The 56717-nt window shown below is 56.3% G+C and carries 56 protein-coding genes and 2 pseudogenes (1 of these 58 running past the window's edge); 25 read left to right on the top strand and 33 right to left on the bottom strand.

Annotation, left to right across the window (positions count from 1 at the left end; translation table 11 throughout):
• Positions 1-264 (top strand): hypothetical protein (locus BM395_RS23470; RefSeq protein ID WP_212633036.1); only part of this gene is annotated, 264 nt, incomplete at its 5' end.
• On the opposite strand, the gene dsbG is transcribed toward BM395_RS23470, so the two are convergent.
• The 5 genes from dsbG to BM395_RS19840 form a co-directional block, all read right to left on the bottom strand.
• Positions 248-1021: a thiol:disulfide interchange protein DsbG gene (gene dsbG, locus BM395_RS19820; RefSeq protein ID WP_090515084.1), complete on the bottom strand. Its 774-nt coding sequence runs from the start codon at positions 1019-1021 to the stop codon at positions 248-250. The two genes, BM395_RS23470 and dsbG, sit on opposite strands and share 17 nt — an antisense overlap.
• The gene (locus BM395_RS19825; protein ID WP_090515086.1) at positions 1018-1833 is read right to left on the bottom strand and encodes a TlpA disulfide reductase family protein; all 816 of its coding nucleotides are present in this window, start codon (positions 1831-1833) and stop codon (positions 1018-1020) included. The genes dsbG and BM395_RS19825 overlap by 4 nt, the downstream gene beginning before the upstream one ends.
• Positions 1834-1950: 117 nt before the next feature.
• Positions 1951-3081, bottom strand: a complete 1131-nt coding sequence (locus BM395_RS19830; protein ID WP_090515088.1) for a M14 family metallopeptidase — start codon at positions 3079-3081, stop codon at positions 1951-1953.
• Positions 3082-3175: 94 nt separating this feature from the next.
• Positions 3176-3733 carry a helix-turn-helix domain-containing protein gene (locus tag BM395_RS19835; RefSeq protein WP_090515090.1) on the bottom strand — a complete coding sequence of 186 codons (558 nt, stop codon included), beginning with the start codon at positions 3731-3733 and terminating at the stop codon, positions 3176-3178.
• Between the two features lie 35 nt (positions 3734-3768).
• The gene (locus BM395_RS19840; RefSeq protein WP_090515092.1) at positions 3769-5058 is read right to left on the bottom strand and encodes an NAD(P)/FAD-dependent oxidoreductase; all 1290 of its coding nucleotides are present in this window, start codon (positions 5056-5058) and stop codon (positions 3769-3771) included.
• Between the two features lie 220 nt (positions 5059-5278).
• On the opposite strand from BM395_RS19840, the gene BM395_RS19845 reads away from it, so the two are divergent.
• On the top strand, positions 5279-5827 hold the full coding sequence (locus tag BM395_RS19845; protein WP_090515094.1) for a tetratricopeptide repeat protein: 549 nt from the start codon (positions 5279-5281) through the stop codon (positions 5825-5827).
• 54 nt (positions 5828-5881) lie between these two features.
• Here BM395_RS19845 and BM395_RS19850 read toward each other — a convergent pair whose 3' ends face one another.
• Entirely contained in the window at positions 5882-6634 is a 753-nt protein-coding gene (locus tag BM395_RS19850; RefSeq protein ID WP_069902136.1) for a FadR/GntR family transcriptional regulator, read from the bottom strand.
• 517 nt (positions 6635-7151) lie between these two features.
• On the opposite strand from BM395_RS19850, the gene BM395_RS19855 reads away from it, so the two are divergent.
• Entirely contained in the window at positions 7152-7361 is a 210-nt protein-coding gene (locus BM395_RS19855; RefSeq protein WP_090515096.1) for a hypothetical protein, read from the top strand.
• 52 nt (positions 7362-7413) lie between these two features.
• Here BM395_RS19855 and BM395_RS19860 read toward each other — a convergent pair whose 3' ends face one another.
• Entirely contained in the window at positions 7414-8931 is a 1518-nt protein-coding gene (locus tag BM395_RS19860; protein ID WP_090515097.1) for a helicase HerA-like domain-containing protein, read from the bottom strand.
• Between the two features lie 125 nt (positions 8932-9056).
• On the opposite strand from BM395_RS19860, the gene BM395_RS19865 reads away from it, so the two are divergent.
• On the top strand, positions 9057-10934 hold the full coding sequence (locus BM395_RS19865) for a methyl-accepting chemotaxis protein (RefSeq protein WP_090515221.1): 1878 nt from the start codon (positions 9057-9059) through the stop codon (positions 10932-10934).
• Positions 10935-11003: 69 nt separating this feature from the next.
• Here BM395_RS19865 and BM395_RS19870 read toward each other — a convergent pair whose 3' ends face one another.
• The 3 genes from BM395_RS19870 to purU form a co-directional block, all read right to left on the bottom strand.
• Positions 11004-11195, bottom strand: coding sequence for a hypothetical protein (locus BM395_RS19870; protein ID WP_090515099.1), 192 nt, complete (start codon positions 11193-11195; stop codon positions 11004-11006).
• A gap of 91 nt (positions 11196-11286) precedes the next feature.
• Complete coding sequence (locus tag BM395_RS19875; protein ID WP_090515101.1) at positions 11287-11712, bottom strand: CBS domain-containing protein; 426 nt, start codon at positions 11710-11712, stop codon at positions 11287-11289.
• 47 nt (positions 11713-11759) lie between these two features.
• On the bottom strand, positions 11760-12611 hold the full coding sequence (purU, locus tag BM395_RS19880) for a formyltetrahydrofolate deformylase (RefSeq protein WP_090515103.1): 852 nt from the start codon (positions 12609-12611) through the stop codon (positions 11760-11762).
• 366 nt (positions 12612-12977) lie between these two features.
• Here purU and mvaT point away from each other — a divergent pair, with 366 nt between their 5' ends.
• Positions 12978-13352, top strand: a complete 375-nt coding sequence (gene mvaT, locus BM395_RS19885) for a histone-like nucleoid-structuring protein MvaT (protein ID WP_069902130.1) — start codon at positions 12978-12980, stop codon at positions 13350-13352.
• Between the two features lie 174 nt (positions 13353-13526).
• Here mvaT and sbcB read toward each other — a convergent pair whose 3' ends face one another.
• Complete coding sequence (gene sbcB, locus BM395_RS19890) at positions 13527-14957, bottom strand: exodeoxyribonuclease I (protein ID WP_090515223.1); 1431 nt, start codon at positions 14955-14957, stop codon at positions 13527-13529.
• 270 nt (positions 14958-15227) lie between these two features.
• Between sbcB and BM395_RS19895 the strand changes: the two genes are divergently transcribed.
• The 5 genes from BM395_RS19895 to BM395_RS19915 all read left to right on the top strand — a co-directional run bounded on the left by BM395_RS19895 (position 15228) and on the right by BM395_RS19915 (position 20482).
• Positions 15228-15944: an RDD family protein gene (locus BM395_RS19895; protein WP_090515105.1), complete on the top strand. Its 717-nt coding sequence runs from the start codon at positions 15228-15230 to the stop codon at positions 15942-15944.
• A complete protein-coding gene (locus BM395_RS19900; RefSeq protein ID WP_069902128.1) occupies positions 15941-16921 on the top strand; it encodes a stage II sporulation protein M in 981 nt (326 codons plus the stop codon). Before BM395_RS19895 ends, BM395_RS19900 begins: the two co-directional genes overlap by 4 nt.
• Positions 16908-18533, top strand: coding sequence for a DUF4129 domain-containing protein (locus BM395_RS19905; RefSeq protein ID WP_090515225.1), 1626 nt, complete (start codon positions 16908-16910; stop codon positions 18531-18533). The genes BM395_RS19900 and BM395_RS19905 overlap by 14 nt, the downstream gene beginning before the upstream one ends.
• On the top strand, positions 18530-19732 hold the full coding sequence (locus BM395_RS19910) for a DUF4350 domain-containing protein (RefSeq protein ID WP_090515107.1): 1203 nt from the start codon (positions 18530-18532) through the stop codon (positions 19730-19732). Before BM395_RS19905 ends, BM395_RS19910 begins: the two co-directional genes overlap by 4 nt.
• A 192-nt stretch (positions 19733-19924) precedes the next feature.
• Positions 19925-20482, top strand: coding sequence for a site-specific integrase (locus BM395_RS19915; RefSeq protein WP_244529020.1), 558 nt, complete (start codon positions 19925-19927; stop codon positions 20480-20482).
• 3 nt (positions 20483-20485) lie between these two features.
• On the opposite strand, the pseudogene BM395_RS19920 reads toward BM395_RS19915, so the two are convergent.
• Positions 20486-21648: pseudogene (locus BM395_RS19920) on the bottom strand (IS3 family transposase).
• Between the two features lie 246 nt (positions 21649-21894).
• Here BM395_RS19920 and BM395_RS19925 point away from each other — a divergent pair.
• From BM395_RS19925 to BM395_RS19945, 5 genes are all read left to right on the top strand, one after another.
• Positions 21895-22461, top strand: a complete 567-nt coding sequence (locus BM395_RS19925; RefSeq protein WP_090515109.1) for an SLATT domain-containing protein — start codon at positions 21895-21897, stop codon at positions 22459-22461.
• On the top strand, positions 22458-23822 hold the full coding sequence (locus BM395_RS19930; RefSeq protein WP_090515111.1) for an RNA-directed DNA polymerase: 1365 nt from the start codon (positions 22458-22460) through the stop codon (positions 23820-23822). The genes BM395_RS19925 and BM395_RS19930 overlap by 4 nt, the downstream gene beginning before the upstream one ends.
• A gap of 180 nt (positions 23823-24002) precedes the next feature.
• Positions 24003-27992 carry an ATP-binding protein gene (locus BM395_RS19935; protein ID WP_090515114.1) on the top strand — a complete coding sequence of 1330 codons (3990 nt, stop codon included), beginning with the start codon at positions 24003-24005 and terminating at the stop codon, positions 27990-27992.
• Between the two features lie 293 nt (positions 27993-28285).
• Positions 28286-29338 carry an AAA family ATPase gene (locus BM395_RS19940; RefSeq protein WP_090515117.1) on the top strand — a complete coding sequence of 351 codons (1053 nt, stop codon included), beginning with the start codon at positions 28286-28288 and terminating at the stop codon, positions 29336-29338.
• Between the two features lie 10 nt (positions 29339-29348).
• The gene (locus tag BM395_RS19945) at positions 29349-30680 is read left to right on the top strand and encodes a DUF58 domain-containing protein (RefSeq protein WP_090515119.1); all 1332 of its coding nucleotides are present in this window, start codon (positions 29349-29351) and stop codon (positions 30678-30680) included.
• A 287-nt stretch (positions 30681-30967) separates the two neighbouring features.
• On the opposite strand, the pseudogene BM395_RS19950 reads toward BM395_RS19945, so the two are convergent.
• From BM395_RS19950 to BM395_RS19965, 4 genes and pseudogenes are all read right to left on the bottom strand, one after another.
• Positions 30968-31979, bottom strand: a pseudogene (locus BM395_RS19950) (IS110 family RNA-guided transposase).
• 118 nt (positions 31980-32097) lie between these two features.
• Positions 32098-32385, bottom strand: coding sequence for a PA4642 family protein (locus BM395_RS19955; protein WP_090515121.1), 288 nt, complete (start codon positions 32383-32385; stop codon positions 32098-32100).
• Between the two features lie 74 nt (positions 32386-32459).
• Positions 32460-32933 carry a WbuC family cupin fold metalloprotein gene (locus BM395_RS19960; protein WP_090515123.1) on the bottom strand — a complete coding sequence of 158 codons (474 nt, stop codon included), beginning with the start codon at positions 32931-32933 and terminating at the stop codon, positions 32460-32462.
• Positions 32934-32937: 4 nt separating this feature from the next.
• Positions 32938-33495 (bottom strand): hypoxanthine-guanine phosphoribosyltransferase, encoded by a 558-nt coding sequence (locus BM395_RS19965; RefSeq protein ID WP_069902121.1) that lies wholly within the window; start codon positions 33493-33495, stop codon positions 32938-32940.
• Positions 33496-33764: 269 nt separating this feature from the next.
• On the opposite strand from BM395_RS19965, the gene upp reads away from it, so the two are divergent.
• Positions 33765-34403 carry a uracil phosphoribosyltransferase gene (gene upp / locus BM395_RS19970; protein ID WP_069902120.1) on the top strand — a complete coding sequence of 213 codons (639 nt, stop codon included), beginning with the start codon at positions 33765-33767 and terminating at the stop codon, positions 34401-34403.
• Positions 34404-34405: 2 nt separating this feature from the next.
• Positions 34406-35677 (top strand): uracil-xanthine permease family protein, encoded by a 1272-nt coding sequence (locus BM395_RS19975; RefSeq protein ID WP_069902119.1) that lies wholly within the window; start codon positions 34406-34408, stop codon positions 35675-35677.
• Between the two features lie 117 nt (positions 35678-35794).
• Here the strand turns inward: BM395_RS19975 and BM395_RS19980 are convergent, their stop codons facing one another.
• From BM395_RS19980 to BM395_RS19990, 3 genes are all read right to left on the bottom strand, one after another.
• Positions 35795-36082, bottom strand: a complete 288-nt coding sequence (locus tag BM395_RS19980) for a hypothetical protein (RefSeq protein ID WP_090515125.1) — start codon at positions 36080-36082, stop codon at positions 35795-35797.
• A 181-nt stretch (positions 36083-36263) separates the two neighbouring features.
• Entirely contained in the window at positions 36264-37025 is a 762-nt protein-coding gene (locus tag BM395_RS19985) for an ABC transporter permease (RefSeq protein WP_069902158.1), read from the bottom strand.
• A 52-nt stretch (positions 37026-37077) separates the two neighbouring features.
• A complete protein-coding gene (locus BM395_RS19990; RefSeq protein WP_090515127.1) occupies positions 37078-38001 on the bottom strand; it encodes an ABC transporter ATP-binding protein in 924 nt (307 codons plus the stop codon).
• A gap of 175 nt (positions 38002-38176) precedes the next feature.
• On the opposite strand from BM395_RS19990, the gene BM395_RS19995 reads away from it, so the two are divergent.
• From BM395_RS19995 to BM395_RS20005, 3 genes are all read left to right on the top strand, one after another.
• Complete coding sequence (locus tag BM395_RS19995) at positions 38177-39118, top strand: EamA family transporter (RefSeq protein WP_090515129.1); 942 nt, start codon at positions 38177-38179, stop codon at positions 39116-39118.
• 144 nt (positions 39119-39262) lie between these two features.
• A complete protein-coding gene (locus tag BM395_RS20000) occupies positions 39263-39568 on the top strand; it encodes an I78 family peptidase inhibitor (protein ID WP_069902115.1) in 306 nt (101 codons plus the stop codon).
• Between the two features lie 60 nt (positions 39569-39628).
• Positions 39629-40546 (top strand): LysR family transcriptional regulator, encoded by a 918-nt coding sequence (locus BM395_RS20005; protein WP_090515131.1) that lies wholly within the window; start codon positions 39629-39631, stop codon positions 40544-40546.
• 53 nt (positions 40547-40599) lie between these two features.
• Here BM395_RS20005 and madM read toward each other — a convergent pair whose 3' ends face one another.
• The 9 genes from madM to mdcA form a co-directional block, all read right to left on the bottom strand.
• Positions 40600-41364 carry a malonate transporter subunit MadM gene (madM, locus tag BM395_RS20010; RefSeq protein ID WP_090515134.1) on the bottom strand — a complete coding sequence of 255 codons (765 nt, stop codon included), beginning with the start codon at positions 41362-41364 and terminating at the stop codon, positions 40600-40602.
• A gap of 5 nt (positions 41365-41369) precedes the next feature.
• The gene (gene madL / locus BM395_RS20015) at positions 41370-41780 is read right to left on the bottom strand and encodes a malonate transporter subunit MadL (RefSeq protein WP_069902112.1); all 411 of its coding nucleotides are present in this window, start codon (positions 41778-41780) and stop codon (positions 41370-41372) included.
• A gap of 87 nt (positions 41781-41867) precedes the next feature.
• Positions 41868-42803, bottom strand: coding sequence for a malonate decarboxylase subunit epsilon (mdcH, locus tag BM395_RS20020; RefSeq protein ID WP_090515137.1), 936 nt, complete (start codon positions 42801-42803; stop codon positions 41868-41870).
• The gene (locus tag BM395_RS20025) at positions 42800-43459 is read right to left on the bottom strand and encodes a malonate decarboxylase holo-ACP synthase (protein ID WP_090515139.1); all 660 of its coding nucleotides are present in this window, start codon (positions 43457-43459) and stop codon (positions 42800-42802) included. The genes mdcH and BM395_RS20025 overlap by 4 nt, the downstream gene beginning before the upstream one ends.
• 49 nt (positions 43460-43508) lie before the next feature.
• The gene (gene mdcE / locus BM395_RS20030) at positions 43509-44315 is read right to left on the bottom strand and encodes a biotin-independent malonate decarboxylase subunit gamma (protein WP_069902109.1); all 807 of its coding nucleotides are present in this window, start codon (positions 44313-44315) and stop codon (positions 43509-43511) included.
• Complete coding sequence (locus tag BM395_RS20035; RefSeq protein ID WP_090515141.1) at positions 44312-45178, bottom strand: biotin-independent malonate decarboxylase subunit beta; 867 nt, start codon at positions 45176-45178, stop codon at positions 44312-44314. Before BM395_RS20035 ends, mdcE begins: the two co-directional genes overlap by 4 nt.
• Positions 45171-45470, bottom strand: a complete 300-nt coding sequence (locus tag BM395_RS20040; protein ID WP_069902107.1) for a malonate decarboxylase subunit delta — start codon at positions 45468-45470, stop codon at positions 45171-45173. Before BM395_RS20040 ends, BM395_RS20035 begins: the two co-directional genes overlap by 8 nt.
• A gap of 2 nt (positions 45471-45472) precedes the next feature.
• Positions 45473-46354 (bottom strand): triphosphoribosyl-dephospho-CoA synthase, encoded by an 882-nt coding sequence (locus BM395_RS20045; protein WP_090515142.1) that lies wholly within the window; start codon positions 46352-46354, stop codon positions 45473-45475.
• Positions 46354-48027: a malonate decarboxylase subunit alpha gene (mdcA, locus tag BM395_RS20050; RefSeq protein WP_069902105.1), complete on the bottom strand. Its 1674-nt coding sequence runs from the start codon at positions 48025-48027 to the stop codon at positions 46354-46356. Before mdcA ends, BM395_RS20045 begins: the two co-directional genes overlap by 1 nt.
• A 194-nt stretch (positions 48028-48221) precedes the next feature.
• Between mdcA and BM395_RS20055 the strand changes: the two genes are divergently transcribed.
• On the top strand, positions 48222-49760 hold the full coding sequence (locus tag BM395_RS20055) for a sigma-54-dependent transcriptional regulator (RefSeq protein WP_090515144.1): 1539 nt from the start codon (positions 48222-48224) through the stop codon (positions 49758-49760).
• A gap of 45 nt (positions 49761-49805) precedes the next feature.
• On the opposite strand, the gene BM395_RS20060 is transcribed toward BM395_RS20055, so the two are convergent.
• From BM395_RS20060 to BM395_RS20075, 4 genes are all read right to left on the bottom strand, one after another.
• On the bottom strand, positions 49806-50717 hold the full coding sequence (locus tag BM395_RS20060) for an SDR family oxidoreductase (RefSeq protein ID WP_069902103.1): 912 nt from the start codon (positions 50715-50717) through the stop codon (positions 49806-49808).
• Between the two features lie 142 nt (positions 50718-50859).
• The gene (locus BM395_RS20065; RefSeq protein ID WP_090515146.1) at positions 50860-51771 is read right to left on the bottom strand and encodes an alpha/beta fold hydrolase; all 912 of its coding nucleotides are present in this window, start codon (positions 51769-51771) and stop codon (positions 50860-50862) included.
• Entirely contained in the window at positions 51771-52553 is a 783-nt protein-coding gene (locus BM395_RS20070; RefSeq protein ID WP_090515147.1) for a class II aldolase/adducin family protein, read from the bottom strand. The genes BM395_RS20065 and BM395_RS20070 overlap by 1 nt, the downstream gene beginning before the upstream one ends.
• A gap of 142 nt (positions 52554-52695) precedes the next feature.
• Positions 52696-53148: a flavodoxin gene (locus BM395_RS20075; protein WP_090515149.1), complete on the bottom strand. Its 453-nt coding sequence runs from the start codon at positions 53146-53148 to the stop codon at positions 52696-52698.
• Positions 53149-53250: 102 nt separating this feature from the next.
• On the opposite strand from BM395_RS20075, the gene BM395_RS20080 reads away from it, so the two are divergent.
• Both BM395_RS20080 and BM395_RS20085 read left to right on the top strand, forming a co-directional pair.
• Positions 53251-53703, top strand: a complete 453-nt coding sequence (locus tag BM395_RS20080) for a PAS domain-containing protein (RefSeq protein ID WP_090515151.1) — start codon at positions 53251-53253, stop codon at positions 53701-53703.
• 63 nt (positions 53704-53766) lie between these two features.
• The gene (locus BM395_RS20085; RefSeq protein WP_090515154.1) at positions 53767-54372 is read left to right on the top strand and encodes a PilZ domain-containing protein; all 606 of its coding nucleotides are present in this window, start codon (positions 53767-53769) and stop codon (positions 54370-54372) included.
• Between the two features lie 297 nt (positions 54373-54669).
• On the opposite strand, the gene BM395_RS20090 is transcribed toward BM395_RS20085, so the two are convergent.
• Positions 54670-55623: a MerR family transcriptional regulator gene (locus tag BM395_RS20090; protein WP_090515156.1), complete on the bottom strand. Its 954-nt coding sequence runs from the start codon at positions 55621-55623 to the stop codon at positions 54670-54672.
• Positions 55624-55711: 88 nt separating this feature from the next.
• On the opposite strand from BM395_RS20090, the gene BM395_RS20095 reads away from it, so the two are divergent.
• Together BM395_RS20095 and BM395_RS20100 are read left to right on the top strand one after the other, a co-directional pair.
• Positions 55712-56143, top strand: a complete 432-nt coding sequence (locus BM395_RS20095) for a thiol-disulfide oxidoreductase DCC family protein (protein WP_244529022.1) — start codon at positions 55712-55714, stop codon at positions 56141-56143.
• 122 nt (positions 56144-56265) lie between these two features.
• Positions 56266-56717, top strand: the 5' portion of a protein-coding gene (locus BM395_RS20100; protein ID WP_090515158.1) for a putative antibiotic biosynthesis monooxygenase. Its footprint extends 127 nt past the window's final position; only the first 452 of its 579 coding nucleotides appear in the window; its start codon is at positions 56266-56268; its stop codon lies off the right edge, out of view.

The raw sequence follows: 56717 nt of genomic DNA on the forward strand, positions 1-56717 counted from the left end.
TGTGAGCTTCTCTTTGCTGGAGGATGGAATCCGCGCAGCGGCTTCCGTCATGACGGCCTAACGCTATTACGCGGCCAGGCTGTTGATTGGCGAATTACGCAAGATTCAAAAGCCACACCGCGCCCGACCCAACATCGTCATGACGGAAACCCCGTTGGGGGTTCCATCCTCCGCATCGAAAATCACACCAATTTGGTTTTCATGTTGCGTCGTGAATCCTTGGCCGCGATCACAAAACCCGTTGCGATTATTTGGGGCCCATGATTTTTTGCAGGGCATCGGGGCGTGGGGCGCCTTGCTGTTGTTGCAGACGGCCTTTTTCGTCGAGATAGAAAATCGCCGGCGTGGCCTGGCCACCCATTTCGTCCATCAGCGCCAGATTGGCGTCTAGCTGCTTCTTGATATCGGCGGGGATGTTCTCCATCGCCTGCAGGGTGCTGGCCTTGCCTGCGCTCTCGTGCTGGTTGAGCGCCTCTGTCGGCGATTTGGAGGTCAGCAGCGTAGCGGCCTTGGCTTCGCTGTCTTCATGAATAACGCCGACCATAATGTGCCGTAACTGCACTTTGCCCGACTCTACCCAAGGCCGCGCCTGTTTCCAGAACATATTGCAGTAGGGGCAATTGGCATCGCTGAACATATAAATAATGCGCGGCGCCGAGTCCTTGCCATCGGCAATCCACTCGCTCTTCTCCATGCGCGCCCACATCTCTTTGCCCAGCGGCTCGTAGACCAGTTTCTCCAGAGGCGCCTGGCTGAGATCCTGACCATTCTCGTCGAGCAGGGTGCCGAGCAATACGTGCTTGCCGTCTTTAGTCAGGTACAACGCAAGGCCCTGGCCGTTGTACTTGGCGGCGTAGCCCTGCAAGCCATCCGGCGCATCGAAGCGTCCGACGACTTCAGCGCCACGCGCCTCGACCGCCTTGATTGCCGCGGGCAACTCTTCGGCGTGCAGAGCCCCGGCGCCGAGGGTAAAAATGCCAATCGCGGCCAGCGATTTGGCGAGGGTGAATGCGTTATTCATGGTTGTACGTCCTTATCAAAATGTTCCAATGCCTGGGTCAGGCTCGCCTTGGAGAGTTCTCCGAGGTGACTGCCAAGCTGGCGTCCTTGCGCGCTGTAAAACAGGGTAGTAGGCAATGACATCGAGCCAACCCTTTGGCCCAGCCGACCACCGCTGTCGAGTAGTACGTTATTTAGTTCTAGCTTGCTATGCGCGAGAAAGCGCTGAATTTCCTCAGCGCCTTCGCCCTGATTGACGAACAGGAAGGTGATCTCAGGATTCGCCGCCTGCGCCTCAGCCAGCACCGGCATTTCTCGCCTGCACGGCGGACACCAGGTCGCCCATAGATTGATCACCACCGGCTTGCCAACGTAATCCTGTAGCTGCACAGGCGCACCCGAGGCGTCACGCAAAGCGACTTCGGGCATGCGTGTGCCCTGCTCGAATGCACTGAGCATCATGCTGCCCATCGCCCATACCAACACACCGACGCTCATGCCGATGCCCAGCGGTTTACGCAGTTTCGGCTTGCGCCAGAGTATCCACACACCGAATGCCAACGCCGCCAAAGCACCCGGTTCGACGATGAATCCGCCGTCGCGAATATCCAGCACGCCCCACGGGTCATCGGCGAACAACGGCAAATAGCGCAACACAAATGCCAGTCGCGCCACCAATAATCCGACAAGCAGGATGCTGAACAGCTGGCTCTCTGGATTACTGCCACTGCTGCGCCCAACCCACCAGCCAATCACAACTGCCAGCAACAGGCTGCCGAGTATCAACAAGTGAGCCACGCTTAACGTCAGTGGCCCGAGACTCACACTCAACATTGAATTCCCTTTTGATCAACCGGCAGTTTCGAATGGCTCAGCAACTGCACAATGGCGAGTTGAGCACTTCAGAACCGCATAACCTGCATTGGTTCCCGCAACGCCGCAGCTTTGCGGCTAGCGCAACTGCTCGACCATCGACGCCGCAACAGTCAGCACGTCTTTACCCAACTGCATCGAGCGCTTGCCATTCCAACCCGTCTGCGGGTCGGGCGAGTCGAGGTGATCCTTGAACGGCATTTCAATGGTGAACGACAGGCAGTCATAAGCCAGTCCCACCGCGTTACAAGCCAATGTGGTGTTGGCTTTGCCCGGTTCGTCGAGCGGATAACCGTGTGCGGTTTGGAACTCCGCCCCGCACTCGATCAGGCGCTGGCGGAAGGTGCTCTCCAGCTCAGCAAGGCGCGGGGTGTAGCCCGGATTGCCCTCGCAGCCCGCCGTGAACACATGAGGGATTTCTTCATCGCCGTGAATATCCAGAAACATATCCACGCCAATATTGCGCATGTGCTGCTGCACAAATAACACCTCGGGGCTTTTCTCGGTGCTCGCCGATTGCCAGGCGCGATTGAGGTCTGTGCCGGCGGCGTTGGTGCGCAAATGCCCGCGAAAGGCGCCATCGGGATTCATGTTCGGCACCAGATACAAATTGGCCTGGTCGAGCAGCTGATTAAACACTTCATCATCACGCTGCCCCAGACGCTCGATAATGCCCTGCATAAACCACTCGGCCATATGCTCGCCGGGATGCTGCTGGGCAATGATCCAGATCGAACGCTGCGCCTGCGGATTGCGGCTGACCCGCAACAGTTCGATATTGCGACCCTCAATACTGCGGCCCGTGGCGCAAAGCTCAACGCCCGGCAACTCGAGCGCTTTGCACACAAGGGCGGCATGACGCTCGCGGCTGTACGGCTCGAAATAAGCAAACCAGACCTGCGGCTGAGCAGGCGTCAGCTCGAACTTCAGTGCGCCGCCCTCAAACCGGCTGGGCACCCGAAACCAGTTGATATGATCGTACGAGGCAACGGCGTCATAGCCATCCCAGGCATGGGGATAAGCCGAGCCACCGGCGTTGGTCAGGTTGAATGTATGCGCCAGGCCAACCTGTAACGCTTCGACCTTGAAGTGAAACCATTGATAATGATGGCTATTGAGGTCTTTGCGGATAGCCAGCTGCACATCTTGCGGATTGCTGGCGTTGATCACCTCAATGTTGCCGCTGTCGAAATTACAACTGATTTGCATACTGCCCCCGGATGGTCGGCCACGATGACAAGCAGCACCGTGCGTAAGTCGTAGAGGGTTAAAATATACCCCACTCCCGGACAATACTCGCCACCTAGCGGAACACCCAGAGTACGCGGGTGACTGAGTCTGTCTGATTGGCGTAGCGAAACCGGCTATGCGCCGGCAACTGGAAGCTGTCGCCGGGTTTTAAGCTGACAGGCTGGGCGCTGTCGTTGTGCCAGATGCTCAGTTCGCCCTCCAACACGAAGCCGCCTTGCTCGGAACTGTCATCAAGATGTTCGGCGCCACTGCTCGCGCCCGGCTGAAGAAAGCTCTCAAGCATCGAGAACCCTGCCGAGATTGAGGGAGAGACCAGAACATCGGTCACGCCGCCGGCGTAATACAGAGTGCGCCGCTCATCCGGCCTGGTCACCCAGCTCAATTCCCGGGGCTTGTCCGGGCTGTAGAAATACGTTGTGGGTACGCCCAGCGCCTCGCTGATCGCCGTGAGGTCGGCCACGGTCGGGCGCGAAAGGCCACGCTCTATTTGCGAGACAAAGCCGAGCGAGCGATTAATTTTCGCAGCCAGTTGGCCAATCGTCAGGTTCTTGTGTTTGCGCAGGTCGCGAATCAGCTTCGCCAATTCTTCGGTCTCATTCAGCTGACTCATCACTGCCCTCCTGGCCTCAAGGCCGCCCGGCGTTTTCAAAAGAAATCACGCAGGCGATACCACGCCTTGCCAGCCGCTTCGATGGGCGCAGCCAGAAAACCACCGCCCGGAAACGCCGGGTTATCCAGCGACTGATACAGCGCCAGTAATTCATCGTTGCCCAGAATCGCGTCGGTCACTGCGCGTGCGCCCGCCAGCGTCGGCAAAATGCCGTGGCCGGAGAAACCCTGCAGCCAATAGCGCTGCCCCTCCCGGCCGATGTCCGGCGTGCGCTTGAGCGTGCAGTCAATATGCCCGCCCCACGCATAGTCGATCTCAACGCCCTGCAACTGTGGAAATACCCGCTGCAGATAAGGTCGCGTAGCCGCGGCGACATCCTTGGGAATCCCGCCGAGGTAGGTGCAGCCGCCCCCGAACAGCAGGCGATTATCCGGCGTCAGGCGAAAGTAGTCCGGCACAAACTGATTATCGATCACGCAGCTGTTGCGTGGCAGCAGCGAGTGCGCAAGCGCCTCATCGAGCGGCGCCGTGGCGACTTGATAAGAGTCAACTGGCAGCACCCGACGCGACAGATTACGGTCTAATTGGTCGATGTAAGCATTGCACGCCAGCACCATAACATCGGCCTCAACCCGGCCCTTGTCGGTACGCACGCTGTAACCTGTTGGAGCCTGCTGGTAATCGAATACCTGGCTTTGCTCGAAAATCTGCCCGCCAGCCTGCTCGATTGCACCTGCCAGACCTTGCGCGAGCTTTAGCGGATTCAGATGAGCTCCTTGGGCGTCATACAGCGCAGCCTGATAGCGCGAGCTGCCAATCCATTCTGCCAACTCATCACGACGGATCAGTTGCAGGCTCTGGTAGGCATATTTGTCTTGAGCCTCTTGCAGCGCATCTTCGAGCAGTGACACCCGCCGCGGTTGCACCGCCGCCCACAAGCTGCCCTGCTGATAGTCCACTGAAAAACCATGACGGGCAGGCAGTTCGCGCAGCTCCTCGGCGGCCCAGCACATGCTTTGCCACAACCGCCGGGAACGCTCCAGACCCAGCGCCGCCTCAAGTGGTGGCATATCACATGACCAACCCAGCAGTGCTTGCCCGCCATTACGACCCGAGGCAGCCCAAGCCAGGCGACTGGCCTCAAGCAATGCAACACGCTTGCCCGCCAGCGCCAGCCGCAACGCACTGTGCAAACCGCTGAAGCCGCCACCGACAATCACCACATCCACCCGCACATCGCCTTCAAGGCAGGGCCGCAGCGACATGGGCTGTGGATAAGTGGCGCTGTAGTAGCTGCGGATATGCTGGGCTGATTGCTTGAACATGGGACACCATGAAATTTTATATCGTTATTTTCATGAAAAAATACACAATAAATTTCATCAACCCAAGTTCTTTCGCCTTCGACCAACTTATTGTCAGTTACAGTGTCTGTAGATTCATGGCCTGCGCGCTGTAAACCGGCCAATGCTCACTGACTTCAACGCGCATTAACACAGCACTCACATCTCGCGGGTCGCGCTCACTCGCTGAAAGGGGAAGAACATGAAATACGCAACCGGCCCTCTGGCCAAACTGGCCGCCCTTGTGGCCGCACTGTTGATCGTTGCTGGCTGCAGCAGCAAGGGCGACCAGCCGCAAACGCCAGACACCCCAACCACTGGCGACGCACCGGCAACGCAGCAGATGAACGAATACGAGCAGTTGCAAATGCGCGCCAAGCAGGGCGACATCAACAGCCAGTTCCAGCTGGGCAGCAGTTACTTTGTCGGTAAGCCGGTGAAGGATTTGAAACAGGCCGAATATTGGTGGAAGCAGGCAGCCGACAAAGGTCAGTCGATGGCGGCGGTAAGTCTGGCTTACCTCTACACCGGCCGCGATGACCCGGCAATGGCCAACCAGAAAGAGATGCTCAAGTACCTGAATCAGTCGGCAGCCGCCAACAATCCGATGGCGCAACACATCCTCGGCACGCTGTACCTTAAAGGCGACTTTGGCGTCCCGCGTGACCCAACACAAGCTAAAGCGTTGTTTCAGAGCGCCTGCAACTCACGCTACAGCGAAAGTTGTGAAACCCTGAAGAAACTGCCCTAAGGCCAACAATAACGCCGTGCTCAGAGCACGGCGTTATTGCATCACCTGCCAAGCTCAGGCAGTTTCTGCAGCCTTGATTTCTGCATTCGACTCAAAAGCCTTCTGCAAGCGGGTTCGGCTGTTAATCAAGTGCAAACGCATGGCCGCTTTGGCCGCTTCAGCGTCCTGGCGCATAATCGCATCGTAAACTTGATCATATTCGCTGATCAGCGAAAGTTTCAGATCATGCAACTGAAAGTCTTCAGAATAAAGTTGCAGCCGTGGAATCACGCACGCACCAATATGCTGCATGATGTCGATGAAGTAATTATTCCCAGTTGCCTCACAAATACGCATGTGAAACTGGAAGTCAGACGCCTGAATTCCGCTGGTCTGGTTCGCGCTTTTCTTGAAGTTATCCAGCGCATCACGAATATCTTCTAATTGTTGCTTGTTTCGTCGTTGTGCGGCTAATCCTGCCGAGTCGACTTCAAGGCCATTGCGCAATTCAAGTACGGCCAACATATCGCGCAAACTGACAATAGTGGCAGGATCAATTCTCAATCCGCTGGGGCTGGGTGTATTAAGTACGAAAGTACCAACACCATGACAAGTTTCGACCAAGCCGTTTGCCTGCATTCGCGACAATGCTTCGCGAACAACAGTACGGCTTACGCCATTTTCATCCATCAATACTGCTTCGGTGGGTAATTTATCGCCGCGTTTTATCTCGCCGTCGCGAATTTGTTGGGATAAGCCTGCGACCAGTTCCTGGGCCAGGCTGCGGTACTTGCGGTGTGGGCGTGGGAGCATTTTCTGACGTTCCATGTCAAAGGTTCTCTAGGTCCGGACTACTGAAGTTAAATCATAACGGGACAGTTGTACGATGAAAGTCATTTTGGCCAACCGAATGTAGGGTATGATGACTCTTGCCGACTCGTTCATCGCTTTGTGCCGTTAATGTGTCCCGTTCTCTTGTTTGAACATATTCTGTTACAGGCAACAACGGGTTGCTGTTCAGCTGTGAGGAAGACGCAGACGCCTTGAAAAGCAAACTATTACGCCTGATCAACGAGTCATTTGCCAAACTCAACGGAGTGCTTCAGCAGAGGAAATAGCCCTAAACGCTAGACTTTTCTGCTGCAGGTACGATAATAATAAAAGCTAGCCAATAGCTATCAGCAATACTCAGTCCAACACTTAGCCGGTGTTTCGACTGGATCACACTTCGTTAATATTTAACCTGTAGAACCATCAGAGCAGTTTCAACTGCCACGAAATTAGCAGCCATGCACACGGCTAAGCATTGCTGCACTTCATTATTAACAGACAATTGGAATATCACGTGACGAAAGACGAACTGCGCGCTGAACTCGAGCGCCAGGCGAAGCGTTACAAGGACGTATACGGCGGGGAAGTTACAACCTACGCAGCTCAGCCAGACCCTGAACGCAAGCCATGGCGGAAAAAGTCCAACTTACTCGATGAAGCTTTTGAAAAAGAGCTGGAGAAAATCGAGAAAGATCTACAAAGCAAAGAAGCCGCCAAACCCTGATAACTCACGCCGCCCAGTCAGAGCTTTTGATTCTCTGACTGGGCGACTGCGATCAGCGCTTTTTCCTGGTTCCCAATAACGAACCCATAAAGCCCCGCACCAATTCGCGACCAAACTGATTGGCGGCTTGGCGAACGGCCGTCTTCATGGCCTGGCTGGCAAAACCATCCAACAAATCAGACGCCACATCGGCAAAGCCCTTTTCGGCTTTCTCGCCCTTGCCGGGCGCCGCAGACTTCTCAGCAGCAGCGCCAAGTTCTGGCTCTTGCACCTTGGCCTCACTCGCCCGCTGAGTGAGAATTTCGTAGGCAGACTCACGATCAATCGGCTTATCGTAGCGACCGCGCAGCGGCGACTGGGTGATCAGCGCAGCACGCTCACCCTCATTCAGCGGCCCGATTCGCGACTGCGGCGGCGCAATTGCCACTCGCCGGACCATCGCCGGGGTGCCCTTCTCTTCCATGGTGCTCACCAGCGCTTCACCGATACCCAGTTCGGTCAGCACACTGAGCGTGTCGAAATCGGGGTTGGGCCTGAAACCGTCTGCCACCGCACGGAGCGACTTCTGCTCCTTGGCCGTGAAAGCACGCAAGCCATGCTGAATGCGCAAGCCCAACTGGGCGAGCACATCATCGGGCAAGTCCGCCGGGGACTGAGTGACAAAGTAGACGCCAACACCTTTCGAGCGAATCAGCCGCACGACCTGTTCGAGCCGTTCTTGCAGCGCCTTGGGCGTGTCGGCAAACAGCAGATGCGCTTCGTCAAAAAACAGCGCAAGCACTGGCTTGTCGGCATCGCCGCGTTCAGGCAACTGCTCAAATAGCTCGGCCAGCAACCACAACAGAAAAGTGGCATAGACCTTGGGCGCTTCATGCACCAGACGGCTGGCGTCCATCAGGTGCACACGCCCCTTGCCATCGGCAGTGCTCTGCAGAATATCCTCGAGTTGCAGTGCCGGCTCACCAAATAACGCTTCGGCGCCCTGCTGCTCCAACGCCGACAACCGGCGCAATAATGCCTGCGAAGAGGTGTTGGTAAACAGCGCACCGTCCTGCCCCAGAACTTCGGGATTGTCTTTGAGGTGCGCCAGCAAGGCTTTCAGGTCTTTGATGTCCAGCAGCAACAAGCCTTCGCGATCAGCCACCTTAAAGGCTGCATAGAGCGAAGCCTGCTGGCTGTCCGTCAACTCAAGCAGCGAGCCCAACAGCAAAGGCCCCATTTCGCTCAGCGTGGTGCGTAGCGGGTGGCCGCTCTTACCATCGACATCCCATAACGTAACAGGGTAAGCCTGCGGGGAGTGATTCAGCCAAGGCATGCTGGCAATCCGCTCGGCGATCTTGCCGCTGGGATTTCCAGCGGCGCCAAGGCCGCACAAGTCACCCTTGATATCCGCAGCGAAGACCGCCACGCCGGCGTCACTGAAACACTCGACCAAGCGCTGCAACGTCACAGTTTTACCGGTTCCGGTCGCGCCGGCGATCAAGCCGTGACGGTTGGCGAGACGCAATGCCTGGCCAACGGGCTCGCCCTTTAAATCGGCGCCAAATACAAATTGCTCTGCTGCAGGCATCCATTCGTCCTCTGAGTTAAAGCTTTGTCATGCGCATGCCGAAATAGCTGCATATGCCTGACGAGGCCAGACTTTCACGATTCTTGTTAAAGACTGGTTCCAGAACCTAACCGATGCAAGAAACCATGACTAAAAACTTAAAGTTCAGCCACAAGATCCTCATCGCAGCCTCGCTGGTGGTCATTGCGACCTTCACGATGTTCACCCTTTATAACGATTATTTGCAGCGCAATGCTATCCGCAAGGACCTGCATAGCTATCTGCGCGAGATGGGTGCGGTCACGTCGAGCAATATTCAGAACTGGTTGTCGGGCCGCATTCTGATGGTGGAAAGCGTCGCGCAATCGGTCAGCACTGACTCGGGTCAGGAGGCGCTGGTCAATCGCCTTGAGCAGAAGGCACTGACTTCAACCTTCGACTTCACCTATTTGGGTAGCAATGACGGCGCGTTCACCATGCGCCCCGACGACAAAATGCCCGACGGTTACGACCCGCGCACCCGGCCCTGGTTTATGGACGCTCAGGCAGCTGGCGGCACCACGCTCACCGAGCCCTACATTGATGCGGCAACCGGCGGCATGATCATCACAATTGCCGCGCCTGCCATTAACCGCGGCGTAGTTGGTGGCGACCTGAACATGTCGGTGCTGGTCGACCTGATCAATTCCCTGGATTTGGGCGGCATCGGTTACGCCTTTCTGGTCAACGCCGATGGCAAAATCTTGGTTCATCCCGACAAAAGCCGGGTCAATCAGACACTACGCGAGATGTACCCCAGCAACACGCCAGCGATCAACGCTGATTTCAGCGAAGCCAGCCTTGATGGCGTAACGCGCATTTTCAGCTTCACTCCGGTGACTGGTTTGCCGTCTGTTAAATGGTATCTGGGCCTGTCGATCGACAAGGACAAAGCCTATGCAATGCTCAGCGAGTTCCGCCAATCCGCAATCATCGCCACGCTGATTGCGGTGGTGGCGATCATTCTGCTGCTGAGCATGCTGATCAAAGTGCTGATGCGCCCGCTGAACACCATGGCCAGCACCATGCAGGACATCGCCAAGGGTGAAGGTGACCTGACGCAGCGTCTGAAAATCGAATCCAACGACGAGTTCGCCCAACTGGCCACCGCCTTCAACCAGTTCGTCGAGCGTATCCACAGCTCGATCCGTGAAGTGTCATCCGCCACCAGCAAGGTCAACGAAGTGGCCAAGTTGGTTGTGAGTGCTTCGAACTCCTCGATGCTCAACTCCGATGAGCAAAGTAATCGCACGCACAGTGTTGCAGCCGCTATCAACGAGCTGGGCGCGGCCGCGCAAGAAATTGCCCGCAACGCAGCGGATGCTTCAACCCAGGCCTCGGATGCACGCGGCCAAGCTGAAGACGGCCGTCAGGTGGTGGAGAAAACCATCGCCGCGATGAATGATCTGTCCAGCAAGATCAGCGCCTCTTGCACCAATATCGAAGCGCTGAACAGCAAAACGGTGAACATCGGCCAGATTCTCGAGGTGATCAAAAGCATCTCGCAGCAGACCAACCTGCTCGCGCTCAACGCTGCCATTGAAGCAGCCCGCGCCGGTGAAGCCGGTCGCGGCTTTGCCGTGGTCGCCGACGAGGTACGTAACCTGGCGCATCGCACACAGGAGTCGGCTCAGGAAATCGAAGGCATGATCGAAGAGTTGCAAGTCGGCTCGCGCGAATCGGTGCTAACCATGACCGAAAGCCAGCGTTACAGCGAAGAAAGTGTGGTGATCGCCAATCAGGCAGGCCAGCGTCTGGGCGCAGTCACGCTGCGAATCGGCGACATTGACGGCATGAACCAGTCCGTTGCCACCGCCACCGAGGAGCAGACATCGGTCATCGAGTCGCTGAACATGGACATCACCGAAATCAACACCTTGAATCAGGAAGGCGTCGAGAACCTGCAGGCCACGTTGCGCGCATGCAGTGAGCTGGAAAGTCAGGCCACCCGTTTGAAGAGCATGGTCGACAGCTTCCGTATCTGAGGTACTAACGCGAGTAAAGACAAGGGCGCCAATCAGGCGCCCTTTTTATTGCGGTATTACTACGCTGCCTTAGCGACTTTTCTCGGGAGCCGGATTCGCGGGTTGCCCGGCCTGCGCATGCAACTCGCCCAGCAGCTCTTTGGCCTGACTGAAATCGGCGCCGTCCTCTGCGCTCAACTCGTCTATGTCGTAACGGCTCAGGCATCCCTGGCCTAATGTCGCGGGTGCAACGGCTACCGCTTTCTCAAATGGATCGTTCATAGTTTGCCCTCGGCGATGCCATGCCGAAATGTCCATGGCTATGTATGCAGACTGGCACACGTAGCCGACAGTTCCAGTTCGCTCACCCTAACTAATCGACAGATTCCGTGCCCTGCTCGTGCTGGGCAAACTCTTTGACTGCTCGCAGCACGTCGCTGCGGCTGATCTGGCCGACCAGCCGGCCATCGGTAATGACCGGCAAACGTCCCAGCCGCCCTTCGAGAAACTGCTGGGAGACAGTGATAACGTCGACCTCGGGCGAGACCGTTTCAACCTCACGCGTCATCTGATCGCCTACCGTGCCACCAATCGACTCGTAGTAGGCGCCCGAGAGAATCGCCCGCAGGCAGTCCCCCTCGGACAACATGCCGATCAGGTGCCCGCTGGCATCGACCACCGGAGCGCCGGCAATGCGATGCTCAAGCAGACGGTTGATCGCGGTGAACAGATCCGTTTCAGCACGAAAGGTCACCAAATGGCGCGTCATGTAATCGCGCACCTTGATTGACTTCAACATAGCCTGACTCCTCTGTCGGGCGTCCTTGGCGGCGCACGACAGAACAGTTAGTTGAACACTACCGTCTTGTTGTCGTGAACCAGAACGCGATCTTCCAAGTGGTAGCGCAAACCACGTGAAAGCACCATTTTTTCAACATCCTTGCCGAGGCGAACCATCTCTTCGATGCTGTCGCGATGGCTGACACGCACCACATCCTGTTCGATGATCGGCCCGGCATCGAGTTCCTCGGTTACATAGTGCGAGGTCGCGCCGATCAGCTTAACGCCACGCATCGAGGCCTGATGGTAAGGCTTGGCGCCGACGAACGATGGCAGGAAGCTGTGATGAATGTTGATCACACGCTGAGCATAGTCGCTGCACAGTTGTGGCGGCAGAATTTGCATGTAGCGCGCCAGCACGATGACATCCGCCTGGTGCTCTGCAACCAGCTGCGCAACCTGATCGAAGGCCGGCTGTTTATTCTGCGGATCAACCGGCACATGGAAAAACGGGATGCCGTGCCATTCAACCATGCTGCGCAGGTCGTTGTGGTTGGAGATCACGCACGGAATCTCACAATCCAACTCGTTGCTGTGCCAGCGATGCAGCAGGTCTGCGAGGCAATGTGACTCGCGACTGGCCATCAAGACCACGCGCTTCTTTTGCTCGGAGTCGGTAACCCGCCACTCCATCGAGAATTCGCGCCCGATTGGCGCAAAAGCCTGACTAAAGCCGTCGAGATCGAAAGGCAAAGAGTCGGCACGAATTTCATGGCGCATGAAGAACCAGCCAGTCTGGTTATCCGAGTGATGGCTAGCCTCAGTTATCCAACCGTTATAGGTCGCAAGAAAGTTACTGACCTTGGCCACGATCCCCACCCTGTCCGGGCAAGCAATGACGAGGCGAAAAGTGCGCATGAAATACTCCAGAGCTGGGCAAAGTCGGCCATTTTAGCCACTCTCGGGAAAAACTGCAGTATTCATCAGGCCCCTGCGCTAAACAGCCTTGCAGCCGCGCGACAGGGAATATTTCTCGGCGCTGTAATATTTAGTCGAAAACAGCCTGCGAAGACCAACCGAACTAAACCTGTTGAACGCTGTTGCGCCATTGCAAGGCAATAAGCAACTCGCCTGAATATGCAAAATCAGTAATTTATAAGTGTGAATTAAGCTTTAATTCAGTTTGGCCAAGAATATTTAAACAAACAGGTTTACTTGTGAAAAGTGCCTGACTATCATTACTAATACTCCGCTGTCTTACACATTACTTATCAAGGTAAGCCCATGTCGCTGATCAACGAATACCGCGCTACAGAAGAAGCCATCAAAGAATTGCAAGAGCGCCTTAAGAACATGTCGCAAGACGACAAGCTGAAGAAGGAACTCGAGTTCGAAGGCAAATTGCGCACCCTGATGGGCGAATACTCCAAGTCCCTGCGTGACATTATCGCCCTGCTCGACCCGGAAGCTAAAGTCGGCAAACTGCAGCGCGGCGCTAAAACCACTACGACCAAGCGCGCTCGTAAAGTTAAGCAATACAAAAACCCGAACACCGGTGATGTCATCGAAACCAAAGGTGGCAACCACAAAACGCTGAAAGAGTGGAAAGCCAAGTGGGGCTCCGACGTTGTCGAGAGCTGGGCTACCCTGCTGGGCTAAGCCTCGCGAACAGCCCTGCATTCCGATTCAAAGCGGATGCAATAAATTAACGCCAGCCTTGCTGGCGTTTTTTATGACCGCTAAATAAGTACAACGCAGGTGGCAGATTGTTATAACAATCCTGCATTGCCTTATAACCTTATTATAATTAAGGATAAAGGCCGCGCCAGAGCCCTACAGCGCAAATTTAGCCTGCAACTGCGCCGCATATTCACGCCACGCCTTCAACACTTCTAACTGAGCGGCAGTGGCGCCAGACGACAACTCGTCTGCCGCTGCATTAAAACCCTCCAGGGTATTCGGTGCGCCCTGTTCGGGATCGGTTAAACGCTGCTGACAGAATAGTTGCCAACGCTGCAATTCTTCGCCATTAAGCGTGTCCGGGAAATTTCGGGCGCGGTAACGAAAAAACAACTCAGGCAACCGCTGATCATCGAAGGGCCACTGTTGTTGGCCTAAATGAGCCGGATCGGCATTACGCACCTGTTCAGACAATCGCCGGTCACGGTCTCCAATAAAACCGTCATACAACTGCTGCTCCGGATCGCTGGTCGCCGTGAAATTCTCCTCGCTATATATAAGCGCTAACTTTTCCTGCCACTGCGTGCGGTTGTCACTGAGCAACGCTGTACGCGCCTCACAGACTGAAATGTCTAATTCCACGCGCTGAATATCCTGCTCGCGCAACACACCCAGAGGCGCCAGAACCGGGCAACGATTAATGTGTATAAGCTTGAGCGGCACCGGCAATTGATCTGCACTGAGTTGATCGCGGCGGGTATAAAGTCGCTCGCGCAGTGTTTCGGCCGTTTCATTAAGCAGCGGTGCCGGATCGTTGCGTAAATCACAAACAATTAACGCATTGCGATTACGCGGATGCCAGGCCAGCGGCAATACAACCGACAAGTAATGCTGTGCAGCGCCAAAACGCCCTGATACATGCACCACGGGTTTTAAAAGTTGCACCTGATCAAGCACACGCTGTTTGCTGCGCAGCTTATACAGATAGTCATAAAGTTTAGGCTGGCTGTCGCGCAGCAACCGCGCGAGCGCAATTGTTGCCCGCACATCGGACAGCGCATCATGCGCCTGCCCATGATCGATGCCATTTTGCGCCGTTAGCCGCTCCAGCTTGAGACTGACGCGGCCATCCTCCTGTGGCCAGTTGATTCCCTCTGGGCGCAGGGCATAGGCGGTGCGCACCATATCGATCAAGTCCCAGCGGCTGTTGCCGCCTTGCCACTCGCGGGCATAGGGATCAAAGAAATTGCGGTAAAGACTGTAACGCGTGACCTCGTCATCGAAGCGCAAGCTGTTGTAGCCCGCCCCGCACGTGCCGGGCAAAGACAGCTCGGCATGCGTTCGCGTCATGAACTCGGCTTCGCTCATGCCTTTCTCCGCCAACACCGCCGGAGTTATACCGGTAACCAGGCAGGCTGCCGGATGCGGCAGAATATCGTCACTGGGCTGGCAGTAAATATTCAGCGGCTCGCCGATTTCATTAAGGTTTTCATCAGTGCGCACCCCGGCGACCTGAAGCGGCCTGTCGCGGCGTGGGTCAATACCTGTGGTTTCGTAGTCGTACCAGAAAATGCTCGAAGTCACTTGATTGTCCTTTGGCGAGTGCGCGGCCAGTTTATCATCGCCAAGCCAACCGTTATCCAGCCGCCAAGGCTTGTGAGCAGGCTTGCAAGACGCCACACTGCGCGTCTGTGGTCATATTCACAAGGATGTCAGCCATGCACCCGTGCGTTTTATTGCAACTGCCAACAGGCCAGTCACGGCAACATCAACCCTGCAAATACGCTGACACAACCCGGTTGCGCGCACGTCGGCAGCTGGCTAGCATCGTGGTTTACCTCACACAAGCAACCCATGCCTGTTAATACCGCCCCGCGCGCGCCTGCCCCCGCTCTGGATACCCGCTACCACGTGGAAACTCCGGAAGGCATCGACCTGATCCTGCGACCGGCCGGGCTGATTCCTCGCGCCCTGGCATTCATCATCGATTTAGTGGTGCGTGGCGTACTGCTGACCGCGCTGTACTCGCTGCTTAGTTTGCAGGGCGACTTCGGTACTGGCCTTGCGACAATTCTGCTGTTTCTGGTGACCTGGTGGTACATGGTGCTGTTCGAGGTATTGAACCAGGGCCGTTCGCCGGGCAAGCAACTGATGAAGCTACGGGTCGTGCACGATGACGGGACGCCTGTTGGCTGGGCTGCTTCGCTCACGCGTAATCTGCTGCGCTTTGTCGACATGCTGCCATTCGCCTACACGCTGGGCATTATCAGTTGCCTGACTCACCCGGCCTTCAAGCGTCTCGGCGATATCGCCGCCGGAACACTGGTGGTGTATGCCGAAATCCCACTTGCTGCCCCCGAAATTCCCGAGGCCGAAATACTCTTGACGCCCTTCGCCTTGAACCTGGCCGAACAACGCGCGCTGCTTGGCTATGCCGAACGCTCAGCGCAACTCACTGCAGAACGGCGACTGGAGCTTGCCGCGATTCTCAGCGAGCCACTCAAGGTCAGTTCAGAGGACGCCGAGAAGCAGATCCATGGCATTGCCCGTGGCTTAATGGGGCCGACATGAAACAGAGCCAGTTCGAAAACCAGCACCAGCAAGACTGGCAAGCATTCAGCAAGGAACTCGGCCGCCTCGAACGCGGCAAAGCCGACCATAAGGCCAGCCAGCAGTTTGCCGCCAACTACCGACGGCTTTGCCAGCAGCTCTCACTGGCCGAAGCCCGCGGCTACAGCAATTATCTGGTCGCTCACCTGCAACAACTGGTGATGCGCGGTCATCAACAGTTCTATCGCCATCGCAGCCCGATTGGCGCACAACTGATCGGATTCCTGCTCAGCGGCTTCCCGCGTCTGGTCCGCGCACAGTGGCGTTTTGTCGCCGCAGCCAGCGCAATCTTCTTCGGCAGCCTGCTGCTGATGGCACTACTGGTTTATAACGTGCCCGAGTTGGTTTACAGCCTGATGGAGCCTGACCAAGTCGCCAGCATGGAGAAAATGTACGACCCCGAAGCGCATCGTCTTGGCCGTTTCGCCGAGCGTGATTCGGGGGATGACTGGATGATGTTCGGCTTTTACATCATGAATAACATCGGCATCGCCTTCCAGACTTTCGCCAGCGGCCTGCTGTTGGGGCTTGGCAGCCTGTTTTACCTGCTGTTCAACGGTTTGATGATTGGCGCTGTTGCCGGGCATTTGCTGCAAATTGGCTACAGCGAGACGTTCTTGTCCTTCGTCGTCGGCCATGGCGCGTTCGAACTAACGGCCATCGCACTTGCAGGCGCCGCCGGTTTAAAGCTTGGCTGGGCGCTTCTGGCACCTGGCCGCTTGCCTCGCGCGGAAGCGCTGAAAATTGCCGGCAAAGACAGCGTACGGCTGATTGGCGGCGTAATCGTATTCCTGTTGCTGGCGGCTTTTATCGAGGCCTATTGGTCGTCCATGACGTTCGCCAGCCCGCACATCAAGTATGCCGTGGGCGCGCTATTGTGGCTGCTGGTTCTGGCTTATCTGCTATTTGCCGGGCGAGGTTCGCATGCGCCTGAGTGATGTCAGCGTCAGCATCCGCCCGCGCAATGCATGGGAAGCGCTCGACCTCGGCACCCTGATGGCCCGCCAGCATGGCGCACTGCTGATGCTCAGCTGGGCGATTATCACCGTGCCGGTTTTTGCCGTGCTATGCCTGCTGTTCTGGGATTCGCCGGGTTGGGCGGTATTGATTTTCTGGTGGCTTAAACCGGTCTATGAGCGCCTGCCGCTGCATATCATTTCACGCAGCGTATTTGGTGAGACCCTGACATTGAAGGCTGCCCTGCGCGAGTATCCGCGCCTGATCAGGCCGCAACTGCTGGCCAGCCTGACATGGCGCAGGCTAAGCATGCGCCGAAGTTTCTACATGCCGGTGCAACAACTCGAAGGGCTTGCCGGGCGCGCCCGCAACGACCGAATTGCGGTGCTGGGCCTGCGTGATGCCCGCCCCGCTACCTGGCTGACGCTGGTCGGCGTGCACATTGAAACCGCGCTGTATCTGGGCGGCATCAGCCTGTTCTATCTCATGTTGCCAGGCCAGATAGAAACCGACTGGAGTTGGCAGAACTTGCTCGAAGCCACCAGCCACGATTGGCTCTGGCTTGAACACCTGTCGAACCTGATTTATGTGCTGGTATTGATCATCTGGGAACCGATTTATGTGGCCTGCGGATTCAGCCTGTACCTCAACCGTCGCACGGTGATCGAGGCGTGGGATCTCGAGTTGGTATTCCGCCAGATTCGCCAGCGTCTCAGCGGCGCGGCAAGCGCATTGCTGCTCGGCTGTGCGCTGCTGCTAAGCCAGTTGCCCACTCAGGCGATGGCCGCTTCGGTCACTGGCGAGACAGCAGTGGCACCCAATGGTGTGGCTGCCACAAGTGAAACCGTCATCGCTCATCCCCAAGTAGAACCGTTGGGGCCTGATGCTGAACGGCTTGGCAAGCAGCCACTCAACAGCAAGCAAGCGCAAGAAAGCATTCACAGCCTGTTGGATCAGCCGCCGTTCGAGAACCGCCAGACAGTTACCAGCTGGCGCTTGAGCTCGAACGACGAGTCGGATAAAGCCAAGAACGCCGACTGGCTGGAAACACTGATCAAAGGTTATAAAAATCTGGCCGAGTTCTGGGACTCACTGCGCGTACTCAACCAAATTTTCGAGATTCTGCTCTGGGCCGCGCTGGCAGGCCTGATCGTCACCCTGATTTGGCGTTACCGGGATTGGCTACGCACCTTCTCCGAACGCTTGAAAATCTCCCGTCCGCAACAACGCCGCCAGCCTGAAGAGCAGCTTTTTGGTCTTGCCGTTACCCCGCAAAGCTTGCCCGACAACATCAGCGCCGAAGCCCAGCGTCTCTGGGACACAGACCCGCGCGCGGCACTCAGCCTGCTCTATCGGGCAATGCTCAGCCGCTTGCTGCATGATCACGCGCTGGCGCTGAAAACTTCACACACCGAAAGCGAAGTACTGGCCTGTATCGAGACGCTTGAACAACCTGCGCTTAATCAGTTCAGCCAGCTGCTGACTCAGCATTGGCAGAACCTTGCTTATGGCCATCGCCTGCCGCCTGCCAGCCTCAAGCAGCAACTGTGCACAGGCTGGGATCAGGTCTTCGAGCGCGAGGGCCACGCATGAGCAGACGCAATGGACTGCTACTGATTGGTGCGCTGCTGATTGCACTCGGCTTGCTCGGCAGTTACTTGCTCGGGCGCGCCGAGCCGTATGAAGAAGTGATCAAGCATGGCCCCTCGCCTGAGGCCAGAAGCAACCGGTATTTGGCAGCCGAACATTTCCTGCGCAAACAAGGCATCGCCGTTGAGCGTGCCGACAGTTTGGCCCGCCTGAAAACCTTGCCCAGCCGTGGACAAACCCTGCTGCTTTTAGGCTCCCGGTACAACATGACGCCCCAGCAAACCGATCGGCTGCTGGCATGGACCGCACAAGGCGGGCACTTGGTCGTGGTGGCCGAGCGCCTGTGGGACAAGGAACAAGGAAAAAGTGGCGACCTGCTTCTCGACACATTGAGCATCGAGCAATACGAGAGCGCTGACCTGCCAGAAATAGAACCTGAACAAGCAGATTCATCGGCTGCGGCGCAACACCCCGCCGACACCGAGAAGAATCATTATCCAACGCTGACTCAGCTCTACTTGCAGAACGAAACAGCGCCGGCGTACATCGGCTTCGACACCGAGTTCCACCTCGCCGACCCCAAGAATCAAGCCTACGCCTGGGCTAATAGCGCTGACAGCACGCATTTACTGCAACTGTTTTATGGCGAAGGTCTGGTAACGGTGATGACCGATGCCTGGATCTGGCAGAACGACAAGATCGACCGATACGACAACGCCTGGCTGCTTTGGTATTTAACTCAGGACAGCCGCGTAACCATGCTCTATCGCGCCGAACACGACAGCCTGGCAACGCTACTTTGGCGCAATTACCGGCTGGCGATTGGCGCACTGTTGCTGCTGATCATTGCTGCAGTCTGGCATCTCGGCATGCGCCAGGGCCCGATCCGGCAACCGGCCAGCCATAGCCGCCGGCAACTGCTTGAACACCTGCGCGCAAGCGCCGAGTTTATTGTCCGTCACAATGGCCAGAAAGCCTTGATGCGCGGCTTGCAGATCGACATTCAGCGCCGCGCCCGCCGTCGTCATCCGGGCTTCGACAAACTCGATGTGGCCCAGCAATGGCACATTATCGGACGCCTCAGCCGGATGCCCGCCAGTGCGATTAGTCGCGCCATGCGGCCTTTGCCAAACGAACGCCTCTCGGCCAGTGAATTCACCCGTCAGGTTGCCCACCTGCAAACTCTCAGGAATGCCCTATGATCTGGCACTTGGAAAGCGTTAGATCTCTGCCATATTAGGAACAGCCCCTTAGAAACTCAGAAGCATGGTGCTGAGATAAAGCCTGAGGGTCGGTCCTATAGCCCTAACTCTGTCAGAACAGACAAAGGGATTGGATGTCTGGTCAGTGCAGGGGACGGCAAATGGAGCTTGTGTGGGGCTACTGAGGATTTGGTGATCGCCGGGCAACCCTATCCGGGGTTCCGCATTCTGCTTTGGGACTCGATGGAGAGTTGCGTCCCGGCCAATCAGTTCCTTCGTCACTACCTGCTTCGCGGGGCCATTGGTTCTCGCCATTCCTGGCCTAGTACCGGACGCGCGCTGTACGACCTCTTCAGCTTTCTCCAGGCTCATGAGATTGACTGGCGCGACGTTGATCGTGGCGAGGCCAAGAGCCTTGTGCCGGCCTATCGGGACTACTGCCTAGTGACGTGCGAACTGGCACTGAACACCACTCGCCAGCGCCTGACTTACATCTGCAAGTTCTATGAGTTCGCGCTGAAGGAGGGGTGGGTGAAGCGCCTGCCCTTCGCCTATGAAGAACGCACCGTGAGGCGTGAAACAGGCCTCCTTGCGCATATTGATGCCAGTGGCGGTAAGGCTGTTGCAAACGACGTGATGCCGCGTAGCCACAAGACCCTACCCAAGTTCCTGAGCATGGCCGAAATTAAGGCACTCCTTTCCGCAGCGGAGAACCCCCATCACCGGATGATGATGCGCTTAGGGTTGTAGTGGTCAACTAATCCCGGACACGGTTTTAAGTTTTTCTTCAGCAACAGCGGGCGCCAGCCCGCTGTTGAATTGATGTGGCCTTTGCCAGTTATATTGCTGCATCAAAAAGCGTCTTATATCTTGCTGTGCCAGCGAAGCGCTCATGTAGCCAACGGTCGGTATCCATTCTGTTTTCAGGCTACGAAATAACCGTTCCATCGGCGCATTGTCATAGCAGTTCCCACGGCGACTCATGCTCTGTTTGAAACGATAGCGCCAGAGTCTTTGGCGGAAGCAGCGGCTGCCGTATTGGCTTCCTTGGTCGCTGTGAAATAGTACGTTTTGAGGTCGGCCACGTTGCTCATAGGCCATGTCCAATGCCTTAACTACGAGTTCAGCATCGGGCTTCGATGAAAACGCCAATCCACCACGCGGCGGGCGAAGAGGTCGATCACAGCTGCCACGTAGTGCCAACGACCCTGAGCCCAAACATAGGTGATATCACCACACCAGACCTCATTCGGCGCTGACACAGTGAACTCCCGGTCAAGCACATTTGGAATATCAGGGCGCTCCACGGTTGCCTTTTTATAGGCATGCGAGCCAAGCTGCTTACTAATTAAGTTCAACTCGTTCATCAGCTTACGTACTTTGAATCGCCCCAACCTTTATGCCGTCCTCCCTCATCATGGACATGATGCTCCGACTACCAGCTGCGCTGCAGCTCTGGGTAAACAACTCGTTCACACGGCTGCGCAGAACAAGTCGTTTAACATCCGGAGTTCGTCGCTTGCGACAGTGTGCGTAATAGCAAGATCGAGTGACTTCAAATACCGAGCACAACAGATCAACAGACTCGTTAGAACGCAGTTGATCGATTAACGCGAGAGCTCATGCTCCTCGGCCATCAAGAGCGCGGTTGCCTTTTTTAGAATAGATTTTTCCCGCTCTAGCCGGTTGATACGGGCTTCCAGTTCCTGGTTTTTTTGCTGCTCAGGCGTCAGTACTTTGCTCTTCGGAGTGATGCCAGTGCGTTCCTGCTGAAGCTGATCGACCCAACGGCGCAGAGCTGTCTCACCAATACCCAGTGAGCGACTGGCCTCGATGAAGCTGTAGTTTTGCTTGAGCACGAGATCAGCAGCCTCGCGTTTGAATTCAGGGGAAAAGGTACGGCGTTGCTTGGTCATATGACACCTCGTTCTGGCGAGTATTCTCGCCTAAATGAGTGTCCGGTTTCATTAGACCACTACACGCCTACCTTGCTGGTATTGTAGAATCAATCGCGAAGGGGTGGGTTTTTCCTCTCGTGCAAGCGAGGGCGGTTCTGATAATTAACAGCTTCGGCTGTTGGGCCTTGCCCACTGATCCCTCTGGGGATGTTCAACGGTACTCAAACCCTCCCACCCCTTCGCCTTTTCTATGGAGAGATGTGAGTGAAAAAGGACGGCGTCTGGTTCACCTATAAGGCACGCATTCAGGCCCACAAACGCCTGGAATGGCTCGACTTTCACTCACAGCTTTTGCTGGTGTGGTACGCAATATTGAGTGCAGCACTCGGCGTGTTGACTATTAGGAACAGTGAGGTACTAGGCGCCAATACCGACATTATGGCGACCATTCTCTCGGTTGCTTTACTTGGTGTATCACTCACGGTTACTAACCGGGACTTCCGTTTGCGGGCCGTGCAAATGCGCACGAACTACCTAGAGCTGCAGAAGCTCCACCGCCGGCTCCCTGACGAATCCCAAGATCCCAGTTATCCCAAGCCCACCGATGAACAAATCGAGCGGTATGACGAGTTACTTGCCGCCACTGAGAACCATCGTGAGATCGATGATCGAATTGCCCGCGTTTTTGCAACGGGACTCACAAGTAGATCACCAACGGCCTTCGAAAGCTTCGATGCCCTGCTATGGATCACTTTGCGCTTTCTGATCACAACAGGTCTTTATATTCTGCCGGTAGCAGCAGGGCTTTACTCGTATTGGGCCAAGCCATGAGTGCCGCCCTTAGCTTCAAGAGACGTTTCTCTCGCAAGAGCTTGCAGGAAATCTACACCGACAAGATCAAGCTATCAGGAGCGATAGGGCTGGATCGCGTGAGACCCGCGAATCTCGACAAGGATCTAATCGCCGAGCTGGATCACATCATCCAAAAGGTTGACCAAGGCGCCTATCGGTTCACGGCATACAAGGAAAAATTGATTCTCAAGGGGGCATCGTCGCTCCCTAGGCAGATTTCCATCCCAACGGCCAGAGACAGAATTGTTTTAAAGGCCCTCTGTAACTGCCTCGCCGACGTATTCCCCACAGCCAAGCTAATCCTGCCGCAAATCGTCATCGACGACCTCAAAGGCGCTCTCGACTCAGGCGCTTTCGCTGAATACGCAAAGATCGACCTAAAGACTTTCTACCCCAGCATTCCGCACGAACTGATTACTAAAGCCACCAAGACGAAGATCCGAAAGGCACAGTTCAGGCGTCTCATAGCCGACGCCCTCACCACCCCCACTGTCCCGGAATCCCGAGGTGGCAGAGATGCGGATCGATCAAGTGTCGGGGTACCGCAGGGATTGGCTATCTCAAACGTCTTGGCTGAAATTGCTATGCAGGGCATCGATACCGCTTTCCAGTCGCGACCAGGAATTTGGTATAAGCGATATGTAGATGACATCCTGATTTTAACGCCGGAAGGTGAGGCTCAGTCCACCGCGAACGAGCTGATTGTCGCCCTTAAGGCACTCAAGCTGAATCCGCACGACTTCGGCCCGGACTCTAAATCCAAGGTCGATGACTTGACCGAGCCTTTTAGCTTTCTGGGATATCAAGTCGAAGGCGGCGAAATTTTGGTTCGCCGCGAGAGCATTCTCAGATTTGAAGGCTCTATAGCAAAAATTTTCACTGCCTATCGTCATAAGCTTCAAAGCGCTCGCAGTCGCGCAGATAAAGAGCGTGCCCTCGCCTATTGCCAATGGAAGCTCAACCTTCGGATCACCGGCTGTATTTTTGAAGGCAAACGCCTTGGTTGGGCTGCGTACTTTTCGCAGATCACCAGCACCTCTCAGCTCCGAGCGATAAATCACACCATCAGCAAGCTGACTCACCGCTTCTGTCCACGAGGCGAGGTTCGCCCGAAGTCCCTTATCAAGACCTTCTATGAGCTGCAGCGTGGCTTAAGCGCAAACCATCGGTACATCCCTAACTTCGATGACCTGCACGTAGCTCAGAAGCGCCAGGTGCTTGAGATTTGGCTTGGCGCTGACGCCAGGCTTTTAAGCGATGCTGAGGTTGAGCGGCGGTTTGCCATCAAGATCAGTAAGGCGGTACGTGAGTTGGAAGAAGATATTGCTCAAACGTCTTAGCAATTTTCAGCTCTTGGGGCCTGTTAAAACGCTGAAGAATAGCGGCAGCACTCGCCCTTAGTGCTGGAGTTCTGAAGGTGACCTGGCCGGTAGGCCTGAATTAAGTAGTTAGCCGAAGGCCAAGTTTTTCGTCTCCAAAGCGTTAGCCTTTATCCCATAGATGATGCCAAGGATGTCCTCATGCAAGCTGCCCCTCCGACGCAAGCCGAAACTCTGGATCTGGAGAACTGCACGCTAGATCAAATCGTTGATGTGCTTTGTGCCGGTCAACCGATCAGCCTTCCTCAGGGCGCGGGCCAATTTTCCCTAGACCTTGAAGATGCTCGCCTCGCGATGGGATTTTATGCAGGACGGCGGGACCTCTGGGCACAGGCAAAACCCGTTTCAAGCAGCGAGGTTGATCAACTACTCGGGGCCATTAGCAAGCCGCAGCTACATGTGGCTCGCAGTCATGTAGCGAGTTCCGCAGCTTCGCGTCCTTGTTGGCGACTCCAAGAGTTTCGAGCCCATCGCTTTGCTGGGCTTCAACGTCACTGCGATTCAGCCGGGAAAGCACCTGAGACTCTAACCATTCGACTTGATCGCGACGTTACCTGCATCTGGGGGTTCAACGGCGCCGGTAAATCCGCATTGCAGAGTGCGATCATGTGGTGCCTAACCGGTAAGGCACATCGTTCTCAACACAAGCCATCGGAGGTACACAATCCAATCACTGTCGACGTAATGTCAACGAATGGCGAGAGCGATACTAATACCAGTTTCACGTTACCCGTGATCGTCCCATTGCCTTCAGCGTCAGATCTCTCGCTGCTAGGCGACCGTCCCGAGTGTGACACATGGGTGGAGCTGGATCTGCGGGACCAAGATGGAAACGATGTAACCGTCAGACGCGAGCTGACGCGAAATATCAGAGGAACTGTCTCTGTGAGCGTAAGTGGCTTAGACGACTTACGGCTGCCACAGTGGGCCATCGAAGCTGGTACGTTGATGCCCGCTATCGCTGCAAATATGCGCTTCGATGAAAAGACAAGCTTTGCCGAGGCAATCGCTCAGCTAACAGGTTTGCGGCCATTGCAAGATCTGGGCATGCGCTTACCACGTCTTGTCCGACGCTTGGAGAAGGACGACACCGACACTGCCATAGATGCCAAGGATGCTGCTCGTATTCATTTCATAGACAGCAAGGCTTCGTTTCTCGACGCTTGGTGCGCACAGGCTGAGACGCTTGGTCCCGAGCCCGATTTACTGACACCTGAAAAGGTAAGCCCTGAACAGAGTTGTAGCGGCTCGATCGCAACCGTTCGCGAGAAGCTCGTCCAGCACCAAGCAAGCGGTCTGAGCGATATTGAGACGATTCTTGGCAGCACGACCTCGTTATCAACGCCAGAGCGCAGCCAAACCCTCCTTGGCCAGCTCGCCTCGGCAAGAGAGCAATTAACCGGCGCAGCTCTGAAAGGACTCCCCTCACTTCGAACCATCCAACAGATCGAGGAAATCAGCGACGCGGATCGAATCGCCGTCCTCGCTAAACTGGAAGAGCTAGCACAACGAGCTGCAGATCAGGTCAAGCGTCAGCAGAACAAGGAACAAGCAGCACGCCAGCAGTTATACACAATGGTTGCGCTGTGGCACCGGCGGCAACACCCAAATAAACCGATCTCTGACTGCCCAGTCTGCGGTTCAGATCTGGGCAAAGTGCCACCTGACGCCCTCTTAGACTCCGACGTCGCTAGCGCTCTTCAAGCAGGGCTTCAGGCGCACCAGGACGCAACAAAATCACTTGCGGATTGGCAACAGGGCGCTGCGAGTGAGCTGCTGGAGTCGCTACCGGAGACCCTGAAAACCTTTGCCGAATACAAGGGACGCGGTACTGTTCTCGATCTTTATAAAAATGCTTATGTCAACGAGGCACTCAAGGATCAATCTTTCGCAGCGGACCTTCAACCAATCCAAAGGAATGCACGGAAGCTTTGGGACCACTTGATTAAAGCGCACTCGCTTTCCGCCGAACAGCCTTCCGATTTTCTCAGCTTGCCTCAAGAGCTTGCGACGGGGGTGCTGGCCAGCCGATTTGCCAATTTACAGCACGTAGTAACGTTGAGTAAGCAGCGTATAGCGGCCAAGGCAGCAATGCAGACGCTTTTGGCAAACTACCTGGGAGTCGGATCATTTTCCCGGGGCGAGAAAGTCGACGACGTCCCCGATTTGATCAACCTGCCAATCAGACACCAATTGTCAGCACTGCACCAGGCGATTACCACTTCAGAGCCGTTAATTGCCTTAACGCGGCAGATTGACGCCATAGAGGAGGCTCGTAAGCGTTGGGTGGGCGCGAGTCAACGACTTAGGCTGATCAAACGCGCAGCCGCAGCGATACAGCAACTGACACGTTTACCACAATTAGTTGAATATCAAGTCCAAGGCCTGATTCAGTTATTAGAGACTCGTACAACCGCTTGGCTCGATCTGATTTATCGTCCTCATTACAATGGTGGACCACGGTATCTCGGACTAGATCCTGCTCGCACTCAAGGGGTAGGGCTATACGCCGGGCTAGGCGCAGTACGCGTCCAAGCTCACGAAATAATGAACTCATCTCATCTGCGAGCTTGTGTATGGGCGTTCGTTTTCAGCCTATGGGAGCGCATTCGAGAACGCTCTGGCGCGTTGGAGGTGTTACAGCTGGATGATCCACAGACCTTCTTTGATCCTATTAATACCGAGAATCTCGCCGCAGCAGTACCAGCTCTAGTAAAAGCGGGTATGGCGATCATCATCACGTCCAACGACAATCGGTTCATCGCCGCAGTAAAAGACAAGTTACCGAGAAGCTCCTCCACAGCCCCGTCATGGACCATGTTGCAGATTAGCCCTTTGTCTGCGTCCAGGTTGACAATTGCTCTGACTCCCACGCTCGAAGAGGTAAATGAACGTCGCCAAGCATGGTGTAACGACTCCAATGACGTTGCGGCGAGCCAAGAGTTTGTGGAACGCGTTAGGCTGCATATCGAGAACCGCTTGTGGGACTTGCTCGCAGCTGACCCTATGCTGCTCTACAAACCGACCCTAGCAGACCTGATCGGTCACATAGCCAATGCACGCAATGCTGGAGAATTACCTTTCCAAGAGCCTCCTTTCGAAAAGCTGCTGAGTTGTAACTCGTTGAAACCGGGCACCCACTTTTACACAACGATCAACCAAGCCCATCATGACCTTCGAAAAATTACACCCCATGATGCCGCAGCCGTTGATGAAGGCTTTTCGGAGGTTGACCGGCTGATAAGAAGCTGCGCAGCAGCTTATGCAAGGTTCATGGGACGGTTGACTCGCGACGATGAAGAAATTTTCTTTGCGACAGCACCAGAAGCACCCACTGTATTAGCTCATAACGAGCAGAAATTTCGTGTGCTTGGTGACTTTAGCGCACAAACACAGACTGAGGTCGCCTCACCCGCTGAGCCCCCAAGTGCGGTCTCATTGGACTCGCTGGGGAATGTGGCACTGTATGCGATCCATGGTGATTCACTTGGCGCCCTCGCAAGAAAAGGACAAGTGGTGATCGTCTCTCTTGAAAAGGCAGCAAAATGTGGCGATCCAGTCATCGCTCTGTATAGCGATAAGACGTTCGCCAGACGTTACCACTCAGATAAAACTGATATCAGCAAATTGATGCTGGCTTGTGAGCAATCCGTTAGCGAGAAGGTTGCGCCTGCATTGGCATTGCCGCGAAATAAAGTCCGTCTAATGCCCATCGTCGGGGTCCTCTACGACTCAATTGCGCAAGTCGGTGCAGGTGAGGCCAGATATATCGACAATAGCAAAGTTTTTGGAGCGCCGTTGGTAATCGCTCGTATTGTTGACCACAGCGGCTACCCATTAATTCGTCATCGCGACTGGGTGCTATTGGAACCCCTACAGATTTCCTGTTCGGAGGACTTAGAGGCACTGCGTGGTGAGCTAGTAACGTTGGTAGCCAGCCATGACGGGGACCGCAAAGCTTATTTGAAACGAGTAGGAATGCCCGTTAGCGGAGAGCTGCGAATCTTCGACAGCGTAGGCACCTTCGGAGACGCAATAGCCATAACCTGCAAGGCCCAAGCATCCTCCCACATACTGCAATTGATGGATGCGTGGCGCGTTCGAGGGGTGCTGCGTGGTATTTCTGATTAATTTGATAATTTGTAATTTACATCGCCCAAACGATCGCTCTAAGGTCTGGAGGTAGGCCGCTGGGACCTGAAGGGCTCACTCAATGGTGAGCCGCCTCCCAGAGTCATCTGAACGGAACAGGCCTCCTCCCGACTGTCGGTCAAAAAGAGAGAGTTACCGTGTGGTTGCCGTTTATTTCAGATTGACAGCCACTAACTTCCTCGCAAGAAAAATCCGAAAAATAGTTAGATTAGGTAAGTGTCTGTTTTATGGAAGATAAAACGAATTTAACAGTTAGCGAGGCTCCGGAAAACATGAGCGAACAAACGCCGGATCAGCCAACACCCGAATCGCCCGCTGTGACCACGGGCGAGCCCGCGCAAGCGACTGCTGCGAACAATGCAGCGCAACAACGCCAGCGCGCCAGCCAGTTACTGCAAGCGCTGCGCGCCGAGCTGAAAAAAGCGCTGATCGGACAGAACATGGTGATCGATGATGTGCTCACCGCGCTGATTGCCGGTGGCCACATTCTCATTGAAGGCGTGCCCGGCCTTGGTAAAACCTTGCTGGTACGGGCGCTCGCCCGCTGCTTCGGTGGCGACTTTGCGCGTATCCAGTTCACCCCGGATCTGATGCCGAGTGATGTCACCGGCCACGCGGTTTATGACCTGCAATCCGAACAGTTCAAACTACGCAAAGGGCCGGTATTCACCAACTTACTGTTGGCGGACGAAATCAACCGGGCACCGGCCAAAACCCAGGCCGCGCTGCTGGAGGTGATGCAGGAGCGCCAAGTCACCCTCGAAGGCCGTGCTCTCGGCGTACCGCAGCCCTTCATGGTGCTGGCGACACAAAACCCGATTGAGCAGGAAGGCACCTACCCGCTGCCGGAAGCTGAGCTGGATCGCTTCATGCTCAAGTTACGCATGGACTATCCGGAGCAAAGCGAAGAGCTGAACATGGTTCGTCAGGTCAGCCGTTCCAGCAAAGCTGACATGCTCGAAGTCACCCAGCTGCGCAGTTTGTTGCAGGCCAAAGATGTCATGGCGCTGCAGAAAATCGCCAGCGACCTGCCTATCGACGAGCAAGTGCTTGAGTACGCCGTGCGCCTGGCGCGTGCAACGCGCAGTTGGCCGGGCCTAAGCATTGGTGCCGGCCCGCGTGCGTCGATAGCACTGGTGCGTTGCGCCCGCGCCCGCGCCTTGATGCGCAGCCGCGAGTTCGTGCTGCCGGAGGACATAAAGGGCTGTGCGCTGGCGGTCTTGCGCCATCGCGTGCGCTTATCACCGGAGCTGGATATCGAAGGCCTGTCGGTTGATCAAGTGCTGCAGCAATTGATTGATCAGGTTCCGGCACCGCGCTTGTGAGAGATCACGCATGAAGCCTTCGCGCACACTGCTCTGGATGCTCACAGCGATGCTGGTGCTGGGCGTTATCGTCGGCAGCATTCAGGCGCTGGGCATCAATCTGCCAGCGCTTTGGCAATCCCTCGGCTGGGGCCTGTTGCTGGCGTTGCTGGTCGCGGCGGTAGTCGATGCACTGCGTTTGCAACGCATCGCCACGCCCGAGATAAGCCGCAGCCTGCCCGGCAATCTGGCACTTGGCCGCTGGAATCCGGTGCAACTCCATATCAGTAACGACCAAGCGCGCACGCTGACACTCGACATTATCGACCATGTGCCAGAGGCCATGACCGTCGAAGACTTGCCGCAAAGCCTTGAATTGCCCGCCGGTAAACAGGCCCAACTGACTTACCGGGTACGCCCACGGCAACGCGGCCTCTTCGCCTTCGAGCGTTGCGAGATCGGCATGGCCAGCCCGCTGAAACTCTGGCGTGCCCGTCGTCTTGTCGCGCTGCCTGCGCAGACCCGGGTTTATCCGGACTTCGCCCGCCTCTACAGCGCGCAACTCATGGCCGTGGACGACTGGCTGAGCCAACTTGGCGTGCGCCAGAAGCCAAGACGCGGCCTGGGCATGGAATTTCATCAATTGCGCGAGTTTCGCGAAGGCGACAGCGTGCGCCAGATCGACTGGAAAGCCACAGCCCGGAAACGCACGCCAATTGCCCGCGAGTATATGGACGAGCGCGACCAGCAGCTGGTGTTCATGCTCGATTGCGGGCGACGCATGCGCAGTCAGGATGGTGATCTGGCCCACTTTGATCACGCCCTCAATGCCAGCCTGCTCCTGAGCTACATTGCCCTGCGCCAGGGCGATGCCGTAGGCATTTCAGCGTTTGCCAGCGAAACGCCGCGCTATCTGGCTCCGGTCAAAGGTGCCGCTCAGCTCAACGTTATCCTCAACAGCGTGTATGACCTGCAAAGCAGCCAGCGCCCCGCTGATTATTCGGCGGCGGTACAAACCCTGCTCAAGCGTCAGCGTCGGCGCGCACTCGTGGTTCTGGTAAGTAATCTGCGCGAGGAAGATGAAGCCGAGCTGCTTGGCGCGGTCAAACAACTCAGCCGGCAGCACCGCGTGTTGGTTGCCAGCTTGCGCGAAGAAATACTCGATGAGGTGCGCCAAGTGCCGGTTGGCACTTACGATTCGGCTCTGGCCTACTGCGGCACCGTCGATTATCTGAATGCGCGCAATCGCCTGCATGAACGCCTGACGGCGCACGGCGTTACCGTGCTTGACGCGCGCCCGAGCGAGCTGGGCCCGGAGCTGGTAAATCGGTATCTGGGCTGGAAAAAATCTGGCGATCTGTAGCAGCCGCAAGCGCCAGACGTGCAACAAAAATCTATGGTCACCCCATTTTTTGCAATACTGATTAACGGATGAAATGGATGGCTTGCTTAAATCTATCCGGCGTCAAATTGGGGCAAGCCCCGCGCCACGATGAGAGCCGCGCCTGACGATCCTTAAAAACCGCTCGGCTTCGAGAGCCGATTTTTATGTCAGGATCCTCGCCAGGCCGGTAGGCCGTTTATTTCATCTATTGCTCAGCTATCGCAAAACCTGAAAGGTGAGTTGTGGTACAGCAAAAAAACGCAGGGTCAGGCGTTCAAGGCGCCTGGCCCTGTTTCGTATTGGGTGTGGTGAGCAGAAATCGCCCAAGCTATACGGGCGAATTTATTGGCCAGCGCACAGGCGACCACGTTTGAGTGCCGTCGCGTCATAAGCGCCCGTACCCAGTCCGCCAGCGCCCCCTTCTGCCGCGCCAAGTGCTGCATGTAGACCCTGGCGCACTGCACCAACAGGCGTCGCAGATTCTTGTCGCCACGCTTGCTAATCCCTAGCAAATTAGCTCTGCCACCGGTGCTGTACTGTCTGGGTACCAAGCCTAGAGATGCAGCAAAATCACGACTGCAGCCGTATTGCTGAGCATCGCCCATTTCCGCAGCCAGCAGGCTGGCGGTGATCGGCCCGACACAGGGTATGCTCAACAAACGGCACCCTAGATCATCGTCGGCCAACTGGCCAATCAGCTCTTTATCCAGCGCCTTGACCTGCTCGTCCAGATAGACGAAATGATCGTGCAGACGTTGCAGCAGCACCGTCAGCCGAACCGGCAACTCGTGCTCCGCTAGAACAGTAGATAAACGCTTCATGACGGCCATGCCCTGAGGCAAGCTGATACCAAACTCGAGCAAGAACCCGTGCATCTGATTAATGGCCTTTGTGCGGTCGCGGATAAGTGACTCACGCAGGCGATGCAACACAGAAAGAGTCTGCTGGGCTTCGGACTTGGGTTGAAGGGCGCGAAGCAGCCTCACAGATAGCTTGTGCATCGACGAAGTCGTTTTTGTTGCCTTTGACAAAGGGCTTAACGAACTGAGGAGAAATCAGCTTGGCCTGATGCCCCAGGGCGGTCAGCTCACGAGCGACGAAATGTGCGCCGGCGCAGGCCTCCATCACCACGGTGCACGCTGGCAGGTTGGCAAAGAAGCGCATCATTTGCTGTCGTGAGAACTTCTTGCGGAACAGCTCTCGGCCGGGCTTATCCTGGCCGTGCAGATGAAATGTGTGTTTGCCGAGGTCGATGCCGACCAGTGTCAAATCGCTCATGATGATGGTCTCCGGAATGAAAACACCCTGCGAAAGCGTAGCCTTCGCAGGGTGTCGGGGTGACCATCTCATTAACCGCCGGTAAAGGCGGTTTTTTTGGGCTGTAAGCCGCTGGGTATCAGCCGCGTGCAGCCTTAATCGCTTCGATGTAGGGCTCAGCGTTACGTTGATCCGCGATCAGCGCGATGAAGTCATTGCCTTGCGCATCCTTGGCATCAAGCGCATAACCGCGCTCGACGAAGAAGCCGACAAAACGCTCGAAATCATCGATCCGCAGGCCGCGATACGCCTTGATCAGTTTATGCAGGGACGCCGGTGTTTCATCTGCCGGTTCCACGTCGAGGAACAGCTTGATCGCGTCGTCGCTGATCTCTTCGCCAATCACCTGTTTCTTGTCTTTACGCATCACTCACTCCAGCTACACCGCTATAAACGAGGCCGGCAGTGTACCCCTGCCAGCGTCCTGCGCTCAACGCCGATTCAGGCGAATTGCGCGCGCATCCAGTCTCGGTACGCGGCAACTTCGGGCGTTCCCTCAACCGGCGCCCATGAGGCAATCTCGCCCTCGACAAGCGCACGGTAAGGCCCGGCCTTGCACTCAAACAGAATGCTGTCGGCCTCAAGCACGATCAGCGCATGAAACACGCCGGGCGGAATATCAACTCCGACGCAATCACCGTTGGCCGCCAGAACTCGCGTACCTTGCAGGCTGCCGTCGGCGTTGAAAAGCAACAAGCCCAGCCGGCCTTTGAGCACCAGCAAGGTTTCCGCTTTGTCTGCACTCAGATGCCGGTGCGGCGCAATGTATGTATCGGGCTGCAAACCAACCGCCAACCGATGACAAGGATCGCTCATCTCGTGGAAGTTGTGATGCTGGCGCTGACGCGGGCTTTGTGCCGCGTTGGCCGCGAGCTGAGCAAACAGAGCCTGATCGATGAATGCCGGAGTGCTCATCTGTTTACATGCCTTTAATGGCATAGATGCCCGGTGCGTTACGCCAGTAGCCTTTGTAATCCATGCCGTAACCGAAGATGTAACGGTCAACGCACGGCAAGCCCACGAAGTCGGCTTTCAGTTCCGGGCGCGCCTTGCGGTCGTGGTCTTTATCGATCAGCACGGCAGTGTGCACAGCGCGCGCACCCGCGTGGTGACAGAAGTCGATGATCGCGCCCAGCGTGTGGCCTTCATCGAGAATGTCATCAATGATCAACACATCGCGGTCAATAAACGAAATTTCCGGCTTGGCTTTCCAGAACAGTTCACCGCCGCTGGTTTGGTTGCGATAACGCGTGGCGTGCAGGTAGGAAAGCTCCAACGGGAAATTAAGCTTGGGCACCAACTTGCCAGAGAAAATCAGGCCGCCGTTCATAACGCAAAAAACCACTGGGTTGCTGTCGGCTAATTGGCTGTTAATGGCATCTGCAACCTGGCAGATGGACGCCTCAACCTCTGCCTCGGTGTAGATACAGTCGGCTTCAGCCATAACTTGACGGATGTGCGCGAGATCAGCGGGCATGGTATTTCCTCGTGGTTGACGCATTGTTGGTCAAAATAAAAGCCGGCAAAGGTACGCATGTGCCTGCCAAGGAGCAAGCCCTCATAGACGAACGAAGATCTATTTGCGGAAAATGTCAGCAATCTAAGCGACAATTGCCGCGAATCAACTGCATGACCCGCACACACTTCTATTATTAGAAAGTTTGTGCCTCGTCATACAACCACCCGACACGCTCGCCGATGCTTTAATCTAACGCACTTTTTGCCCGTTTTGCCGGAGAACCCGCCATGCCAGTCCATGAAATTCGTCACCCGCTTATTCGTCATAAACTCGGCCTCATGCGCCGCGCCGATATCAGCACCAAAAATTTTCGCGAACTGGCACAGGAAGTCGGCGCCCTGCTGACTTATGAAGCAACCAAAGACCTGCCGCTTGAAAACTACGAAATTCCGGGATGGTGTGGCCCGGTTCAGGTCGAAAAAATCTCCGGCAAGAAGATCACTGTAGTCCCTATTTTGCGTGCAGGCATTGGCATGCTCGAAGGTGTACTGAGCCTGATTCCCGGCGCCAAGGTGAGTGCTGTGGGTGTAGCGCGCAATGAAGAGACGTTGCAGGCGCACACCTATCTGGAAAAACTGGTACCGGAAATCGACGAACGCATGGCCATGATCATCGACCCGATGCTGGCTACTGGCGGCTCCATGGTGGCGACCATCGACTTGCTCAAGAAAGCTGGCAGTACCAACATTCGCGCCATGGTGCTGGTTGCCGCACCAGAAGGCATTAAGGCGGTGCAGGATGCGCATCCGGACGTGACGATCTACACCGCCTCCGTCGATGAAAAACTCAACGAGCATGGCTACATCATTCCGGGCCTCGGCGATGCAGGCGACAAGATCTTCGGCACCAAGCAGAAGGACGCTTGAGCATGCTCGACGATCACACTCGCGACTCGACGTGGCGTCAGGCGCTAGCCGGTTCGCAAATGCTCTTCGTAGCATTTGGCGCACTGGTGCTGATGCCGCTGATTACCGGCATGGACCCTAACGTTGCATTGTTCACTGCCGGCATTGGTACGCTGATTTTCCATATTGTTACCAAGAACCAGGTGCCGGTATTTCTGGCCTCGTCCTTTGCCTTTATCGCTCCGATTCTGGCCTCCAAGGCAGACTTCGGGCTACCCGCCACGCTCGGCGGTTTGGTCGCCGCCGGCATGGTCTACATGCTGCTGTCCGCGCTGGTTAAATTCAACGGCACCGGCTTCATCGACCGCCTGCTGCCACCCGTGGTCATCGGCCCGGTGATCATGTCTATCGGCCTGGGCCTGGCGCCGGTTGCGGCCAACATGGCGATGGGCAAAGCCGGTGATGGCAGCGCCCAGCTTATCCCGAACGATACGGCGTTGATTATCTCGATGTCGGCACTGGTCACCACCCTGATTGTCGCCGTTATCGGCTCGGGCATTCTGCGTTTGGTGCCGATTCTGATGGGCGTTGCGGTGGGTTTCAGCCTTTCCTGGTTTCTTGGCGTAATCGACTTCAGCAACGTTGTCGCCGCGCCGTGGTTTGCCATTCCGAAATTCGTCGCCCCTGAACTGAACTGGAGCGCAATATTGTTCATGCTGCCGGTGGCTATTGCCCCGGCCATCGAACACATTGGTGATGTGCTGGCGATCAGCACCGTAACGGGGAAAAACTACCTGAAAAAGCCCGGCCTGCATCGCACCTTGCTGGGTGATGGTTTGGCCACTTCGGCCGCAGGTATGCTCGGCGGCCCGCCCAACACCACCTACTCCGAGGTGACTGGCGCGGTGATGCTGACCAAGAACTTCAATCCTAAGGTCATGGTGTGGGCCGCTATTATTGCGATCGTGCTGGCCTTTGTTGGCAAGTTCGGCGTGCTGCTGCAGAGCATTCCGGTGCCGGTGATGGGCGGGATTCTGTGCCTGCTGTTCGGCTCGATTGCGGTAGTCGGCCTGAACACGCTGATTCGCCATCAGGTTGACCTGTCCGAGGCACGCAACCTGGTAATCGTCGCCGTAACGCTGGTGTTCGGCATTGGCGGCATGGTGATTGGCGCGGGTGATGTCAGCCTGAAAGGCATCTCGCTGTGCGGGATTGTCGCCATCCTGCTCAACCTGCTACTGCCAGGCGGCAAGGGCTGGCGCAGCAAGAAACTCGACGAGCAAAGCGTCGAATAAACGCTGGGCGGCTTAGCCCTGAAATAGGTTTGCCTCTATTTCAAACACAAAAGCCCGACTGCTAAATGCATGTCGGGCTTTTTAATATCTATAGCGTTTAACCACTGAATTGCTCGCTCAGGCTTGGCTTTCGTCAACGCCCAGCAGTTGGACTTCGGTCACGGGCGGTTCAGGCTCATCCTCGACCGACTCACCGGTAATGGCGGCAATCAATGGCCATTGCTGATCAAGGCCAGCCCCAATCTGGGTGACATGATTAATCATGCGTTGACCGGCCTGTTGGGCCACTTCATCGCTGCTGCGCATCAGCTCGAACGACATGTCGGCGAGGGCTGCGGTCAGATGAGTCAGGGTGCGCGAATACAGGCTCATGAGCTGAGCAAGCTGTTTGTCTCTTACATCCATTTAAGCAATCTCCTACGCCCAACTTCCAGCACGTAGGCTACATCGAAAACGTGATAAACATCACGTAATTTTACATTTCTAGAGCGCGGCTAGTGGCCAGTCGCCAATCTCCCTTAGCGGCGAGCCACTTGCCTCCCGCGCCGGCTCCATAAAACCGACGCTGGCAGATCACAAAAAGCGCTTAGCTTTTCAGGCGATAACCGGTCTTGAATATCCAGCCGACAGTGGCGATGCACAACACCAGAAAGCCGAGAATCATGCCCACGCTGACCAACACATTGACGTCTGACACGCCGTAGAAACTCCAGCGAAACGCACTGATCAAATACACCACCGGATTGAACAGGGTCACGGTTTGCCAGAACTCCGGCAACATACTGATCGAGTAGAAACTGCCGCCTAAAAAGGTCAGCGGGGTGACGATCAGGGCCGGCACGATTTGCAGCTTCTCCCAGCCATCCGCCCACACGCCGATGATGAAGCCGAACAGGCTGAAGGTAACGGCGGTGAGCACCAGAAATGCCCCCATCCAGAACGGGTGGAGTATCTCGAAGTCGACAAAGAACTGCGCCGTGAAGAGGATGATCAAGCCAAGGATGATCGACTTGGTCGCGGCCGCGCCGACATAGCCGATCAATATTTCCAGGTATGAGACAGGCGCCGACAGCACCTCATAAATAGTCCCCGAATACTTGGGCATGTAGATGCCGAAAGATGCATTGGAAATACTCTCGGTAAGCAAGGCCAGCATCATCAGGCCCGGCACGATGAATGCGCCATAACTGACACCGTGCACCTGCGTCATGCTTGCGCCAATGGCCGAACCGAACACCACAAAATACAGTGACGTCGAAATTACCGGCGTGGCAATGCTTTGCAGCAAAGTGCGCCAAGTGCGCGCCAGCTCGAACAAGTAAATCGAGCGAATTGCATAAAGGTTCATGAGCGGTTCCCCAAAAATCGAATGTCTGACTGGCAAGTGGCGACTGCGCTGTTCATCGGCCATGCACCAGGCTGACAAAGATCTCTTCCAGCGAACTCTGGCTGGACTGCAGGTCTTTAAAATCGATACCGCGTTGCGCCAGATCTTTCAGCAATTCGGCAATACCGGTGTGCTCACGCTGGGTATCGAAGGTGTAAACCAGCGCATGCCCATCATCGACAAGCTCAAGGGTGTAGTGATTGAGTTGCTCAGGAATGCTCGCCAGCGGTTGCTGCAATTGCAGGGTGAGCTGCTTCTTGCCCAACTTGTGCATCAGCGCTTGTTTGTCTTCGACCAGAATGATTTCACCGCGGCTGATCACCCCGATCCGGTCAGCCATTTCCTCGGCTTCCTCAATGTAATGAGTAGTCAGAATGATCGTCACGCCGCGCTCACGCAGCCCGCGCACCATGTTCCACATATCGCGGCGCAGCTCCACATCAACACCAGCGGTCGGCTCATCGAGGAAGAGGATTTGCGGTTGGTGCGACAGCGCCTTGGCAATCATCACGCGGCGCTTCATGCCGCCGGACAACTCGAAAATCCGCGCATCGCGCTTGTCCCACAGAGAAAGATCGCGCAGCAGCTGTTCGAGGTAAGCCGAGTCCGGCGCTTTACCGAACAAGCCGCGGGTGAACTTGACCGTGGCCAGCACACTTTCGAAGCCCTCGTTAAACAACTCCTGCGGCACCAGACCTATCTTGGAGCGAGCCGCACGGTAATCACTGATGATGTCGTGCCCGTCAACCAGCACCTTGCCGCCACCCGGATTGACGATGCCGCAGATAATGCTGATCAGCGTGGTTTTACCCGCACCATTGGGCCCCAGCAGCGCGAATATCTCGCCCTTGTGGATATCCAGATTGATGGTTTTCAGCGCCGGATGGCCGGACGCGTATGTCTTGCTCAGTTGCTGAATCGAAATTACCGGCTGCACAGCAACACCTTATCTGCGAGAGAAAATACGATTGTAGGGAAATTAACCGGTGCACGCACACCACACATTTACCGCGCCGCCGTTTACTGAATAGACCAAAGTGCGACCCACGAGGCGCTCTAAATAGGCTAACCTGCCCGGCCTTCACTGCTGCAAACCATTAATGTAGTCGTTTATGACACCCTCGACCCAAAGCACACAACCCAGTCAATTTCCGCGGCACATTGCCGTCACCATGCTGGCGCTGCTGGCCTGTACATTCGGCGCCAACCATGTGGCAGCCAGGGTCGCGTTTGACCACGACACCGGCGTCATGCTCGCGGTGCTCTGCCGCAGCGGCGTAACCCTGCTGATTCTGGGCAGCCTGGTGCTGTATCAACGCCAACCCATCGCCATGCCCCAAGGTGCCTGGCGCTGGCAAGCACTGCTCGGCCTGTGCATCGCCATCCAGAGTTTATGTTTGTACAGCGCAGTAGCGCGCATTCCGGTCGCGCTGGCATTACTGGTGGGCAACACCTTTCCGATGGTGCTGGCCCTTTTGACCTGGGCATTGGGTGGCCCGGCGCCTACCCGGCGCACCGCCGTGCTGATGGGCGTCATTCTGCTCGGCTTGCTATTGGCGCTGGATGTGCCTGCGCGCCTTCAGGGCAGCGGCGGCGAAGCAGAACTGCCGCGCTCGGTCTGGCTATTGGGAATAGCCTTGGCCATGTGCGCGGCGTGTGCCTTCGCCTGCGCCCTGTGGCTAACCGAACATAAACTTTCAAGCGTGCGCGGTTCGGTACGCAGCATGCTGACCATGGCCGTCGTGTTCAGCAGCAGCCTGATTGCCGGTTTCAGCGGCTTGATCGAGAACGGCCTGGCATTGCCCAGCGCCGCCACCGGCTGGATCGCGCTGGCAATTGTCGGCGTACTTTACAGCAGCGGCTTCTCGATTCTATTCATCAGCATGCCGCGCCTGGACATGCCGAAGAATGTCTCGGTCATGAACGTCGAGCCTGTGGCTACGCTGATACTCGGCTGGGTGATATTGGGCCAGGTATTGAGCCCGATCCAGATGGTCGGCGCGCTGATCGTGATAAGCGCAATTGTCCTGCTGACTTACCGTCAAAATCATTGAATACAGGTTAAATGCACAAGGAACGCAGACTGCAGAGTGCAGTCCGAAAGTGTCTCAAGGCAATACACAGGCCCATTACGCTTGCCTTGCCGGATAAAATTGAACAGTCTGTTCACCAAGGAATTCGATTAAGAGGAGAACATCATGCAATTCAAACATCTCGTGGGCCTCGCTTGCCTGACCGTACTTACTGCTTGCAGCTCAGTCGACAGCACGGATGAAGCCGCCCCGGCATCGAGCCTCGGCGGGCGCTGTGATGCCTCTGCCGTGCAAAATATGCTCGGCAAAAGCGTCACCCCGGAACTGGTCAAGAAAATGCGCACAGCCAGCGGCGCCAAAACCTCTCGCGTACTCGGCCCAAGCGACCCGATGACCCTCGACTACAACCCTACCCGCCTGAACATCGACACCGACGAGGCTGACGTAATCGACCGCATTACCTGCGGTTAACTATTCGGGCGCATTACTCGCGACCCGAGCATGGTTCCTTAACCCTTCTGGCTCTGCCGTATGCTGATTGATCAAGAGTTCACCCTGAAGAAACTTGAAACATTCCTAGCATTCATGCGCAGCGGCAACCTAAGCCGTGCGGCGGCGGAGCTTGAGACCAGTAACGTCAGCGTACACAGGGCGCTGCATTCGCTCGAAAGCGCGCTGCGTTGCCCGCTGTTCAAACACGAGGGGCGCAACCTGATCCCTCTCGACAGCGCCTACATGCTCGAAGACCGGGCCCAGAAACTGATCCAAAACGCAGTGGAGACGATTCGAGCAACGCGCGAAGCTGCGGGCTTTTCCGCCGAACGTTTCAAACTTGGCTCGCTATATTCATTAACAGTGAAGACTGTTCCGCAGTTGATCATGGGCCTTAAAATACGCCGCAGCGAGCTGAATATTGACCTGATCCTTGGCTCGAACGTCGACCTCATGTTCAAACTCAAAAACGTCGAAGTGGATGCCATTCTGGTGTCCCTGAACGAAAACACCAGTGATCCCGATTGCGAACAATTGCCATTGTTTGCTGACGATATTTATCTGGCTGTACCTGCCGAGTCGCCGTTCTCGCAACAGCCAGAAGTCGATTTGGCTGACCTTCGCGATTCTACGTTCATTACCCTTACACACGGTTTCGCAACTCACCAGGACGGCGCCAGAGTCTTTGAGAAGGCCGGCTTCGAGCCGAAGATTGCGATGCAGGTGAACGACATTTTCACCTTGCTCAGCATGGTCAGTTCAGGCGTTGGTTATGCGCTGCTACCGGGGCGAATTGCGGCGGTGTACGAAAATCGCGTCAAACTCATACCCCTGCAAGCCCGCTACCATCTGCAACAGCATATTGGCGTAGTATTTCTCAAGGCCAAGGAACGCGATCCGAATCTATTGGCATTGCTGGCCGAATGCCGAATGTACAGCCTCGATAATCGCAAGTAAGCCGTACAGAGTCGAGTGCCTCTACACGGCTTTTAACGGTAGACGGAGCGTTCTTAGCCCATCAGTCCACGCATGATCAGAAACAGCAGCGAAGGGCCAAGCAGGCAACCGAGTGCCGTGTAGAAGGCCGCCGTCAGACAGCCGTATGGCACCAGCTTGGGATCCGTCGCCGCAAGCCCACCGGCAACACCGCTCGAAGTGCCGATCAACCCACCAAAGATCACAGCGCTGCGCGGGTTGTTCAAGCCAATGTATGGCGCCACAAACGGCGTCGCAATCATCACCAGAATCGCTTTGACCAAACCGGCACCAATCGACAGTGCCATAACCTCAGAACTCGCACCGATGGCAGCTCCGGTGACAGGCCCGACGATATAAGTAACAGCACCGGTACCAATTGTGGTCAGGCTAACTGCATCGGTATAGCCGAAGGCCAAGGCCACGCCAACACCAGCAACGAACGATGAGCCGATACCAACAAACAACGCCAGAACGCCCACCATCCCTGCCCGCTTGAGCTCCTCGACATTAACCCCGTAGCCCGTTGCAACAATGGCAAAGTCGCGAAGCATTGAGCCGCCCAGAATGCCAATACCGGATAACAACGGTATATCAACCAGCCCCTTGCTGCCGCCGGTCATCGAACCGCCTACATAGGCCAAGGTCAGACCGCAAAGAATAGCAATGGCTGAACCATGCAAACGCCCATTGGTGAGTTTGTCGGAGAGCCAGTAAGACAGCCACATGGTAATACCGATAATGGCAAAGCCGCTGAGCAGGCTGTAGCTGGTAAATACTTTCAGAATGCTTTCGTACATGGTTATCACCGTGGCTGCTTGGACAGAGATGCCGCGTCAGGTACGCGAGGCTGATCGTTTTTTTTCTGGCCCATCCGGTCTAACACCGGTACCAGAGCAAATGCCAAAACCACTGCAGCAACGCCTGCAAGAATTGCCATTGGTCCACCACTCAGTGCGCCGAAGACGTTTTGCTGGGCAGCCATGGCGACCACGATTGGGATGTAGATTGCGCTCCAGAATTCGATACCCTGCTCAGACTTGGGCACCATGAGTCCGCGCTTTTGCAGGTAACCACCCAGAAAAATCAGCAACATCATGGCAATACCCACACCACCTACGTTAGCGGGTACTCCAATCAGTTTTCCCAGTATTTCACCGACAGTGATGCCTACCAGAGTGCAGAATGCTAAAAAAGCCACACCGTAAATAATCATTGTTTTTATCCTCATGAAACTGTTCGAAGTTGTTGTTTTTGTCCTTCGTAACGATCAAGCGGTATTACTCACTCACAACGCCTCAGCTCAAAAGTCGCGGCTCGCCTCCTGACGCAACATGGCGTCCAATGTATCGAGACGAACCCCTTGAAAAGCAAGTGCCTGGCCTGCCCCAAATACACGTCGGGCCAAGCCGGTCAGCACTGTTCCAGGAGGCAATTCAAGGTGCAATCTAACGCCGCGCTCGTAGGCAGTTTGCAGCGTGTTACGCCAGTCGACGATACGGCACATATTGTTGGCCAGGTCATCGCGTAGCTGTTCAGGCCGGGTCAGCAAACGCGCGCTACTGCTACTCAGGTAGCGAATAGCGGGCGCTTTCACACAGACCTTGGCAGAAGCTTCTACCAGCTCCAAAGCCGGTACCGCAAGCAATGGACAGTGCGAGGGCACACTCATGGCCAGCCGTTTGGCGCAACCAGCAGCTGCATTTTTCGCCAGCGCGGCCACCTGTTGCATAGCGCTGTCACTTCCGGCAATCACCTGTTGGGTATCAGCGTTGATGTTGGCCAAATACACCGGTTGTTCAGCACAATTCACCTGCGCAAGTAAACGCTCAGTGGTCGCCAGATCAAGGCCGATAATTGCAGTCATTCCATAGCCTTGAGGGTACGCCTGCTGCATAAGGTGCCCACGCAAGCTAACCAATCGCAGCGCATCGGCAAAGCTCATTGCACCTGACACCACTGCCGCAGCGTAGGCCCCAATAGACAAACCCGATACGTAGTCCGGACGATGCCCGCGGGCTATAAGCAGACGCGCATAAGCCACGCCGGTAATCAATAAACACAGCTGCACCGCACGTGTGCTGGACAATGCTGTGTTCGAGTCTAGTTCCAGTACGTTCTGCCCAAGCGCAGCGCTGGCCTCATCAAGACACTCACGCGTCGAGTCGTCGCCAGCAAGCACATGTAACATGCCTGGCTGCTGGGCGCCCTGCCCCGGAAAAGCCCATAGGGTACTCATGCAACCACAGCCTCTTGGGCCCAAGGATCACTCACGAGCAGAGGACCAGACTGACTCTTGAGCAATACCCGTGCTGTAGAACATGCCCACTCACGGAGGGCTACCGCGCCATGCGGGCATTGCACCTGGACATCGACAGCGGCTGGCACATCACTCATTTGCGCCAGCAAGTGCTGAGCCTGCAAACGAGACAAAGGCGTAGGAGCGCGCAACAGTAGATCCAGATCGCTGGCCGGATGAATGACCTTGATGCCACTGGCCAACTGGAATCCTAAGCTTCCGGTTACACCCCATCGCCAGTCACTCTGATGCAATACCGGTGCAACACGTTTGAGTGCTTGAATCACCGGATAATCAGCCTCCGCTAATGACTGCCAGCCTTGTGAGTGAACGAGTTGCTCGGGACGAACACAATGGCTTACCGCCAAAACAGGCATCCAGCCAGCAAAGCGCTGGTCACGTTGTTTACCGCGCACGCCAACGGCAATCCAACCAGGTCTGCCAACTGCACGCCTAACGACGACGGGAGGACGCTCGGCCAGTGCCGAAACAACCCAAGCGGGTGCATCTGCCGGCAGATACGCCGAGGTAAACCCCCAGAGTAAATCATGCGGCAAATAGCCCTGAGGCTTTGGTTGGCTAAGGCTTCTGGTCATGCAATCGGCTCCAGCTTTGCTTAATCGAGTCAGATAACGAGGAGCGGCGTCACCACTGAGCGCGCAGCAATTCGCGAACCTTGCTTGAAGCGGCCCGGTTTTGAGCACCCAAACGGCTGCGCAAGTCCACTGGTCCATTGGCAATGTCGGTCAAGGCACTGGAAAGACAGTCTTCAACACGCAACAAGTCCTCGGCGCCCGGATTCAACGCGTCAGCCACACTCAAGGTTTCCCAGAGCAGGCCAAGCGACTCGTAGCTTTCAAGGTCGTATGCCATCGGCGGTACGGTTGCGGCCAACGCCTCAAGCTCCTCAACGCTACGCAGCGTTACCCGCGCCGCCGATTCTTTGCCCATCGCATGCACCATTACGGCCGGGTCACGCAGTGCTATAAGGCGGTTGGCCTGATAACCGTGCGCGAGAAACGCCCCAGACATGGCCTTGCCCACCAGCAAACTGATGACGGAGTGACCCGCCAGACGCGCTCGGGCATAGGCATCCACCGCCCCGGCAAGCGCCTGATGAATACCCAGCGCTTCCTCTCTACGGCCATAGGCCTGACTCGGTACATCCACAATGGCGATCAATGCACGCTTATCTTCTCGCTCGCGATCTTGCTCAAGCGCCTGGTCAATGGCCTTAGCCAGCCCCCAGCCTTCAAGCAAGCCAACTTCGCCATTACGGGCGCGGGGAAATCGGTTATTGCTATCAGGAACTACCGCCAGATAGCGCACTCTCTGCCCCATTAGTGTCGTGTCTGCAACTCGTAAAGAGTCGGGCAAATCACGCTGTACTTCGCCTTTGGCAGCCAGCAACTGAAACCACCGAAGGCCACGTTGGACAGTCGCTGTACTCATAGTTGTTCTCCTTGATAGAGGCTGCGCACCGACGCAGCATCGGCCTGTACCGAACCATCGAATTTCTGTAAGCGTTCAAGGAACCAGGCATGCCGATGACTGCGCTGCTCTGCTGGAAGCCCCTGCTGGAAAAACCGGCGAATCTGTTCGCCAATCAGCTCCAGGTCATCGGCCAGATAGCCGTCAACGAGGCCGCTGGCGTAGCGCTGCTCCCCTCCGGTCAGGCTCCAGATAAATGGCCGGTCACGCGAGTCGTACTCGTCTACCCCGGCTTCCTGCTCAATCACTTGAGGGCCGTTGAGGCCCAGCCGCGCCTCCTGGGTTACCAGCAAATAGCTGCAAAGCCCGGCAGCAATAGACATGCCGCCAAAACAACCTACCGGCCCGGCGACCAAGCCAATAACAGGCTGGTACTGCTGCAGTTCAACAATCGCCGACTGTATTTCGGCAATAGCTGCAAGGCCGAGATTGGCTTCCTGCAAACGCACCCCACCCGTTTCAAGCAGGAGTAAGGCACGAGTGGCAATGCCGTTGCGGTTGTCTTCAGCGGCCAGCTCCAGCGCACCGGCGATTTTGGCGCCGCCAACTTCTCCCAAACTGCCGCCCTGAAACGCGCCTTCAATAGCTACAACAACAGCCGGCTGGCTATCGATTGTGCCCTTTGCGACAACTACACCATCATCGGCCTGCACCACGATGCCTTGCTTGGGCAACCACGGAGACGTCATTCTGGCAAAGGGGTCAAGCAACTCGCGAAAGCTTCCGGCATCAAGCAATGCCCGCGCCCGCTGACGCGCACCTAACTCAATAAAACTGCGCTGCTGTAATAAACGATTAATTTTTTCGGCGTTTGCATCAGACATGTGACAGCTCCTCCAGTGCTTGCTCCATACGCAGGCGCACCACACCAGGCGTCGCACCAAAGTCGTGGATAGTGATATTCAGAGCAGGCATCTGCTGATCACTGAACATCCGCTGAAAAAGCTGCTGCCAACGCTGTTCGCCACCATTCACTGAGGTCACCACAGCAATCGCCAACGTGCCGCTCGTGCCGGGTTCAAGCATCACTTCAAGGTCGCCTGAACCAACACAACCGACCAATGCGCGGCCTTGTGCGGGATGCCCGGCACTGAATTGAAAAGACAAGGTCTGCATAATCAAACGCTCCCAATCTGCGCCTGCAGTGCAGGCGTCAGGCGGTCGAGGAATAAAGTCACGGCGAGCAAATCGGCTGCACCGCCGGGTGAGGCACGAAGCCTCAACATGTCGTTATCGAGATCACGTAGCAGCCGTCGGCCATCAAGGCTGGCGCATCCGCCTGCCGCAATAACCGCCCGAGCTCCGCTCTGCATGCAGTCCAGCCCGGCCATGCCAGCCCGGTACAACACGCAGGTATCAGTCAGTTGAGTCATGATCGACAGAAGTGCATCAAGTCGTGAGTTCTGCTCGCCGGATTGCGCTTCGCGGCTGCGGTGCAATTGCGGCAAGCCGTGCTGCATTACAGCCGGGAACCCCAACTGCGCTTGCTCACGTGCGCCGGGCAAGCCATAGAGCCGGCAGACTTGGGCGCCATGACTCTCAGGCGCTGCTGGCATAGCGCGGTCATTGAGCATGGCTATTCGCGCGGCCCGCAGTGTTACTTCTGCAGCGCTTGTTGCTTGAGAGTCCAGCGCAGCACCCGCACACAAAAGCCCCAGCGCCCAAATAGCACCACGGTGGGTGTTAACCCCACGGGTGACGCGCAACATTTCGGCCTCAGCCTCACGCCCCAGGCGACCAAGCTCGTCGCGCAGCGATTGATTAACCGCCGATTGTTCAGCCGCCGCCTGAGCCATCTCTTTGAAGGCGGGCCACAAAGACAGCGCTGAAGCATGCATCAAGCCGCGATGCAGATCGTCGTGCGCACCATTGCCTCGGCGATCAACCAAGCCGGGTTTTGGCGAAAGATCGACTTCGTCTATAAGCACCTCCACCGCAAGGTCAGCCAGGCATTCGGCGACACTGAGCGTGGGCTGGTGTTGATTCTTCAATGCGCTCATCACCAACTCCTGAATTTGGCTGGCGGGTTGTAAAGGCCACCCGACCACTCCACGAGTTCACTGATACTCTTCGCCGCCAGCAGTTCGCGCGTGGCATCGGCGCGACGAATTCCCAAATCTTCGGGCAGGGCGATCAGGCCTTCGCGGCGCATACGCAGAGTATCTTTGGGGTCATGTCGCAGGCCGATGCTGGTCACACCGGCAACCGCCGCAATCATCGCGCGGCGTTCATCAATGGAGCGCGCCTTGTACAAATAGGCGATGCCTTCTTCGGTCAGCAGGTGAGTGACGTCATCGCCATAAATCATGACCGGCGCTAAAGGCATGCCACTTTTGCGCGCCACCTCGACAGCATCCAGCGTGTCGACAAATGTGGGCTTGCCTCCTTCCTGAAAGGTTTCCACCATCTGCACGACCAGCTTTTTGCCACGCTCAAGCATGGTCACTGGCTCGCCCGTGTCAGAACACATATCCAGCCAAGCCGGAGTCGCATGACGCCGACCGCGTGGGTCGTGGCCCATATTGGGCGCGCCACCAAAACCTGCGAGTCGCCCCTTGGTGACGGTTGACGAGTGCCCATCGCCATCGACTTGCAGTGTCGCGCCAATAAACAGGTCGACCGCATACTGGCCGGCCAACTGGCACATCATCCGGTTAGAGCGCATGGAGCCATCACGGCCGGTGAAGAACACATCGGGACGCATCGCTATGTAGTTTTCCATGCCTAACTCGGTACCGAAGCAATGCACGCTCTCGACCCAGCCGGTCTCAATCGCGGGAATCAATGTCGGATGCGGGTTGAGGGTCCAGTTTCGGCAGATTTTGCCCTTGAGACCGAGCTTCTCGCCGTAGGTTGGCAGAATCAGCTCAATGGCCGCCGTGTTAAAACCAATACCGTGATTCAGCGACTGCACGTTGTGCTTTTCGTAGATACCGCGAATTGCCATCATCGCCATCAACACATGCACGGGTTTGATGTGGCGAGGATCACGAGTAAACAGCGGTTCTATATAAAAGGGCTTATCGGCGACGACTACAAAATCGACCCATGAAGCTGGGATATCCACACGGGGCAATTCGCTGACATCATCTACCAGTTCGTTAACCTGAACGATCACAATGCCATCACTGAACGCCGTCGGTTCTACCAGAGCGGGTGTGTCTTCGGTGCTTGGCCCGGTGTAAATATTGCCCGCACGGTCGGCCTTGAAACCGGCCACCAGCGCAACATTTGGAATCAGGTCTACCAGCAGCCGCGAGTAAAGTTCGATGTAGGTATGGATTGCCCCGACTTCGAGCAAACCATCTTCCAGCAGTTGGCTGATACGAAGACTTTGTGGCCCCGCAAAAGAGAAATCGAGCTTGCGAGCGATGCCCCGTTCGAACAGATCCAGGTGCTCGGCGCGACTTACGCTTGGCATGATCATGTGCAAGTCATGCAAGCATTCTGGACTGGCCTTGGCCAGTGAACGTGAGAGAAAATCGGCCTGTTTCTGGTTGTTGCCTTCAAGCACCACGCGATCACCCGGAGCGATCAGCGCTTCAAGTGCCGCAACGATTTTATCGGTGGGTAGTACCACGCCGTCGGCGAGTGCACGAACCTTATCAAGACGCCGATTTTTTTCAGTGCGGCGGCGCGACCAGTTCGGCGGCGGGGATATTCTTGTTGTCATGATGACTCCACGTAGTGCCTTGTCGTGGTGTCACATTAGGTGGGTGCGACAATAGGTATCAATCAAGCAAAACGAGCAATCGTTACGATTAAAGTAATGATTGACTGCACCAGGCTGTGCCGACACACCTGCGGTTAACTAAGCGCCACGGACAAGGCATACTGACGCCCTGATTCTTACTGCCAGTTGACCGTATGCGCATCCACGTAACTTTCATTGACCGCGTTGGCATCACTCAGGAAGTGCTGGCACTGCTGGGTGGGCGCAACCTGAATCTGGATGCGGTCGAGATGGTGCCGCCCAACGTCTATATCGACGCGCCCACGCTGAGCGCCGCTGTGCTGGATGAGTTGCGTGATGCGCTGTTCAATGTACAGGGCGTTCAAGCCGTCACCATTGTCGATATTTTGCCGGGGCAACGTCGCCGTCTGCAGCTCGATGCGTTGCTCGCGGCGATGACAGACCCGGTTATGGCGGTCGATGGCGAAGGCCGGATTTTGTTGGCGAACCCGGCGCTGATTGCCTTGTGCGAACAGGAACCCGAAGGCCAATTACTCGCTGAGTTGTTTACCGACCCCGGAATACTGGATGCGCTGCTGGAGCAGAATTTTCGCCTGCCTTTGCGCGAAGTAACACTCAATAGCCACGCACTATTGCTCGATGCGATGCCGATCAGCGAGACCGCCGAGCCCAACCAGTTGCAGGTCGCTGGCGCGCTGTTGACGCTGTACGAGCCCAGCCGGATCGGCGCGCGCTTGTCGGCGCTGCACCACGACCATGCCGAGGGCTTTGACTCGCTGCTCGGCGACTCGGTACCGATTCGCACACTTAAAACCCGTGCTCAGCGCATTGCCACACTGGATGCGCCGCTGCTGATTCATGGCGAAACCGGAACCGGTAAAGAGCTGGTAGCCCGTGCATGTCATGCCAGCAGTGCCCGTCGCGACGAGCCGTTTCTGGCGCTCAACTGCGCTGCCCTGCCGGAGAATCTTGCCGAAAGCGAGCTGTTTGGTTACGCGCCAGGCGCGTTTACCGGCGCCCAGCGCGGCGGCAAGCCGGGCCTGCTTGAGCTGGCGAATCACGGCACGGTTTTTCTCGATGAAATCGGCGAGATGTCGCCTTATTTGCAGGCCAAGTTGTTGCGCTTCCTCAGCGACGGCACCTTTCGCCGGGTGGGCGGTGAGCGTGAGGTCAAGGTTGATGTGCGCATTCTCAGCGCCACACACCGCGACCTGGAACAAATGGTCAGTGAGGGCGGCTTCCGTGAAGACCTCTACTACCGGCTTAATGTGCTCAATCTGGAAGTGCCGCCGCTGCGCGAACGCGATCAGGATATTCTGCTGCTGGCCCGCCATTTCATGCGCCAGGCTTGCGCGCAGATCCAGCGTCCGGTCTGCCGTCTGGCGACTGAAACCTATCCGGCGCTGTTGAGCAATCGTTGGCCGGGAAATGTGCGCCAACTGCAGAACGTGATTTTCCGTGCGGCGGCGATTTGCGAAAGCAATCTGGTGCAGATAGACGACCTGGATATCGCCGGAACAGCCATTGCCCAGCAGCACAGTGACAACGAGATCGGCAGCCTCGATGCAGCGGTGGCCAGCTTCGAAAAAGCCTTGCTCGAAAAGCTCTACCCCAGCCACCCATCAAGCCGCCAGTTGGCCGCACGGCTGAGCGCATCGCACAGCGCAATCGCCATTCGCCTGCGCAAATACGGTATCGGCAAGAGCAACTAAAAACGGGCCATTCGGCCCGTTTTTAGTCAAACCAGTAATGCGCCGTCAGATGGCATACTTCTGCAAGTTGGCCATCATCTCTTTCAGTGCTTCGATGTTGTCAGCCGGATGCGCGGCGCCTTCAAAGTCGCAGATTTGCTGCCAGTGATCGGCTACATCTTCAGGGCTGAAACCTTCACGCGGATCAAAGCCTGCGCCCAGGCTGCGCTCCCAACGAACTTTGCCGATCCAGCCGCCACCCACTTCGAACAAACCCGAGGTATCGGTGCAGGCATTGCTGGCCAGATACACCACCAGCGGGCTAACCAGCTCCGGCTTGAGCTGTTCGAACACCTGCGGCGGAATCAAGCCTTCGGTCATGCGCGTACCACCCGTTGGCGCGATTGCGTTGACCATGATGTTGTTCTTGCGCCCTTCAATGGCGAGCGTGCGGGTCAAGCCATACAAACCCAACTTGGCCATGCCGTAGTTGGACTGGCCGAAGTTGCCGTAAATACCTGATGTGGATGCAGTGAAGATCACCCGGCCATAGCCCTGCTCACGCATATACGGCCAGGCGGCGCGGGTTACTTTATAAGCACCCTCGACATGGACCTTGTAGACCAGATCCCAGTCGGCATCTTCCATCTTGTGAAAGGTCTTGTCGCGCAGGATACCGGCATTGTTGACCACCACATCGATGCGACCGAACTCGGCAATGGCGTGGGCGACAATCTTGTCACCGTCGGTCACCGAGTCATGGTTGGCAATCGCAGTACCGCCCGCCGCGCGGATTTCCTCGACAACCTTGTCCGCCGCCGATGCATTGGCGCCTTCGCCATGCGTGCTGCCGCCCAAGTCGTTAACCACAACCTTGGCGCCGTGTTTGGCGAACAACAATGCGTGTGCCCGACCCAAGCCGCCGCCGGCGCCTGTAACGATAACTACTTGATCCTGAAAACTAACCGCTGCGCTCATGACAATACTCCGGGGCAATTTCAACAATGCGACGAGTTTCATTCAGCCGGTGGCAACTCACAACAAAGTCGCCCGCCGCTGAATAGTGCCCGATAAGGCAGCGGGATAACCACTGCCTTATCGGGCATGCGTTCACAATCCTTTAATTTGCGAACGCGCGACGGGGGTTTTCTTCCAGCCGGTCATGCAAGGCCAGAAAGTGCTCAAGCACCTGCTCGGGCGCCTCTGTTTGCGGGTAATGACCAATGCCCGGCAGCAAAACCGTGTCAGCATCTGGGATCAGTTGGCGATAACGGTTGAGCATATGCTCGCCCGATATCGGATCAACCGCGCCATCAATCAAACGCAATGGCACGCCCGGCGCTTGCATGGCTGCCAGCCAGCGATCCCGGTGCACCTTGCGCTCGGGCATGTAGCGAATCAGCCGATGCATGATGCCGGGGCCATCGCTCTGGCTGATCAGGGTCCAGAAGTCGTCCAGCTCGGCGGCTGTTGGCTGGGTGTTGGCACCAAATATTCTGGCGAAACTCTTGTCCAGGGCGCTCTTCGAGAACAGCTTACCGAACAACGCGCCGAGCGGGCTGAGCAAGAGTTTCTGCACCAGCACCGGATGATGGGTTTCAGGAAACAGCCCGCCATTGAGGAATACGCAACTGGCCAGCGCACAGTTGCCGGCCACGTGACGCGCCAGCAACTCCTGCGCCACGCTGTCGCCGTAATCATGGGCGAGAATATGCACAGGCTGGCTGACTTGCAGATGCGCCAGCAATGCCTGCTGCAAATCTGCCTGTTCGAGCAGGCTGTATGCATGGCCACGCGGCTTGGCGGAGTCGCCGAAGCCGAGCATGTCGCAGGCGATCACACGGAATCGCTGCGCCAGCGGCTGCCACAAATAGTGCCAGTCCCAGCTTGCCGTCGGGAAACCATGGATCAGCAGCAACGGCTCAAGACTCAAGTCGTTGCTGCTCTGCCAATAGGCAATGGTGTGACCCTTAAAGCTGAAGTGCTGCGCCTGAGAGCGCCAATCACTCAGCGCAATCCCTGCCAGAGCCATTAGTTGGCGTAGCCCGGCATTTGCTGATCGAGTTTACGCAGCAGAGCGGGCCAGGCCAGCGTGCCGCCCATACCTTGCGCGCTTTTCATCACGCCGGCGATCATCGCCTTGGCGCCATCGAGGATTTGCTGCGGGATGTGGATCAGTTCGCCACCGCCGCTTTGCGCCATGATCTGCGCTTCGCAGGCGCGCTGCAGGGTGAACATCATCAGGAAGGTGTCGGCGATAGTTGCCGAAGCCGTGAGCAAGCCGTGGTTGGGCAGGATCATGAAGTTCTTGTCGCCCAAATCCGCCTGCAAGCGCGCCTTTTCTTCATGATGCAAAGCCACGCCTTCGTAGCCGTGATAAGCCAGACTCGACAGCACGAACAGCGACTGCTGAGACAACGGCAACAAACCTTGCTTCTGCGCCGAAACGGCAATTCCTGCGGGGGTGTGGATATGCACCACACAGCCTACATCGTGACGCACTTCGTGCACGGCGCTGTGGATGGTGTAGCCCGCTGGGTTGATCTCATACGGGCTGTCCATCAGCTTTTTGCCGCTGATGTCGATTTTCACCAGGCTGGAGGCGGTTATTTCATGAAACATCAAACCGAACGGGTTGATTAAAAACTCATCAACACCGGGAATCTTCGCCGAAATGTGGGTGAAAATCAGGTCGTCCCAACCGTACAGCGCAATCAGCCGGTAACACGCGGCGAGGTCTACGCGGGTTTGCCATTCAGCGGCAGACACCTGATCTTTGATATTCACTTCGGGAATAGCTTGGGCAGCAGTCATCGCGGTCACCTCGGTACTGTGAGTAATTGTTATCAGTACTCTGGAGTCTAGCGACTGCTGCGCCGATGCCTAGTTGCCCAAGCAGCCAGCTTAATGACCTTGCGGGTCACATCACGCAGGCTTTGCTTGGGCAATACAATTATCAGGCCGTAAGCAAGGCGATGAACTCGGCCAACCACGGCTCGGCATCGGTCTCGGGGGTTACGCTTTCGCTGGAGTCCAGCCGTAGCATTGGCAGCGCCTCTTTAATGCCCAACTCGGCATAGAGTTCGCGAACCAGTTCGCCGCCGCCGCAGAAGGTGTCGCCATAACTCGAATCGCCGAGTGCGATCACCCCGCCAGGCAAACCAGACCACGCTGGCAGGTGGTCGCGAATAGCGTAATAAAGTGGCTGCAGGTTATCCGGCAGTTCACCCATGCCGGTGGTTGAGGTCACACACAGAAACGCCTGCGGATTAAACGCCTGAATCTCGCTTAAAGTGGCACGCGGGTTGTGCCATGCGTCCAGACCTGCGGCCTGCAGCAACTTGGCCGCATGGCGAGCAACTTCCTCTGCGGTGCCATAGACTGAACCGGAGAAGATCGCGACTTTCATAGAAACAGCTCCAAACATTAGGTAATTGATGATTATTATGCCGTAACTGGACTCTTCAGCCGGATATTTTAGAATTAGGCAATAAGCCTTGAGAGCAGACACATGATCAGCGCCAAACTGTTACAACTGGTAATAAATGCATCGAACGACGGAATTGTCGTCGCCGAACAAGAAGGCGAAGACAATATTCTGATTTACGCTAACGCTGCGTTCGAAAAGCTCACCGGTTACAGCGCTGATGAAATCCTCTATCAGGATTGCCGCTTCCTGCAGGCAGGCGACCGCGATCAGGCGGGCCTGGACATGATCCGTGAGGCCGTGAGAAAGCGCGAACCTTGCCGTCAGATCATTCGCAATTATCGAAAAGATGGCACTCCGTTCTGGAATGAGCTGTCAATCACACCCGTATTCAACGAGCATGATCAACTGACCTACTTCATCGGAATTCAGAAGAACGTCACAGAACATGTACATGCTCTGGAGCGCGTGAAGCAACTTGAAAAACAGTTGTCTACACTTCAAGCGCAATTGGAGGAGGCTAAAACACAGTCCTAGATCGAACTAAGACTCTGTTCTGCTGTCAGAGGTTTACCCACGCGTGCAGTTACGAGTTCAATCATGCAAGAGCAAGCCATTCTTACCAAGGCCGAGATGGCGTTTATCAAGCGCCTGTACAAACCGGCCAAACCGGTAGATCAAGCCCCTAAAGAAATTTTGGTGGATGCTGACGGCCCGCTTAAGACGCTTCTTGCAGCCTATGCGAACACGGCGCATCTCACGATTGAAGCCCACTTCGAAGGTCAGCGCCTGACCTTCACCCCGCAACTGGTTGAAGACGACCAGCATGTACAGCACCTGGAACTGGGCACACCGCAGATTTTTGATGACACCAACTCAACTCGCTCCTGGCGCTTGCCATTGACCCCAGCCGTCGAGCTGAGGCTAAGCAATGGCAAACCCAGTGGATTGCTGGTGCATGAAATCTCCATGCACGGCCTGCTGGTAGAGCAACGGCATAAACGCACGGCTCCGAAAACCTTGAACAAGTTGCTGCCATTGCCTGGCGATAAACCAATCGCCATTCACGCGACCCGAGTGCGCTCTACCAAAAAAGGCATGCACGCCTACAGCCTTGAGCAGCTCGACCATGTGAGCAAGGAGCGCTTGCAGCAATACATCTACGAGAAACACCGCGAACTCTTCCCTCAGGCCCATCAGGTCTGAGCGATCCGCAGATACAACAAACCCGCCTGCTTGGCGGGTTTGTTGTATCTGTAAGGCATGAATCCTTACCATCGAATAAAAAACCGGCCACTCATAGTGTTGCCTCGGAGTCGCCGGGTTGCGCAGCCTGTTAGCGTACTTGCAGTGCGTTATACGGATTGCTGCAGCGCCAAAACATGTACAAATAATAGTGTTTGCATAACATCTGTACAGCTATTTCCGCCGAACGGTCGAACGACTCCAGCGAAATCAGGTTGCTCCGATCACGCTAAGCAGATTTTTTGAGAGTAAGGCTGATCAGGTATCCAGATGCCCGGCCAGAAACTGCTGCAAACGGCGCTGCATCAAACGCCCTTCACTTCCCAGGCAAGCGATTGGGCTGCCAACCAAACTGTCGCTGGCCAAGTCGGCACCATCGCCGGCAAACGCCAAGGGGCAATTGATACCCAACGCCAGACGCTTGAGGGTTGCAGGCAAATCATCAGCCGGCGGTTGGTTGCTGAACACCACCACGCCACGCGGCCGGGTTTTCTCGCAGATCAGCGTCAGCTCTTTCAGCGGCTGCCCCAAACCAAGCGCAGTCACGCCGAAGTCACCACCGCTGAGCAACAAGCTAGCCACAAGCAATTCAAGCTCGCGGCAGGCACCTGGCAGCGCAACCAGAAGGACTTTAGCGTTGTATTGACCTTGCGTCAGATGAGCACGTTGCAGGGTTCTGGCACGCAGAAAACCATCGAGAAACAACCACTCACTGGTCTGCCCGAACTGGTCCTGATTGAGCAGAAGCTCTTGCCAGACCGGCATGAACACGTCCTGGAACACGACAGGCAGTGGGTAAGTGGAAAATACCTGGCCGTAAAGCCGGTCGAGTGCGGGCTCATCGAAATGGCTCACGGCCTGGCGCAGTTGCGCTTGCCATTGTTCCCACTCAGTCGCCGTAATCTGCTCATAGCCTTTGCTGCTGGCGGCTTTGACGGCGGTGGTTTTAGCCAGAATCTTGCCGACCTTGCTCACCGTCACACCGCGCTCGATCCACGCCAGAATACTGCGGACCGATTCGATATCCGCCAGCGAATACAGGCGGTGACCGCTGTCGGTGCGCACCGGCTGGATCAAACCATAACGTCGCTCCCAGGCCCGCAGCGTGACCGGATTGACACCGGTCAGGCGACATACTTCGCGGATTGGGAATAGCTCCTCTTCCTTGAGGGCAGTCGATGTAAGGGATGGCGCATCCACAATATCGGTCATGACTGAGGCATTCGCTTTTGATGATCTGAGCATTGTAACTCAGCTATTACCGGCATACCTTGTACAAAACATGTACAAGGAGATGATCATGGCCAATTCCCCCTCCTGGCCCCTGACGCTTTACTACGCTGGCGACTGCCCGCTGTGCGCCAGAGAGATCAACCTGCTCAAGCAAAAAGCTGATCCCGCCAAGTTGTTGTTCATTGACATCAACGACGCGCAATTCGATGCCAATGCGCTGGGCCTGAGCCAGCAAAGCATGGAAGACCTGTTGCACGCCCGTTTCGCCGACGGCCAATGGGTCAAAGGCGTCGATGCGACCTATTGGAGTTGGTGCGCCGCCGGGCTGGGCCGTTGGGTGGCAATAATACGCTGGAAAGCCATGAGGCCGCTGATTGAGTTCGGCTACTGCCTGTTCTGCCTCATGCGCCCGCATCTGGCTTGGCTACCGCACCCGAATGGTGCAAAACGCTGCGATTTAGCCAACGCCGACAACCGTAAGCCTCGCTGCGAAGATTGATCTGGCTAATTCTGCAAAAAACGGAATAATCCTTGCCTGTCTTTTACCAGCGCTCATTACCCCGAGCGCGGTAATGCACGCCTACACCCTTGGCGCGCACTCAGGCTTAATGGAGATACACAATGTCTGCACAACCCGTCACCCTGATGGTGGCGCGCCGTGTTGCTAACGGCCGCTATCACGACCTAATCGCCTGGCTGCATGAAGGCGAACATCTGGCGACTGACTTTCCTGGCTATCTGGGCTCCGGCGTTCTTGCCCCGCCTCCAGGCGATGACGAATTTCAAATAATCTTCCGCTTCGCTGATGAGCAAACGCTCGCCTCATGGGAGCACTCGGCCTCTCGCCAAGCTTGGCTGTCGCGCGGGGCAGGCTTGTTTGCCCAGCCAACCGAACAGCGCGCCACAGGAATTACCTCATGGTTTGGCCCGGCCAACAAACAGCCTCCGCGCTGGAAGCAAAGCGTGGCCATTTGGCTGGCGTTCTTCCCTGTCTCGCTGGCCTTCAATCTGCTGTTTGGCGGCCTGCTGGCAGACTTCCCGCTGATTACCCGCGTGTTGCTCAGCACTCTCGC

It is taken from the genome of Pseudomonas marincola (genome assembly GCF_900116605.1).
In the GTDB taxonomy this organism is placed as follows: Bacteria; Pseudomonadota; Gammaproteobacteria; order Pseudomonadales; family Pseudomonadaceae; genus Aquipseudomonas; species Aquipseudomonas marincola.

What these genes read in the sequence shown, in the direction of transcription:
- dsbG (WP_090515084.1), bottom strand. Translation starts at nt 1,021, where the DNA reads ATGAATAACGCATTCACCCTCGCCAAATCGCTGGCCGCGATTGGCATT.
- BM395_RS19825 (WP_090515086.1), bottom strand. Translation starts at nt 1,833, where the DNA reads ATGTTGAGTGTGAGTCTCGGGCCACTGACGTTAAGCGTGGCTCACTTG.
- BM395_RS19830 (WP_090515088.1), bottom strand. Translation starts at nt 3,081, where the DNA reads ATGCAAATCAGTTGTAATTTCGACAGCGGCAACATTGAGGTGATCAAC.
- BM395_RS19835 (WP_090515090.1), bottom strand. Translation starts at nt 3,733, where the DNA reads ATGAGTCAGCTGAATGAGACCGAAGAATTGGCGAAGCTGATTCGCGAC.
- BM395_RS19840 (WP_090515092.1), bottom strand. Translation starts at nt 5,058, where the DNA reads ATGTTCAAGCAATCAGCCCAGCATATCCGCAGCTACTACAGCGCCACT.
- BM395_RS19845 (WP_090515094.1), top strand. Translation starts at nt 5,279, where the DNA reads ATGAAATACGCAACCGGCCCTCTGGCCAAACTGGCCGCCCTTGTGGCC.
- BM395_RS19850 (WP_069902136.1), bottom strand. Translation starts at nt 6,634, where the DNA reads ATGGAACGTCAGAAAATGCTCCCACGCCCACACCGCAAGTACCGCAGC.
- BM395_RS19860 (WP_090515097.1), bottom strand. Translation starts at nt 8,931, where the DNA reads ATGCCTGCAGCAGAGCAATTTGTATTTGGCGCCGATTTAAAGGGCGAG.
- BM395_RS19865 (WP_090515221.1), top strand. Translation starts at nt 9,057, where the DNA reads ATGACTAAAAACTTAAAGTTCAGCCACAAGATCCTCATCGCAGCCTCG.
- BM395_RS19870 (WP_090515099.1), bottom strand. Translation starts at nt 11,195, where the DNA reads ATGAACGATCCATTTGAGAAAGCGGTAGCCGTTGCACCCGCGACATTA.
- BM395_RS19875 (WP_090515101.1), bottom strand. Translation starts at nt 11,712, where the DNA reads ATGTTGAAGTCAATCAAGGTGCGCGATTACATGACGCGCCATTTGGTG.
- purU (WP_090515103.1), bottom strand. Translation starts at nt 12,611, where the DNA reads ATGCGCACTTTTCGCCTCGTCATTGCTTGCCCGGACAGGGTGGGGATC.
- mvaT (WP_069902130.1), top strand. Translation starts at nt 12,978, where the DNA reads ATGTCGCTGATCAACGAATACCGCGCTACAGAAGAAGCCATCAAAGAA.
- BM395_RS19895 (WP_090515105.1), top strand. Translation starts at nt 15,228, where the DNA reads ATGCCTGTTAATACCGCCCCGCGCGCGCCTGCCCCCGCTCTGGATACC.
- BM395_RS19900 (WP_069902128.1), top strand. Translation starts at nt 15,941, where the DNA reads ATGAAACAGAGCCAGTTCGAAAACCAGCACCAGCAAGACTGGCAAGCA.
- BM395_RS19905 (WP_090515225.1), top strand. Translation starts at nt 16,908, where the DNA reads ATGCGCCTGAGTGATGTCAGCGTCAGCATCCGCCCGCGCAATGCATGG.
- BM395_RS19910 (WP_090515107.1), top strand. Translation starts at nt 18,530, where the DNA reads ATGAGCAGACGCAATGGACTGCTACTGATTGGTGCGCTGCTGATTGCA.
- BM395_RS19930 (WP_090515111.1), top strand. Translation starts at nt 22,458, where the DNA reads ATGAGTGCCGCCCTTAGCTTCAAGAGACGTTTCTCTCGCAAGAGCTTG.
- BM395_RS19935 (WP_090515114.1), top strand. Translation starts at nt 24,003, where the DNA reads ATGCAAGCTGCCCCTCCGACGCAAGCCGAAACTCTGGATCTGGAGAAC.
- BM395_RS19940 (WP_090515117.1), top strand. Translation starts at nt 28,286, where the DNA reads ATGAGCGAACAAACGCCGGATCAGCCAACACCCGAATCGCCCGCTGTG.
- BM395_RS19945 (WP_090515119.1), top strand. Translation starts at nt 29,349, where the DNA reads ATGAAGCCTTCGCGCACACTGCTCTGGATGCTCACAGCGATGCTGGTG.
- BM395_RS19955 (WP_090515121.1), bottom strand. Translation starts at nt 32,385, where the DNA reads ATGCGTAAAGACAAGAAACAGGTGATTGGCGAAGAGATCAGCGACGAC.
- BM395_RS19960 (WP_090515123.1), bottom strand. Translation starts at nt 32,933, where the DNA reads ATGAGCACTCCGGCATTCATCGATCAGGCTCTGTTTGCTCAGCTCGCG.
- BM395_RS19965 (WP_069902121.1), bottom strand. Translation starts at nt 33,495, where the DNA reads ATGCCCGCTGATCTCGCGCACATCCGTCAAGTTATGGCTGAAGCCGAC.
- upp (WP_069902120.1), top strand. Translation starts at nt 33,765, where the DNA reads ATGCCAGTCCATGAAATTCGTCACCCGCTTATTCGTCATAAACTCGGC.
- BM395_RS19975 (WP_069902119.1), top strand. Translation starts at nt 34,406, where the DNA reads ATGCTCGACGATCACACTCGCGACTCGACGTGGCGTCAGGCGCTAGCC.
- BM395_RS19980 (WP_090515125.1), bottom strand. Translation starts at nt 36,082, where the DNA reads ATGGATGTAAGAGACAAACAGCTTGCTCAGCTCATGAGCCTGTATTCG.
- BM395_RS19985 (WP_069902158.1), bottom strand. Translation starts at nt 37,025, where the DNA reads ATGAACCTTTATGCAATTCGCTCGATTTACTTGTTCGAGCTGGCGCGC.
- BM395_RS19995 (WP_090515129.1), top strand. Translation starts at nt 38,177, where the DNA reads ATGACACCCTCGACCCAAAGCACACAACCCAGTCAATTTCCGCGGCAC.
- BM395_RS20000 (WP_069902115.1), top strand. Translation starts at nt 39,263, where the DNA reads ATGCAATTCAAACATCTCGTGGGCCTCGCTTGCCTGACCGTACTTACT.
- BM395_RS20005 (WP_090515131.1), top strand. Translation starts at nt 39,629, where the DNA reads ATGCTGATTGATCAAGAGTTCACCCTGAAGAAACTTGAAACATTCCTA.
- madM (WP_090515134.1), bottom strand. Translation starts at nt 41,364, where the DNA reads ATGTACGAAAGCATTCTGAAAGTATTTACCAGCTACAGCCTGCTCAGC.
- madL (WP_069902112.1), bottom strand. Translation starts at nt 41,780, where the DNA reads ATGATTATTTACGGTGTGGCTTTTTTAGCATTCTGCACTCTGGTAGGC.
- mdcH (WP_090515137.1), bottom strand. Translation starts at nt 42,803, where the DNA reads ATGAGTACCCTATGGGCTTTTCCGGGGCAGGGCGCCCAGCAGCCAGGC.
- BM395_RS20025 (WP_090515139.1), bottom strand. Translation starts at nt 43,459, where the DNA reads ATGACCAGAAGCCTTAGCCAACCAAAGCCTCAGGGCTATTTGCCGCAT.
- mdcE (WP_069902109.1), bottom strand. Translation starts at nt 44,315, where the DNA reads ATGAGTACAGCGACTGTCCAACGTGGCCTTCGGTGGTTTCAGTTGCTG.
- BM395_RS20035 (WP_090515141.1), bottom strand. Translation starts at nt 45,178, where the DNA reads ATGTCTGATGCAAACGCCGAAAAAATTAATCGTTTATTACAGCAGCGC.
- BM395_RS20040 (WP_069902107.1), bottom strand. Translation starts at nt 45,470, where the DNA reads ATGCAGACCTTGTCTTTTCAATTCAGTGCCGGGCATCCCGCACAAGGC.
- BM395_RS20045 (WP_090515142.1), bottom strand. Translation starts at nt 46,354, where the DNA reads ATGAGCGCATTGAAGAATCAACACCAGCCCACGCTCAGTGTCGCCGAA.
- mdcA (WP_069902105.1), bottom strand. Translation starts at nt 48,027, where the DNA reads ATGACAACAAGAATATCCCCGCCGCCGAACTGGTCGCGCCGCCGCACT.
- BM395_RS20055 (WP_090515144.1), top strand. Translation starts at nt 48,222, where the DNA reads ATGCGCATCCACGTAACTTTCATTGACCGCGTTGGCATCACTCAGGAA.
- BM395_RS20060 (WP_069902103.1), bottom strand. Translation starts at nt 50,717, where the DNA reads ATGAGCGCAGCGGTTAGTTTTCAGGATCAAGTAGTTATCGTTACAGGC.
- BM395_RS20065 (WP_090515146.1), bottom strand. Translation starts at nt 51,771, where the DNA reads ATGGCTCTGGCAGGGATTGCGCTGAGTGATTGGCGCTCTCAGGCGCAG.
- BM395_RS20070 (WP_090515147.1), bottom strand. Translation starts at nt 52,553, where the DNA reads ATGACTGCTGCCCAAGCTATTCCCGAAGTGAATATCAAAGATCAGGTG.
- BM395_RS20075 (WP_090515149.1), bottom strand. Translation starts at nt 53,148, where the DNA reads ATGAAAGTCGCGATCTTCTCCGGTTCAGTCTATGGCACCGCAGAGGAA.
- BM395_RS20080 (WP_090515151.1), top strand. Translation starts at nt 53,251, where the DNA reads ATGATCAGCGCCAAACTGTTACAACTGGTAATAAATGCATCGAACGAC.
- BM395_RS20085 (WP_090515154.1), top strand. Translation starts at nt 53,767, where the DNA reads ATGCAAGAGCAAGCCATTCTTACCAAGGCCGAGATGGCGTTTATCAAG.
- BM395_RS20090 (WP_090515156.1), bottom strand. Translation starts at nt 55,623, where the DNA reads ATGACCGATATTGTGGATGCGCCATCCCTTACATCGACTGCCCTCAAG.
- BM395_RS20095 (WP_244529022.1), top strand. Translation starts at nt 55,712, where the DNA reads ATGGCCAATTCCCCCTCCTGGCCCCTGACGCTTTACTACGCTGGCGAC.